A 43,910-nucleotide genomic window follows, 5' to 3' on the forward strand; every position below is an offset into this window, starting at 1 on the left:
TTACAGCCGCCCGCTGGAGCAGGCGGTGATCCCCTCGGTGACGCGCATCGTCGAGGCCTGCTGCGAGCTGGTGGACGCAAAGCTCAAGGTGGCGGCATGACCACAGCGGCGAATGCCCGCACGCTGGAATTGCGGCTGCCGCCCGAGAGCTGGGCCGGGGTGGAGGCCGGCGTGCAGGCTCTGCTCGAGCGCTGGCTGGTGGCCGAGGGCACGCCGGTGAGCGCGGGCCAGCCGCTGGCGCAGGCTGTGCTCGTCAAGAGCACGCTGGAGATCGTGTCGCCGGTGGCCGGCGTGCTGGAACGCGTGCTGGTGCCCGCAGGCGCGAACTTCGCGCGCGAGCAGGCGGTGGGCCGGCTCGCGGTGGGGTGAACCATGCAAACGCCGCTGGCACGGGCGGGCGTGTCCACCCACGCGGGCTTGTCGCTCGGGCGGGCGCAGCACGCCGAGGCCACCACGGCGTTGCTGCCCAGGCGCCTGCGCGCCAGCGGCGGCGGCGCGGTGTTGCTCGGGCCCTGGTTGCTGCGCGCCGTGGTGGTGCTGCCGGCGGGGCATCCCTGCGTACGCGGTGGCCCGGTGGCCGCAGCCCTGTGGTTCGGCGCGCTGCACCGCGATTGGCTGCGCGCGCACGGCATCGACGCGCAATGCCACGAGGGGCCCGTGTCTGCACACTGGGCGTGCTTTGCGGGCCGCGCGCCCGGTGAGGTGCTGGTGGACGGGCTCAAGCTCACCGGCATTGCGCAAACGTGGCGGCGTGATCGGGTGCAGCTGTGGTCGGGCACCTTGCTGAGCCCGGTGCCGTGGTCGATGCTGTGCCGCGAGCTCAACCGTCGGGGCGAGCACGCGCAGGCGCTGGCGCAGTCCACCACGACCGTGCAGGCCTGCCTGGGCCACGCGCCCGATGCGACGCGCTGGGCCGCCGAGCTGACCACCCGTCTGCAGCAGGGCGTGGCGAAGGCCGGAACTTGCGCCGCGTCAACTCCCGGGACGCGTGCGTTGCCAACATGGCCTGCAAACGCTGCGGCGATGGCCTCCAACGGCCCGCGCAGGCGCGACACAGGAGCGATGGCATGAAGACCGACGAGCAACTGAAGAAGGACGTGACGGCCGAGCTGGCCTGGGACCCGGCGGTCAACGCCGCCAACATCGGCGTGGCCGTGCGCAACGGCATCGTCACGCTCAGCGGCACGCTGGACACCTACGTGCAGAAACACGCGGTGGAGCGTGCGGTGCGCCGTGTGGCGGGCGTGCGCGGCATTGCGCTCGATCTGGAGGTCCGGCTGGCCCCGGGCCACGCGCGCACCGACAGCGAGATCGCCCAGGCGGCGGCGCACGCCATGCACTGGCATTCGCTGGTACCGGACGACCGCGTGAAGGTGGAGGTCGAAGACGGCTGGGTGCGCCTGAGCGGCGAGGTGGACTGGGCCTACCAGCGCGCCAGCGCCGAGCAATCGGTGCGCCCGCTCGTGGGCGTGCGCGGCGTCACCAACGACATCACGATCAAGCCGCGCGCCAACGCCAGCGAGATCTCGCGCGAGATCACCTCGGCGCTGGAGCGCCATGCCCGGCGTGAGGCCCGGCGCATCGCCGTGGAGGTGGAGGGCGGTGTGGTCACGCTGCGTGGCACGGTCGATTCGCTGGCCGAGCGGCAAGCCGCCGTCGGCACGGCCTTCGCGGCGCAGGGCGTCTCACGCGTCATCGACCAGCTTGACGTGGCTGTCTGAGGCCACACAAGGGTGTTCGCGGCCAAGCGCCGCATCCAGGAGACGGCAGCACGCGGGGCGCTGGAACACAACGACGGGCAACAACCGAGTACCGCAGTCGTGGACATGCAGCGCGAGCTGATCGGTGGCTGCGCTGCCTCAGCGCTTGCCGCCGAGCAGGCCGCCCAGCACGCCGCGCAGGATCTGTCGGCCCAGGCCGCTGGCCACCGTGCGCGCAGCGGTCTTGGCCATGGTCTGCACCAGGCCGTCGTACTGGCCTCCGCGCGGGCCGGTGCGGCCGAACAGCACCTCGTTGATGACGCTCTTTTCTTCGGCCGGCGCTTCCTTGGTGGCGCCCGGGATGCGCGGCGTTCTGGCGGCGGGCTTGTCCGAGGCTTCCTCGGCCGCCGCTTCAACGCGTGCACCGGCGTGGGCGCGGAACATCTCGTAGGCGCTTTCGCGATCGAGCGTCTTTTCGTACGTGCCGGCCACCAACGAGCCCTTGATGAGCGCCTGGCGCTGCTCGGGCGTGATCGGGCCGATCTGGCTGCCTGGCGGGATCACGTAGGCCCGCTCCGTCTCGCAGGGTCGGCCCTTGGCGTCGAGAAAGCTCACCAGTGCCTCGCCCACCGCAAGCTCGGTGATCGCCGCCTCGATGTCGAGCCCCGCCTTGGGCCGCATGGTCTGTGCGGTGGCCTTGACTGCCTTCTGGTCGCGCGGGGTGAAGGCGCGCAGCGCGTGTTGCACGCGGTTGCCCAGCTGGCCCAGCACGCTGTCCGGGATATCGAGCGGGTTCTGCGTCACGAAATAAACGCCCACGCCCTTGGAGCGCACCAGGCGCACCACCAGTTCGATGCGCTCGACCAGCACCTTGGGCGCCTCGTTGAACAGCAGGTGCGCTTCGTCGAAAAAGAACACCAGCTTGGGCTTCTCCGGGTCGCCGATCTCGGGCAGCGTCTCGAACAACTCCGAGAGCATCCACAGCAGAAACGTGGCGTACAGGCGCGGCGAGTTCAGCAGCTTGTCGGCTGTGAGGATGTTGATCACCCCCTTGCCGTCCACGGTCTGCATGAAGTCGGCGATGTCGAGCATGGGTTCGCCGAAGAACTTGTCGCCACCTTGTTCTTCCACCTGCATCAGCCCGCGCTGGATGGCGCCGATGGAGGCCGCGCTGATGTTGCCGTACTCGGTGGTGAACTGCTTGGCGTTGTCGCCCACGTGCTGCAGCATGGCCCGCAGGTCCTTCATGTCGAGCAGCAGCAGGCCGTTGTCGTCGGCGATCTTGAAGATCAGGTTGAGCACGCCGGTCTGCGTGTCGTTGAGGTTGAGCATGCGTGCCAGCAGCAGCGGGCCCATGTCGCTCACGGTGGCGCGCACCGGGTGGCCCTGTTCGCCAAACACGTCCCACAGCGTGGTCGGGCATTCGGTGGGTTGGGGCAGGTCGATGCCGCGGTCCTTCAGGATGCCGGCCATCTTCTCGCCGATCTTTCCGGTCTGGCTGATGCCGGTGAGGTCGCCCTTCACGTCGGCCATGAACACCGGCACCCCGATACGAGAGAACCCCTCGGCCAGTCCCTGCAGCGTGACCGTCTTGCCGGTGCCGGTGGCGCCGGTGATGAGCCCGTGGCGGTTGGCCAGACCGGGCAGCAACTGGCAGGTGGTCAGGGCGTTCTTGGCGATCAGCAGCGGTTCGGCCATGGGGCGATCCTTGTGGGTGGGTGGGGCGGAGCTGGAGGGTCGGGTCAGGCGCAATCGTAAAATCGCGTGCTCATTAGATCAAAGCCAACAGGCACCACAAGGACGCATCCATGGCCGGACACAGCAAATGGGCCAACATCCAGCACCGCAAGGGCCGCCAGGACGAGAAGCGGGGCAAGATCTGGACCCGTGTGATCCGCGAGATCACGGTGGCCGCGCGCAGCGGCGGCGGTGACCCCGCCATGAACCCGCGCCTGCGGCTGGCGATCGAGAAGGCCAAGGCGGCCAACATGCCGGCCGACCGCATCAAGTACAACGTGGACAAGGCCTCCGGCACGCTCGAAGGCCTGGCGCTGGAGGAAATCCGTTACGAGGGCTACGGCATCGGCGGCGCCGCGGTGATCCTGGACACCATGACCGACAACCGCGTGCGCACCGTGGCCGAGGTGCGCCATGCGTTCAGCAAGTACGGCGGCAACCTGGGCACCGAAGGGTCGGTGTCGTTCCAGTTCAAGCATTGCGGCCAACTGATCTTCGCACCCGGTACCTCGGAAGACGCGGTGATGGAGGTGGCGCTGGAGGCCGGCGCCGAGGACGTCATCACCGACGACGACGGCGCCATCGAGGTGCTGACAGCGCCGGCCGACTTCGAGGCGGTGAAGAACGCACTGGAGGCCAAAGGCCTCAAGCCCGAGATCGCCGAGGTCACCATGCGCGCGGAGAACACCGTCGCCCTCAGCGGCGAAGACGGCGCCCGCATGCAAAAACTGCTGGAAGTGCTCGAAGACCTGGACGACGTGCAGAACGTCTTCCACAACGCAGAAATCTCGGAATGAAAGTTCTCGTCATCGGCGGTGGCGGCCGCGAGCATGCGCTCGCCTGGCGCCTGAAGCAATCCGAGGGTGTGGAGCAGGTCTTCGTGGCGCCCGGCAACGCCGGCACGGCGCGCGATCCGCAACTCACCAACCTTCCCATCACCGACAAGGTCAAGCTGCGCGAATGGGTGCAGGCCAACGGCATCGAGCTCACCGTGGTGGGCCCCGAGGCACCGCTGGCGGCGGGCGTGGTCGACGAGTTCCGGGCCCACGGTCTGGCCATCTTCGGCCCCACGCAAAAGGCCGCGCAGCTGGAGAGCTCCAAGGCCTTCAGCAAGGCCTTCATGCAGCGCCACGGCATTCCCACGGCCGACTACCAGACCTTCACCGACGCAGCCAAGGCCCACGCCTACGTGGACGCCAAGGGGGCGCCGATCGTCATCAAGGCCGACGGCCTGGCCGCGGGCAAGGGCGTGGTGGTGGCCATGACGCTGGCCGAGGCGCACGAGGCGATCGACTTCATGCTGCTCGACAACAAGCTCGGTGTGGCGCACAACGAAGGCGGCGCGCGCGTCGTCATCGAGGAGTTCCTGCAGGGCGAAGAGGCCAGCTTCATCGTGCTGTGCGACGGTGAACACGCGCTGGCACTGGCCACCAGCCAGGACCACAAGCGCCTGAAAGACGCCGACCAGGGCCCCAACACGGGTGGCATGGGCGCGTACTCGCCCGCGCCGGTAGTCACGCCCGCGGTGCACCAGCGCGCCATGGACGAGGTGATCCTTCCCACGCTGCGCGGCATGAAGGCCGACGGCATTCCGTACACCGGTTTCCTGTACGCAGGCCTCATGATCACGCCCGACGGCGCGGTCAAGACGCTGGAGTTCAACTGCCGCATGGGCGACCCGGAGACCCAGCCCATCATGATGCGGCTGCGCAGCAACTTCGCGCAGGTGCTGCTGGCCGCCACGCGAGGCGAACTGGATCGCGTGCAATTGGATTGGGATCCGCGTGTTGCGCTGGGCGTGGTCATGGCTGCGGCTGGCTACCCCATGGACCCGCGCAAGGGCGACGCCATCACCGGCCTGCCGGCCGACGAGGCTGACCGCATGGTGTTCCACGCCGGTACCGCGCTGGACGGCGACACCGTGCGCGCCTCGGGCGGGCGCGTGCTGTGCGTGACGGCGCTGGCCGATACCGTGGCGCTGGCGCGGCAACGTGCCTATGCCGTGGTCGACGCGGTGCATTTCGACGGCATGCAGTGCCGTCGCGACATCGGTTTTCGCGCGCTTTGAGCACGCCCGCGCTCCTGGCGCCACCGCATCCGGTGCGCTTTCGTGGTTCGCGCCTGGCGCGCGCGCTGCTGGCGCTGGCGGGCTGGCGCGTCATCGAGGACGGTTTTCCCGCCCGCCAGGGCGTGGCCATCGTCTACCCGCACACCAGCAACTGGGATTTCGTGGTCGGCGTGCTCGCCAAGTGGAGCATCGGCATTCCGGTGCGCTTCTGGGGCAAGGACACGCTGTTCGACGTGCCGCTGTTCGGCCGCTGGCTGCGCTGGTTGGGCGGCATGCCGATCGAACGCCATTCACCGCGCGGCGCTGTGGGCGCCATGGTGCACACCATGCGCGAGGCCGTGGCGCGTGACGAGCTGCTGTGGCTGGCGCTCTCGCCCGAGGGCACGCGCCGGCGCACCGAAGGCTGGCGCAGCGGCTTCTACCAAGTGGCGCTGGGTGCCGGCGTGCCGCTGGCACTGGTGGTGCTCGACTACGGCCAACGCCAGGTGCGGGTGCACGACTTCCTGCTGCTGAGCGGTGACAGTGCCGCCGATTACGCCCGCATCGCCCAGGGTTTTGCGGGCGTGCGCGGTTTTCAACCCGGGAAAGCCAGCCCCGTGCAGCCCTTGCCCAAGCGTCTGACTGCCGATACGGTGTGAACATGCCCGACCAACCCATCGTCACCGTCCGCGAGTACCTGATCGATCTGCAGGAGCGCATCACCTCCACCGTGGCGATGGTGGACGGTGGCCGCTTCGTGGTCGATCGCTGGAAGAAGCCGCCCGGCGAGAAGCTGCAGGGCGAAGGCATCACCCAGATCCTCGAGGACGGCGCCGTCTTCGAACGCGCCGGCTGCGGCTTCTCGCACGTGAGTGGGCCGCAATTGCCGCCCTCGGCCACGCAGCACCGGCCCGAGCTGGCGGGGGCACCGTTCGAGGCCATGGGCGTTTCGCTGGTGTTCCACCCGCGCAACCCCTACGTGCCCACGGTGCACATGAACGTGCGCATGATTGCCGCCACCCCCAAGGGCGGCGAACCGGTGTGCTGGTTCGGCGGTGGCATGGACCTCACCCCGTACTACGGCGACGAGGACGACGCGGTGCACTTCCACCGCACCTGCAAGAGCGCGCTCGACCCCTTCGGTGTTGACAAGTACCCGCGGTTCAAGAAGTGGTGTGACGAGTACTTCTACCTCAAGCACCGCGACGAACAGCGCGGTATCGGCGGCGTGTTCTTCGACGACTTCTCCGAGCTCGGCTTCGACGGCAGCTTTGCCATGATGAGTTCGGTGGGTGACGCCTTCCTCGACGCCTACCTGCCGATCGTGGACCGGCGCAAGAACACCCCCTACGGTGAGCGCGAGCGCAGCTTCCAGCTCTACCGTCGCGGCCGCTACGTCGAGTTCAACCTGGTGTGGGACCGTGGCACCCACTTCGGCCTGCAATCGGGCGGCCGCAGCGAATCGATCCTGCTGTCCATGCCGCCGTTGGTGAGCTGGGCCTACAACCGCAAGACCAAGAAGGGCACGCCGGAGGACCGGCTGTACCGCGAGTTCCTGGTGCGCAAGGACTGGGTCTGATGGCCGACGCGCCCGCCGCGATCCGCCGCGTCGGCATGTTCGGTGGCGCCTTCGACCCGCCGCATGGCGCGCACCGGGCGCTCGCCGAGGCCGCCATCGAACAACTGCAACTCGACCGCCTGCACGTGCTGCCCACCGGCCACGCGTGGCACAAGTCGCGTGCGCTGCTGCCGGCCCATCACCGCATTGCCATGTGCGAACTCGCCTTCGGCGACCTGCCGCGCGTGCGCATCGACGTGCGCGAGACCGAGCGCCCCGGGCCGAGCTACACCGCCGACACGCTGGCCGAGTTGCGCGCCGAATACCCCGCCGCGCAGTTGTTCCTGGTGCTGGGCGCCGACCAGTTGCTGGCCTTCAAGAGCTGGGTGCGCTGGCAGGACGTGCTGGCGCAGGCCACCCTCGCGGTGGCCAACCGGCCCACCAGCATCGGCGCCCAGGCGCTGCTGGGCGAGGCGCCCGAGACCGATCTTTCGGGCGTCGACATCCCCTTCGAGCGGCTGGACATGCCGCTGCAACACCTCAGCGCCACCGCGGTGCGCGCCCGCCTGGCTGGCGGCGCCGCCGACGGGCCGCCCCTGGACGTGCTGGTCCCGGGTGCGGTCGCAGGCTATATTTCGCAGCATCACCTTTACCAGACCGCTTCATGACGACCAGCGAATCCGCCGCGAAAAAAGACATCCAGAAACTGCAGAAGGCCATCGTGGAGGGCCTGGAGGATGTCAAAGGCCAGGACATCGTGGTCTTCAACACCGAAGAACTCTCACCGCTGTTCGAGCGCGTGATCATCGCCAGCGGCACCTCCAACCGCCAGACCAAGGCGCTGGCCGCCAGCGTGCGCGACGCCGTGCGAGAGGCCGGTTTCGACAAGCCCCGCATCGAGGGCGAGGACAACGGCGAGTGGATCATCGTGGACTGCGGCCAGGCCGTGGCGCACGTGATGCAGCCCGTGATCCGCCAGTACTACCGGCTCGAAGAGATCTGGGGTGCCAAGCCGGTGCGCCTGAAGGCCGCGGCCAAGGCCGCTGCCGGCGCTGCCAAACCCCGTACCAAGGCGGCTGCGGACGATGCCGCGCCTGCGAAGGCCCCGGCGCGCAAGGCGCCGGCGAAGAAGGCTGCCGCCGCGGCGCCCAAGCCCTTACCCCGCGGCGCAGGTCGAGCGGCGCCTGCCGGCAAGCGAGCGTCGACCAGTTCGTCGGCCAAGCCTGCAGCCGGCAGCTCGCGCAGTGCCAAGCCCGCCGGCAAGACGGTCGCCAAGCCCGCCGGCAAGTCCGCCAAGCCGCGCGCCGCGCTGCCCAAGGTGGTCGTGAACGCGCCCGCCACCAAGAAGAAGGCCTCGCCCAAGGCCGCGGCGCCCGCCGCGCGCAAGGCGGCCAAGCCCGCCGTCAAGAAGAAGACATGAAACTCGTGATCGTCGCGGTCGGGCAGAAGGTGCCCGACTGGGCCCAGACCGCCTACGACGATTACGCCAAACGCTTCCCGCCCGAGCTGCGCGTCGAGCTCAAGGCCGTCAAGACCGAACCGCGAGGCTCCAAGACCGTCGAGACGCTCTGGGCCGCGGAGCGCCAGCGCATCGAGGCCGCCATACCTCGCGGCGCTCGCATCGTGGCGCTCGACGAGCGCGGCACCGCGCTCACCACGCAAGCGCTCGCGCAGCAGCTGCGCCAGTGGCAGCAGGGCGGTGACGACGTGGCACTCATCATCGGCGGGCCCGACGGCCTGGACCCCGCATTCCGTGACGCCGCGCACCAACGCGTGCGTCTGTCCGACCTCACGCTGCCGCACGCCATGGTGCGCGTGCTCCTGATCGAGCAGCTCTACCGTGCGTGGTCGATCAACGCGAACCACCCCTACCACCGCGAATGAAGCCGTTCGTCTACCTGGCCTCGCAAAGCCCGCGCCGTCGCGAACTGCTCACGCAGTGGGGCGTGGCGCACGAACTGCTGCTGCCCGACGCCGACGAGGACGCTGAATCGCTGGAGGCGGTCAAGCCCAACGAAGCGCCTGCGGCCTATGTGCAGCGGGTCACCGCGCTCAAGCTGGATGCGGCCATGCAGCGCCTCAAGCGCCGTGGCCTGCCGCCGGCGCCCGTGCTGTGCGCGGACACCACCGTGGCGCTTGGTCGACGCATCCTGGGCAAACCGGCCGATGCCGCCGAGGCGCGCCGCATGCTGGCCGATCTGTCAGGCCGAGAGCACCGGGTGCTTACCGCGGTGGCGGTGGGCAAGGCCGCAAAGTTCGCCAAGGGCGGCCAACGCTGGGCCGCGCTTTCCACGTCCACCGTCACGTTCGACACGCTCACGGCGACGCAGATACGCCGCTACGTGGCGGGCGGCGAGCCCATGGGCAAGGCCGGCGCGTACGCGATCCAGGGCCACGCGGGCCTGTGGGTGCGCCGCATCCATGGCAGCCACACAGGCATCATCGGCCTGCCCGCGTTCGAAACCGCGCAGTTGCTGCGCGCCGCGGGCCTGCCCATCCTCTGACGCCGATACTTTCGAGCACCCCATGAACCAGGACATCCTGATCAACTGGTCTCCGCAGGAGACGCGCGTGGCCGTGGTGGAGCAGGGTGCGGTGCAGGAGGTACACATCGAGCGCACGCTCGAGCGCGGCCTGGTCGGCAACATCTACCTCGGCAAGGTCTCGCGTGTGCTGCCGGGCATGCAGTCCGCGTTCCTGGACATCGGGTTGGACCGCGCGGCCTTCCTGCACGTGGCCGATCTGATGCCCAACATCCAGGCCAAGCATGCCGCGCCGCGCGCACCCAGTGCCGAGGGTGCGCCGCAGGTGCTGGCCCCCAACCCGGTGTTGCCGATCGAGAAGCAGATTTTCGAAGGCCAGGCGCTGATGGTGCAGGTGCTCAAAGACCCGATCGGCACCAAGGGCGCCCGGCTCACGGCGCAGATCAGCATCGCCGGGCGTCTGCTGGTGTTTCTGCCGCAAGACAGCCATATCGGTGTGTCGCAGAAGATCCCGCTGGCACAGCGCGAGGCCCTGCGCGCGCGCCTGCAACAGCTCACCGCCACCACCGACGGCTCCCCCACGGGCGGCTTCATCCTGCGCACCAACGCCGAGGACGCGAGCGACCAGGAGCTCGCCGATGACGTGGCCTACCTGCGCAAGACCTGGCTGCGGATCAAGCAGGCGGCCCTGAGCCAACCCAGCGCCACCTTGCTGCACGAGGATTTGAACCTCATCCAGCGCGTGCTGCGCGACCTCACGAGCGCCGAGACGCAGTCGATCCGCATCGACTCGCGCGAGCAGCACGGTCTGTTGCAGGGTTTTGCCGCCGAGTTCATGCCCGACACCGTGGCCAAGCTGCAGCACTACAGCGGCGAGCGTCCGATCTTCGACCTCTACAACGTGGACGAGGAGATCGCGCGCGCGCTCGGCCGCCGCGTGGACCTCAAATCCGGCGGCTACCTCGTGATCGACCAGACCGAGGCGCTGACCACGGTGGACGTGAACACCGGTGGCTTCGTGGGCGCGCGCAACTTCGACGACACGGTGTTCCGCACCAATCTGGAGGCCGCGCAGGCCATCGCGCGCCAGCTGCGCTTGCGCAACCTCGGCGGCATCGTCATCGTCGACTTCATCGACATGACGCGCGAGGACCACCGCGAGGCGGTGTTGTCCGAGTTCCGCAAGCAGCTCGGCCGCGATCGCGTGAAGACCATGATCGGCAGTTTCTCGCAGCTCGGGCTGGTGGAGATGACGCGCAAGCGCACGCGCGAGTCGCTGGCCCACATGCTGAGCGAGCCCTGCGAGGCCTGCGGCGGCAAGGGCGAGGTGAAGACCGCGCGCAGCGTGTGCTACGACATCCTGCGCGAGATCCTGCGCGAGGCGCGTGCCTTCAACCCGCGCGAGTTCCGCGTGGTGGCATCACCCAAGGTGGTGGAGTTGTTCCTGGACGAAGAGCGCGCTCACCTGGCGGGCCTGTCCGAATTCATCGGCAAGCCGATCTCGCTGCAAAGCGAAAGCTCGATGACGCAGGAGCAGTACGACATCGTGCTGCTCTGACGCATGCTCAGGCGGTGCGTGCCGCCGATCCTTCACGCACCGGCCCGACACGCGCTTCGATGTCGTGCTGCAGTTCGCGGCGCAAGCCCAGCAGGAAGCCGGCTTCGGCCACCACGAACAGCGGGCCGATGATCAGGCCGGTGATGTCGTCCACGAAGGCGGGTTTGCGGCCTTCGTAGTAGTGGCCGATGAACTGGATCACCCAGCCCACCACGAACAGGCCAATGCCGACCACCAGCCAGGTGGCGGTGGGCTGCGCGGCCACCGCCTGTGCAAACCACAGGCACAGCGCCATCAGCGCCGCCATCACCACACCCAGCCGCAGATCGAGCCGCAGGTAGTACAGCACGCTGGCCAATGTCACCAGCGTGGCGGGGGAGAGCGCTACGCCACCCCACTGCCCGAACACCGGCCGCGCCAGCAGCACCGCCACGGCCATCACGATCATGGGAATGCCGACGAAGTGGGTGAGGATGTTGCGCCGGTCACGGTGGTAGGCCGCGTACTGGCTGAGCTGGTCGGTGAGTGTCTTCATCGCACGTCTCCTCGCTACGGGATGGCGTGTTTTACACCCGCGCCCCGCGGCACTCAACCGGGAAAGCCACGGCCCGTGGTCGCCCGGACGTCACTGCCGCGCTCAGCCCGCCGTGCTCAGGCCCTGGGCGTGCAGGCGCGCGTACAGGCCGTCGGCCGCCAGCAGCGCGGCATGCGTGCCCTGCTCGATGATCCGGCCATCGGCCAGCACCACCACGCGGTCGGCGTGCTCGATGGTGGAGAGCCTGTGCGCGATGACCAGCGTCGTGCGTCCCTTCATGAGGCGCGCCAGCGCCTCCTGCACCAGCCGCTCGGACTCGTTGTCCAGCGCCGAGGTGGCCTCGTCGAGGATCAGGATGGGCGCGTCTTTGTAGATGGCGCGTGCGATGGCCAGTCGCTGGCGCTGGCCACCCGACAGCTCGGTGGCGTTGTGCCCCACGTTGGTGTGCATGCCCTGGGGCAGCTTGGTCAACAACTCGCTCAGGTTCGCCGATTCGAGTGCGGCGCGTGCGCGGGCCTCGTCGATCTGGTCGTCGGCCGCGCCCAGGGCCACGTTGGCCGCCAGCGTGTCGTTGAGCATCACCACGTCCTGGCTGACCATGGCGAACTGACGGCGCAGGCTGCCCAGATCCCAGTCGGGCAAGGGCACGCCGTCGAGCGTGACCGAGCCGCGTTCGACCTCCACGAAGCGGGGCAGCAGGTTCACCAGCGTGGTCTTGCCCGAGCCTGAGGGGCCCACGAAGGCCACCACCTCGCCGTGCCGGATGGTGAGGTCGATGCCGCGCAGCGCGATGCCGTTCTCGCCATCGGGTGGGGTGTCGTCCTTGGGGGCGTAGCGCACCCACACGCCTTGCAGCGCGATGGCGCCTCGCGCACGGTCGGTGGTGTGCGTGCCACCGGACTGTTCATCCGTTTGCTCGATCAGCTCGAGCCCGCGCTCCAGGGCGGCCAGCCCGCGCGTGATCGGCGAGGCGATCTCGGCCAGGTGGCGGATCGGTGCGATCAGCATCAGCATGGCGGTGACGAAGGCCACGAAGTTGCCCACCGTCACGCCCGAGGTGGTGCTTTGCCACAGCGCCACCGCCACCACCGCCGACAGCGCAGCCGAGGCCAGCAGTTGGGTGAAAGGCGTCATCGCGGCCATGGCCACCGTGCTCTTGAGGGCCAGGCGGCGCAAGGCCACGCTCAGCACGTCGAAGCGTTCGGCCTGACGCTGCTGCGCGCCGTGCAGGCGCACCACGCGGTGGGCCAGGGCGTTTTCTTCCACCACGTAGGCCAGTTCGTCGGTGGCCTGCTGGCTGGCGCGGGTGAGGCGGTACAGCCGCTTGGAGAGCACGCGCATGATCCAGGCCAGACCCGGGAAGATGGCGATCACGATCAGCGTGAGCTTCCAGTTCAGGTAGAGCAGGTAGCCCATGAGCGCCACCAGCGTGAGGCTGTCGCGTGCCAGCGTGATCAGCGAGGACACCAGCATCTGCGAGCCGGTCTGCACCTCGTACACCAGGGTGTTGGAGAGCTTGCTCGCGCTTTGCCGGCTGAACAAGGACAGCTGCGCCGCGTTGAGCTTGGCAAACATGGCCCGGCGCATGTTGAGCATGCCGGTGTTGGCGGTGTACGAAAGCGCGTACTGCGCCACGAAGGAGGCCATGCCGCGCAGGCCGAACAGGCCCATGAAGGCGACCGGCACCATCCACAGCTGAATGCGGCCGTCATTGAAGCCCTCGTCGAGCAGCGTCTTGAGCAACGCCGGGATCATGGGCTCGGTGAGCGCGCCCACCACGGTTGCCAGCGCCGCGAACACGATGCCTTTGCGCGCGTCGCGGAAGTACGGCCACAGCCGCCGCACGCGCTGCAGCACGCTGCCGGACAGGGGAACGTTGGTGGACGTGTCGGGGGTCAAGGGCGGTCGGGTTGCGGTCGGGTGCCTGGGTCGGGAACCATCGCGGCGTCGTGCGATCCAGAGCGCCGCGGGGCTCACATCTTGTCACGGGCGCCTGACGAGGCTCCGGTATTATCGACCGGTCCGTCTTCAGGGCACCGGGCGCCGCGCCCCTCACTGCCCGAACCTCCCAACACCATGATCGAACCGACCCGTCCCCATCCCCAGGCTGGGATGCCGCGCCGGCATGCCCTCGGGCTGGTAGCCGCCATGCCCCTGCTGGGGCTGGCGGCCACGCCCGCCCTGGCGCAGTTCCGCGTCGAAGTGGCCGGCGTGGGCCTCACGCGCTTCCCGTTCTCGGCCGTCAACTTCCGCGGCAACGACGCGGCCAGCGAGAACATCGCCGCCATTGTGCGGGCCGATCTCGAGCGCTCAGGGCAGTTCATCTTCGTGCCGCCGCTGGCGGGTGCGCTCGATGAAACCTCGCGTCCCGATCTCGCGCCCTGGCGCGAGCGCGGCGCCGATTCCCTGCTCACCGGCAGCGTCACGCGCCTGGCCGATGGCCGCTTCGACGTGCGTTTCCGGCTCTGGGACGTGGTGCGCACCGCCGACCTCGGCGGCCTGAGCTACCCGGTGGCCGCGACCGACCTTCGTCTGGCCGCGCACCGCATCGCCGACTACATCTACGAGAAAATCACCGGCGAGAAGGGTGTCTTCTCCACCCGCATCGCCTACGTCACCAAGGCCGGCAACCGCCACAACCTGTGGGTGGCCGACGCCGACGGCGAGAACGCCCGCGCTGCGCTCACCAGCCCCGAGCCCATCATCTCGCCCAGCTGGGCCCCCGGCGGTGGTCAGCTCGCCTACGTTTCGTTCGAGTCGCGCAAGCCCGTGATCTATGCGCACGAGGTGGCTTCCGGGCGGCGCCGGTTGCTGGCCAACTTCCGCGGCTCCAACAGCGCGCCGGCCTGGTCGCCCGATGGCAAGTCGCTGGTGGTCACGCTCTCACTCTCGGGCAACGCCCAGCTCTACGCGATGGACGTCAACGGCGGCGAACCCAGGCGCCTGTCGCAGAGCAGCAGCATCGACACCGAACCCGTTTTCAGCGCCGACGGCCAGCAGATCTACTTCGTGAGCGACCGCGGTGGCTCACCGCAGATCTACCGCATGCCGGCGCAGGGCGGGGGGGCGCAGCGCGTCACCTTCACCGGCAACTACAACATCTCGCCTGCGCTCAGCCCCGATGGCCGCTGGCTGGCCTTCATCTCGCGCGTCAGCGGGGCGTTCCGTCTGCACGTGATGGAACTTGCCACCGGCACCGTGACCGCGCTCACCGAGACCGGCGGCGACGAGAGCCCGAGCTTCGCCCCCAACAGCCGCATGATCATCTACGCCACGCGTGACAAAGGCGCCGAGGCGCTGATGACGACCACCATCGATGGCCGCATCAAGACGCGTCTGGCGGGCGCCCAGGGCGACATCCGTGAGCCCGAATGGGGCCCGTTCCTGCGCTGACCCCCCGCGCCGAACCACCCCGCAACCGATTGATTCGTTTCCACTTCACCTTCTCCACAGGCAGCACCATGTCCCACTTCTCGTTCCGTCGTTTCAACGGCCTGCTGGCCACCCTCATCGCGTCGTTCGTCCTTGTGGCCTGCGGCTCCAATGTGCGCCTTGACCAACCCCCGGTCGACGACCGCAGTGGCACCGCGGCTGGTGGTGCCGGTGCGGCGGGCGGGCAGGGCAGCGGCGTGGATCAACGCGGCGTGGCTGGCGTTCAGGTGCCGGCCACCAGCGGCACCCAGCCCGCGGCCATGCAGCGCGTGATCTATTTCGACTACGACAGCTTCGAGGTCAAGTCCGATTCCGCAGCGCTGCTCGAGGCCAACGCGCGCTACCTCAACGCCAACCGCAACGTGCGCGTGGCGCTCGAAGGCCACACCGACGAGCGTGGCGGCCGCGAGTACAACCTCGCGCTGGGCCAGAAGCGCGCTGAGGCCGTGCGCCGTGCGCTGTCGCTGCTGGGCGTGCAGGACGGTCAGATGGAAGCGGTGAGCTTCGGCGAGGAAAAGCCCGCCGTCACCGGCTTCGATGAGTCGGCCTGGTCGAAGAACCGCCGCGTGGAAATCACTTACCGCTGAAACCACCCATGACGATGCTGCGCCCATCCCGTTCGCTCGCTGCCGCCGTGGTGGTGGCTTTCTGCGGTGCGTGGTCGCCCATGGCGCATGCCATCTTCGGCGACGACGAAGCCCGCAAGGCCATCATCGACCTGCGCCAGCAGGTCGAGACCAACCGGCTGGCCGCCGACGCGGCCGCCAAGGCAGCGGCCGAGAACGATGCCGGCATCAAGCGCAGCCTGCTCGAACTGGCCAACCAGATCGAGCAGCTGCGCGGCGAGATCGCGCGCCTGCGTGGCCAGAACGAGCAGCTCGCGCGCGAAGTGGCCGAGCTGCAGCGCGCCCAGAAGGACGTGCAGGCCGGCGTGGATGAGCGGCTGCGTCAGTTCGAACCGGTGAAGGTCGAGCTCGATGGCCGCAGCTTCACGGCGCAGCCGGCCGAGAAGGCCGAGTTCGAGGCCGCCATGGCCACGCTGCGCCGCTCCGAGTTTCCCGCCGCCTCGGCGGCCTTCACCGCCTTCCTGCGCCGCCACCCCACCAGCGGCTTCACGCCCGTGGCGCTGTACTGGCTGGGCAACGCGCAGTACGCCGCGCGTGCCTACAAGGATGCGGCGGACACCCACCAGCGCCTGGTGCGCGAGTTTGCCGACCACCCACGCACGCCCGAGGCCATGCTGGCCCTGGCCAACAGCCAGGTCGAGCTCAAGGACACCCGGGGAGCCCGCAAAACGCTGGACGACCTGGTGAAGCTGCACCCGCAGAGCGAAGCCGCTGCCGCCGCCAAGGAACGCCTTGCGCGGTTGAGGTAACGCAACCCCGCTGCGGCGGGAGTGCCTGGGCCGCACCTACAATCGCGGCCCTATGGACGATCTTGCTGCCTTTCAATCGCTGAACCAGACGGTCCTGTGGGCCGCCTTCGCCGTGGCCGCGGCCTTCGGCTTCATTGCCCAACGCACCCATTTCTGCACCATGGGGGCGATCAGTGACATCGTCAACATGGGCGACTGGACCCGCATGCGCATGTGGGGCATGGCGGTGGGCGTGGCCGCCATCGGTTTCTACGCGCTCGGCTGGCTCGGGCTCATCGACACCGGCAAGTCGCTCTACACCGGCAGTCGCGTGATCTGGCTCTCGGCGCTGGTCGGCGGTGCGCTGTTCGGTTTCGGCATGGTGCTGGCCTCGGGTTGCGGCAGCAAGACGCTGGTGCGCATCGGCGCGGGCAGCCTCAAGTCGCTGGTGGTGTTCCTGGTGATGGGGCTGGCCGCATTCATGACCTTGCGCGGCATCGTCGGCGTGGCGCGCAACGCCACGGTCGATCAGGTCAGCTTCGAGATTCCCGCCGGCGCGGCCGTGCCGGCATGGCTCGCCGCGGGGTTCGGCGTGAACATGGCCACCGCGGGCCTTGCCTGCGCGCTGCTGCTTGGCGGTGCGCTGATCGTCTGGGCCCTGTGGTCGCGCGACTTCCGCGGCGGCTTTGACAACCTGCTCGCGGGTCTGGGCATTGGCCTGACCATCGTGGCCATGTGGTGGGTCAGCGGCCACCTGGGCTTCGTGCCCGAGCACCCCGAGACGCTGGAGCCGGTGTACGTCGGCAGCAACAGCGGGCGCATGGAGTCGCTCACCTTCACCGCGCCGATGGCCTTCGTGCTCGACTGGCTGATCTTCTTCAGCGACACGACCAAGGTGCTCACCTTCGGCGTGGTCACCGTGGTCGGCGTGGTGGTGGGCTCGCTTGCCTGCGCCCTCATCGAGCACAGCTTCCGTTGGGAAGGGTTTCGCGACACGCAGGACACCGCGCTGCACCTGGTGGGCGCCGTCTGCATGGGCGTGGGTGGCGTCACCGCGCTGGGCTGCACGGTCGGCCAGGGTCTTTCGGGCTTGTCCACCCTGAGCCTCACGAGCGCCATCGCGGTAGCCGGCATCATGGCCGGTGCGGTGCTGGGGTTCCGCTTCCAGATGTGGCTGCTGGAGCGCGCAGGTTGAGCCTTGCCGACGACGCCTCGTTCGAGCGCCGCTTCGGCGGGCTGCGGCGGCTCTATGGCGTCGAGGGCGCGCAGCGGGTGTTCGACGCGCACGCCGTGGTGGTCGGCATCGGGGGTGTGGGCTCGTGGGCGGCAGAGGCGCTCGCGCGCAGCGGCGTGCGCCGCCTCACGCTGATCGATCTCGATCATGTGGCCGAATCGAATATCAACCGTCAAGTGCACGCCACGGATGCCACGCTTGGGCAGGCCAAGGTCGAGGCCATGCGCGAGCGCATCCTCGGCTTTCACCCGGGCATCGAACTCGAGCTGATCGATGAATTCGTTGACGGCGAGAACTGGCCCGCATTGCTGCACGGGCAGCAGCCCGATGGCGTGATCGACGCTTGCGACCATGTGCGTGCCAAGACCGCCCTGGCCGCGTGGGCGCGCGATCAGCGCGTTCCCTTCGTGAGCGTGGGCGCCGCGGGTGGCAAACGCCATGCCGAAGCGGTGCAGATCGCCGATCTTGCCGATGTCACGCACGACCCCTTGCTGGCGCAACTGCGCTACCGCCTGCGCAAGCACCACGGCGCGCCGCGCGCCGGCGCCATGCAGGTGGCCTGTGTGCACAGCCGCGAAGCGGTGGCACCGCCCGATCCTTCGTGCGCGCTCGATGGCGGCGACGGTTCGCTCAACTGCCACGGCTATGGATCGGTCGTCACCGTCACGGCCACCTTCGGCTTGTGCGCGGCCGGCTGGCTTCTCGACACGCTCGCGCGCAGCGAGCGCAAAAATGTGAACGCCCCTTCAAAAGGGGTTCAAAAGCACGCTATAATTTGAGGCTTCGCAGCGTGCTAACAGCAAGCGGCGAAGAGTGTGGGACGTTAGCTCAGTTGGTAGAGCAGCGGACTTTTAATCCGTTGGTCGGCAGTTCGAGCCTGCCACGTCCTACCACCAACAAGAAGGCCCTGGTCGCAAGACCAGGGCCTTTTTCTTGGTTCATCGAGGAATTCCGGGGAACGCGGCGCGGATCTTGAGGAAGAAGTACTCCTCATCGCGGTAGCCATAGGCTCGGCGCTTGATGACCTTGATGGTGTTGTTGATGCCCTCGACCACGCTGGTGTTGAGCGGGTGTCGACAACGAGCCAGGATGCCATGCCAATAGCCCTGCAGCCGCTTGGCAAAGAGCTGTAAGGCGGGAATGGCGCTTTGCTCGGCCTGCTCGCACCATTGCTCCCAGGCCCGCGTGGCCCAGGCGGGTTTGCGGTAGAACCACAGCCGCTTGAGTTCGTCGCGCAGCAGGTACACGCACAGCAGGGGCTCATTGGCCGCCAGCAACTCCTGCAACCGCACCGACTGCTCGGGCTGCAGGTGGGTGCGATTGCGCAGCAGCAGCCAGCGGCTGGACTTCAAGACCCGCCGAGCCGGCCGGTCATGGCGCAGCCGGTTGGCCTGATCTACCCGGACCCGGTCGATCACCTCCCTGCCGTACTTGGCCACGACATGGAACAAGTCGTAGACCACCTCGGCCTGAGGGCAATGCGCCTTGATCTCCAGTTCGTAGGCCGTTGTCATGTCGATGGCCACAGCCTCTATGCGCTGGGCCACGCCCGCAGGCAACTGCTCAAAGAAGGCTCTGGCCGTCTCGCGTGAGCGCCCCGGCCCGATCCACAGCACCTGTCGCGATATCGGATCGACCACCACCGTCGCGTAGCGATGGCCCTTGTGCAGGGCAAACTCGTCCATCGCCAGGTAACGGATGGCCGCCCAGTCAGGCTCGGCAACACTGGCTTGCAAGCGCACCTTGTCGATCGACTTGACCGTGTGCCAGCCCAGGTCGAAGAACGCAGCCACCGCCTGCACATTGCTGGAGCGCAGCAGCTTCTCGCACGCATCGGCAAATCGCTGCGTGACCCTCTGGTAGCGCCCCAGCCAATCGAGCTTCTCCAGTTGGGGGCCCCCGCAGCGCTCGCACATCACCCTGCGACGCGGCACATGCAGAACCACCCGGTACTCGAACAACGGCAGATCGCGTACCCGACGCACCGTTGTCTCGTGTACCTGTGAGCAGCGCGTACCGCATCGCTCGCAGAGCATGACCTTGCTCACCGGCCTGAGGTACAGCGACAGCGTGTGTCCTTCCTCCTGCGGCCACTCCACCTGCTCGAGCTGGTAGCCCTTCCAGCACCCCAGTGTCTGCAGCGTCTTGCGATCCAGCATGCCCCTCCCCATAGCTTGTCAATGCAGACCTCAGCATAGGAGAGACGCACCCTTCAGTCCCCGAAAATCTCCGATGAACCTTTTTCTTTGCGGTATCGGGCCTGGCCAGCATGCACGCTTGGGCGATGCGTTCTGGCGGTGCCGCGCTATGCTTCACGTGGCTGCCCGGGTGGGGCGGCATGGCGGGATACCGCCCAGGAGGAGAACGAATGCGCAGTTTCTTTGCGGCCATTGCCTTGGCCGCCTCCATGGTGGGGGCTGCACAAGCCACCACCGTTTACCAGTTCCAGGTCACGTCGATGGGCTGCTCGGGTTTGTTCTGCGAGGACTGGAGCGACGAACTCAACAGCCTGACGATCAGCATGACGGCGCCTGTTGGCGAGTTGCAGGTGCTCACCACCGGTTGGCCGTGGGACCCAGTCACGTCGTACTACGTCAACGAGAACATCGCGGCCGTCGGGTTCGACGCCTTGCAGATCCGCGTGAACACCAGCGAAGGGCGTTGCGAGACGTCCTGGCTGTGTCTCATGGAAGCCTCGCTGTTCGGCACCGACTACCTTCAAGGCAGCATCCGGACCAACTCTGAAAATCACGACATCTTCATGGCGTCGAGCGGGACGGACGTCTGGTCCGGTTACCTGAACTCGGATCGCGGACCGACCACACCCGACAACCGTCCGGTCTACACCGGTGTGTGGCGCGCAGTGCCCGAGCCCGGCGTCCTTTCCTTGTTGCTCGCGGGCATGGTCGGCTTGATGGGGCTGCGCCGTGGCGAGGGCGCCAGGGTCACTTCTTGAGCATGCCCCACACCACCAGGATCAGGATGGCGCCGATGACGGAGGCGATGAAGCCGGCGACCTGACCGGGGGCGTAGAGGCCGAGTGCGGCGCCGAGGTAGCTGGCCACGAAGGAGCCGGCCACGCCAAGCACGGCGGTCATGATCCAGCCCATGCTGTCGTTGCCGGGCTTGAGCATGCGGGCCACGAAACCCGCGATGAGGCCGATGAAGAGGGTGCCGAGAATGGACATCATGGTGCGCGCCTTCCTGTGGGTTGTGGAGGAGGGCGGCCCTGGGGCCGCCGCGGTCCACTGTAGCGCGCCCGGGCGGCGCCGGGGTGTCAGGGTATCGCCGGCTGCTCGATGGCTTCGGTGAGTTCCAGCCAGCGGCCTTCGAGCTCGCTGTTCTCCTGATCGATGGCCTTGAGCTCGCGGCCGGCCTGCGCAAGGCGGGCCGGGTCCTGTGTGGCCATGAGCTCGGCTTCGATGCGGCTGCGTTGCTCGCCCAGCTGTGCCATGCGCTGCTCCACCTGCGCCAGTTCCTTCTTCAAGGGGCGCAGGCGCTCGTTGAGTTCCTTCTGGCGCTGGGCGTCGGCGCGGCGGTCCACCACGGCCGGCGCGGGCGCGGGTGCGGCTGCGGATGCGGATGCGGATGCGGACGGCTCGGCCGCGCGGGCTTGCTCGCGCTGGGCCTCGCGCGCCTGTTTGGCCACGTCCAGCAGGTAACGCTGGTAGTCGTCGAGGTCGCCGTCGAACGGGGAGATGCCGCCGCGCGAGACGAGCCAGAACTCGTCGCACACCGCGCGCAGCAGCGAGCGGTCGTGGCTCACCAGCATCACCGTGCCTTCGAACTCGTTGAGCGCCACCGACAGCGCCTCGCGCGTGGCGAGGTCGAGGTGGTTGGTGGGCTCGTCGAGCAGCAGCAGGTTGGGGCGTTGCCAGACGATCATGCACAGCACCAGGCGCGCTTTCTCGCCACCGCTCATGCTGCCCACGGCCTGGAACACCTGATCGCCGGTGAAATTGAAGCTGCCCAGGAAGCTGCGCAGATCCTGCTCGCGCGTGGGCTGCCCACTCAGGCGGCCTTGCGCGGTGGTCTCCTTGACCAGCCGGATCATGTGCTCCAGCGGGTTGTCGCGTGGGCTGAGCACATCGAGTTCCTGCTGCGCGAAGTAGCCGATGCTCAGGCCCTTGCCTTCGGTGACGGTGCCGGCCAGCGGCGCCAGGGTACGCGCGATGGTCTTGACCACCGTGGACTTGCCCTGGCCGTTGGCGCCCAGGATGCCGATGCGCTGGCCCGCGAGGACCGAGCGGTTGACGCCGCGCACGATGGTGACGGGCGGCCCGCCGTCTTCGCCGGGGTAGCCGAAATCCACGTCCTGCAGCACCAGCATGGGGTTGGGCAGGTTGGCGGGTTCGCTGAACTCGAACGTGAATTCGGCGTCGGCCAGCACCGGCGCGATGCGCTCCATGCGCTCCAGCGCCTTCACGCGGCTTTGTGCCTGCTTGGCTTTGCTGGCCTTGGCCTTGAAGCGATCGATGAACTTCTGCAGGTGGGCGATCTTGTCCTGCTGGCGCGCGAACGAAGCCTGCTGCAGCGCAATCTGCTCGGCGCGCATGTCTTCGAAGCGGCTGTAGTTGCCGCCGTAGCGCTTGAGCTGCGCGTGCTCGATGTGCACGGTGACGTCAGTAACCGTGTCGAGGAACTCGCGGTCGTGGCTGATGACGAGCAGCGTGCCCGGGTAGCGCTGCAGCCAGGCTTCGAGCCAGACCAGGGCGTCCAGGTCGAGGTGGTTGGTGGGTTCGTCGAGCAGCAGCAGTTCGCTCGGGCACATGAGCGCGCGCGCCAGTTGCAGGCGCATGCGCCATCCGCCGGAGAAGCTGTTGACCGGGCGTTCTAGTTCGTCGAGCTTGAAACCCAGGCCGAGGATGAGGGCCTGCGCGCGCGCGGTGGCGTCGTGCGCGCCGGCGTCGTGCAGTGCCATGTAGGCGTGGGCCATGCGCTCACCATCGTCGCTGGCCTCGGCTTCGGTCACCTCGCGCTCGGCGGCTAGCAGCGTCACGTCGCCTTCCACCACGAAGCGCGTCGCGTTCTGGTCGGTCTCGGGCATGTCCTGCGCCACCTGCGCCATGCGCCACTGCGCGGGCACATGGAAGTCGCCCTTGTCTTCGTGCAGGGTGCCGTCGAGCAGGCGGAACAGGCTCGATTTGCCGACGCCGTTGCGGCCCACGAGGCCGACCTTTTCACCCGGGTTGATGGTGAGCGAGGCGCCGTCGAGCAGCACCTTGGCGCCGCGGCGCAGCACCACATCGCGAAGGGTGATCATCGTGCGTCTCCCATGATCATCTCGCGCGTGAGCAGCAGCACCTGGTCATCGCCTGCGCTGGTGCTCATCCACACCGGATTCAGTTGCGGGAAGGCGGCTTCGAAGAACGAGCGTTCGTTGCCGATTTCCAGCACGAGCACGCCCTGTGCGCGAAGGCAGCGTGGCGCATCGCGCAGCAGTGCGCGCACGAAGTCCATGCCGTCGTCGCCGCCGGCCAGGGCGAGTTCGGGCTCGGCGCGGTACTCGGCAGGCAGAGCAGCCATGCTCTGCGCGTTCACGTAGGGAGGGTTGCACAGGATCAGGTCCCAGGGCCCGGGGCAAGCGGCCAGGCCGTCGCTCGGCACGAGCGCAATGCGGTCCTGCAGGCCGTGTCTGTCCACGTTGATGCGCGCCACAGCCAGTGCGTCGGCCGAGAGGTCGGCGCCAGTCACGCGCACCTCGGGCCAGGCCATGGCGGCCAGCACTGCCAGGCTGCCGTTGCCAGTGCACAGGTCGAGCACGTCGCGCGTGGCGTCGCTCAGCCAGGGGTCGATGCTGCCGTCGGCGATGAGTTCGGCAATGAAACTGCGCGGCACGATGGTGCGCCGGTCCACGTGGAAGGGCACGCCTTGCAGCCACGCCTCGCCCGTGAGGTAGGCCGCGGGCTCGCGGGTGTTGATGCGGCGCTCGATCAGCTCGTTCACGGCGCGAGACTCGTCGTCGGTGACGGCACGTTCGGCGAGCGCGTCGAGGTCGGCATCCAGCGGCAGACCCAGTCGCCACAACACCAGCCAGGCGGCTTCGTCATGCGCGTTGGTGGTGCCGTGGCCATAGGCCAGGTTCGCGGCGTCCAGGCGGGCTTCGGCCTGGGCCAGCAGTTCGTTCAGGTTCACGGGGTCGGGCGGCGTGTGCCGCTGGGGTTCAGGCGGTCTGCGTCGCGTGCACATGCAGGTTGTGCAGCGTGCGGCGGTAGATCGCGGTCAGGGGTTCGATGTCGGCGAGCACCACGTGCTCGTCGATCTTGTGGATGGTGGCGTTGGGCGGGCCGAGTTCGATCACCTGCGGGCAGACCTGCGCGATGAAGCGCCCGTCGCTGGTGCCGCCGGTGGTGGAGAGTTCGGTCTCGATGCCGGTCTCGTCGCGGATCGCATCGCGCACTGCCTCCACCAGCGCAGCCGGGGTGGTGAGAAAAGGCCGCCCACCAAGCGTCCAGGCGATGTGATGGTCGGCGTCGGGTCGCAGGCCGTGGCGCGCGAGGATTTCGACCACCTGCGCCTGCAGCGACTCGGGCGTGCGCTCGGTGCTGAAGCGGAAGTTGAAATCGATCACCACGCTGCCCGGGATCACGTTGGTGGCACCCGTGCCGCCGTGGATGTTGCTGATCTGCCAGCTGGTGGGCGGGAAGTACGCGTTGCCGCGGTCCCACTCGGTGGTGGCGAGTTCTGCGAGCGCAGGCGCAGCCAGGTGAATCGGGTTGCGTGCCAGGTGCGGATAGGCGATGTGACCCTGCACGCCCCTGACGGTGAGCTTGCCGCTCAGCGTGCCGCGGCGGCCGTTCTTGATCATGTCGCCGGTGCGTTGCACCGAGGTGGGCTCGCCGACGATGCACCAGTCGAGCCGCTCGCCGCGCGCCTTGAGCGCCTCGCACACCACCACCGTGCCGTCCAGCGCCGGGCCTTCTTCGTCGCTGGTGAGCAGAAAGGCGATGTCGATGCCCGGGTCGGGCTGCTCGGCCAGAAAGCGCTCGCAGGCCACCACCATTGCGGCAATCGAGGTCTTCATGTCGCTTGCCCCGCGGCCGTAGAGCTTGCCGTCGCGGTGGCTGGGCACGAAGGGGTCGCTGGCCCAGGCTTCGCGCGGGCCGGTGGGCACCACGTCGGTGTGGCCGGCAAAGATGAGCGTGGGGCGCTCGCCGGTGCCGCGGCGCGCCCAGAGGTTGCTCACGCGAAAGTCATCGGGTCCGCTGTCCAGCCGTTCACAGGCAAAGCCCAGGGGCTTCAGGCGCGCGGCGATCAGGTCCAGGCAGCCTTCGTCGCGCGGCGTGACGGACGGGCGGGCGATCAGGGCTTCGGCCAGGCGCAGGGTGTCGGACATGAGGTCGGTCAGAACTTGACGTCCAGCGTGAACTCGGTGAACGAGGGGGCGTCGGTGGCTTCTTCCTCGTGCCCGTCCATGCCCGGCGCGGTGCTGGGCTGGAAGTCGTTCTGCAGGCGCCAGAGCAGGTTGTTGGGCGAGTCGGCGTTGGCCAGGCCCTCTTCGCGCGAGACCAGGCCCTCATGGATCAGGCGCGCCAGGTCCTGTTCGAAGGTCTGAGAGCCTTCGGCCAGCGATTTCTCCATGGCGTCGCGCACGCCGGAGAAGTCGGCCTTCTGGATAAGGTCGGAGATGAGCGCTGTGTTCAGCAGCACTTCCATGGCGGGCACGCGCGAGCCCGCAGGTGTGCGAAGCAGGCGCTGCGAGACGATCGCGCGCAAGGCGGCCGACAGGTCGCCCAGCATGGTGGGGCGCACCTCCACCGGGTAGAAGCTCAGGATGCGGTTGAGCGCCTGGTAGCTGTTGTTGGCGTGCAGGGTGGCCAGCACCAGGTGGCCCGACTGTGCGTAGGCCAGCGCCGCCGACATCGTTTCGCGGTCGCGGATCTCGCCGATCAGGATCACGTCGGGCGCCTGCCGCAGCGCATTCTTGAGCGCGGTCTGCAGCGAGGCGGTGTCGGGCCCGATCTCGCGCTGGTTGATGACCGAGCGCTTGTTGCGGTAGGTGTATTCGATCGGGTCTTCGACGGTGAGGATGTGGCCGCTGACGCGCTCGTTGCGGTGGTCGATCATGGCGGCCAGCGTGGTGCTCTTGCCCGCGCCGGTGGCGCCCACCATCAGGATCAGGCCGCGCTTGTCCATGATCAGGTCGCCCAGGATCGGCGCCACGTTGAGCGTGTCCAGCGGGGGAATGTCGCTCGGCACGTAGCGGATCACCACGGCGATGGAGCCGCGCTGGCGCAGCGCGCTCACGCGGAAGTTGCCCAGGCCTTCGAGCGGCACGCCCATGTTGAGTTCGCCGGTCTCCACCAGCTCCTCGATGCGCGTGGGCGGCACGATCTCGGCGAGCAGGTTGCGCGGCGCATCCGGCGGCAGCACCTGGCTGTTGATCGGGATCACCTGGCCGTTGATCTTGATCATCGCCGGCGCATGGGCCGTGAGATACACGTCCGAGGCCTTCTTCTCGGCCATCAGGCGCAGGATGCGCTCCATCGTTCCGCTGCTCATGCCGTTCCCTTTGGTTGGGTTGAACTCAGTCTCGCAGGAGGTCGTTCAGGCTGGTCTTGGCGCGCGTCTGCGCGTCCACGCGCTTGACGATGATGGCCGCGTACAGGCTGTACTTGCCGCCGTCCTTGGGCAGGCTGCCGCTGATGACCACCGAGCCCGCGGGCACGCGGCCGTAGCTCACCTCGCCCGTGGCGCGGTCGTAGATCGGGGTGCTCTGGCCGATGTACACGCCCATGCTGATCACCGAGTTTTCCTCGACGATGACGCCTTCGACGACCTCGGAACGCGCGCCGATGAAGCAGTTGTCTTCGATGATGGTCGGGTTGGCCTGCAGCGGCTCGAGCACACCACCCAGACCCACGCCGCCCGAGAGGTGCACGTTCTTGCCAACCTGGGCGCAACTGCCCACGGTGGCCCAGGTATCGACCATGGTGCCTTCGTCCACATAGGCGCCGATGTTGACGTAGCTGGGCATCAGGATGGCGCCCTTGGCGATGAAACTGCCGCGGCGGGCCACGGCCGGTGGTACCACGCGAACGCCGGTGGCCTTCATCTGCTCGGCATCGAGGTGCGCGAACTTGGTCTGCACCTTGTCGAAGAAGCCGAGATCGCCGGCGCGCATCACCTCGTTGTCCTTCAGGCGGAACGAGAGCAGCACCGCCTTCTTGATCCACTGATGCACCGTCCACTGGCCCACGCCCTGGCGCGTGGCCACGCGCAGGCGGCCCTTGTTGAGTTCGGCGATCACGTGCTCGACGGCGTCGAGCACTTCCTTCGGCGCAGCGGCGGGCGAGAGGGAGGCGCGGTTGTCCCACGCGGTGTCGATGATGGATTGCAGTTGCTGGGACATGAAACGTCGGGCGTTGAGGGTTGAGCGTTGAGCGGTGGACGAGGGGTCAGGCGTTGGCGCGGCAGAAATCGGCGATGCGGTGGGCGGCTTCGAGGCATTCGTCCACGCCAGCCACCAGGGCCAGGCGCACACGGCCGGCACCCGGGTTGACATCCTGCACGGTGCGCGCGAGATAGCTGCCCGGCAGGACGGTCACATTGTATTGAGCGAGCAGTTCACGGGCGAAGGCTTCATCGGCACTTTGGCCCGGGGTGTGCTGCGCAAAGCGCGCCGGCACGCCGGCCCACAGGTAAAAGGACGCGTCGGGCAACGCGACGTCGAGCACGTCGGCCAGCAAGGGTGTGACCTGCGCGAACTTCTCGCGGTACAGGCGCCGGTTCTCCACCACATGGGCCTCGTCGTTCCAGGCGGCCACGCTGGCGGCCTGCACCACCGGGCTCATGGCGCCGCCGTGGTAGGTGCGATAGAGCAGGAAGGCCTTCATCAGCTCGGCATCGCCGGCCACGAAGCCGCTGCGCAGTCCGGGCACGTTGCTGCGCTTGGACAGGCTGGTGAAGGCCACCAGGCGCTTGAAATCGCTGCGACCGAGTTGCGCCGCGGCCTGCAGGCCGCCCAGCGGGGCTTCGTCGCGGAAGTAGATCTCGCTGTAGCACTCGTCGGAGGCGATCACGAAGCCGTATCGGTCGCTCAGGTCGAACAGCTTGCGCCACTCGTCCAGCGGCATCACCGCGCCCGCCGGGTTGCCGGGCGAGCACACGTAGATGAGCTGCGTGCGGGCCCACACCGCCTCGGGCACGCCGTCCCAGTCGACCGCGAAATTGCGCGCCGCCACGCTGGGCACATAGTGCGGCTGGGCGCCCGCGAGCAGCGTGGCGCCTTCGTAGATTTGATAGAAGGGGTTGGGGCAGAGCACCGTGGCGCCAGCCTGCGTCGGGTCGATCACCACCTGCGCAAACGCGAACAGCGCCTCGCGCGAACCGTTCACCGGCAGCACCTGGGTGGCAGGGTCCAGCGCCACGCCGTAGCGCCGCTGCACCCAACCCGCACAGGCCTCGCGCAGGCGCGGCTCGCCCGCGGTGGCGGGGTAGGCTGAAAGGCCGTTGGCCAGCGCATCGGCCAGGGCGCGCTTGAGGAAATCGGGCGCGGCGTGCTTGGGTTCGCCGATGCCCAGGCTGATGGGACGGTGGGCGGGCGAGGGCGTGACGCCCGCGAAGAGCCGGCGCAGCCGTTCGAAGGGGTAGGGCTGCAGCCGCTGGAGCAGGGGGTTCATGGCGGGCGATTATCGGCGCTGGGCCGATACCGCCCCCGGGCATCGGGCTTCGGTGCGGCCGCCCCGGCAGTCAGGCGCCGCGCAGGCGCACGGCGCGCGTGCGCAGGTGCTGGAAGAGCTGGTCCAGCGAGAGCAGCAGCGTGAGCATGACCGTGGTGCCGATCACCAGCAGGGGCAACCTGAAGGACGAGATGTAGCCCGCGCCCTGGGGAATGGCGGTGCGCTCGCTGGTCGTGCACACGAATTCGGCGGCGGCCATGCCGGTGTAGTGCATCGCACACACGGCCACGCCCATGGCGAGCGAGGCGGCCACGCGCCGGCCCAGCGTGGGGCTGTTGAACGCCAGCCAGAGGGCGGCGGTGGCGGCCACCACGGCGATCAGCATGGACGCACCGACCAAAGCCATGTCCCACGAGATGAAGCCGTAGATCTTGAGCCCGAACATGCCGAGGTAGTGCATCACCACCACGCTCATGCCGAGCAGGAGACCCGCCATCAGCAGCCGGGGCAGGCTGTCGGGCCGGCGCGCGGCCATCGCCACCGAGCCGGCCGTGGCGGCCACCGCCACCGCGAGTGAGGTGAAGGTCTCCAGCATCGAGTAGCTGCTGCCCACGTCCAGGCGCAGTGCCAGCATGCCGATGAAGTGCATGGACCACACGCCCACGCCGCCCAGGGCCACGCCCACTGCCAGCACGTTGATCCAGTCCAGGCGGCCCCTGCTCGCATACAGCCGGGTGGCGGCGCTCAAGGCGACGAAAGAGCCGACCACGGCGAAAGCGAAGGACAGGGCGATGAGGCCCGGATCCCAGGTGGTGTTGACGATGGTGTTCATGTGGCGCGCTCCGTGGGGTGCTTGGGTATGTAAGACGGGCGCGATTCTGTTGGCATGCTGCCAGTCGAACAAGCCTGCATCGGCATCTTTTGGCCTAGGCCGTTAAAAAATGCACCGATCAGTTCACATTTGATCGGGTGAGCCCAGGCTGCCAGCGCCCCGCCGGGCGGCACGGGGGCCGCAGGTATCATCCCGCGTCGGTCCGAACGGGCCGACGCTCCCCTGCCAACGCCGACATCCCCGGACCGCGCCGTGCGTCTCAACTCGATCAAGCTCTCCGGCTTCAAGTCCTTCGCCGAACCCACCAACTTCATGCTCCCCGGCCAGCTGGTCGGTGTGGTGGGGCCCAACGGTTGCGGCAAGTCAAACATCATGGACGCGGTCCGCTGGGTGCTCGGCGAGTCCAAGGCGTCCGAGCTGCGTGGTGAATCCATGCAGGACGTGATCTTCAACGGCACCACCAGCCGCAAGCAGGCCAGCCGCGCCAGCGTGGAGCTGGTGTTCGACAACAGCGACCACCGCGCCGGCGGCCAGTGGGGCCAGTTCACCGAAATCGCCGTCAAGCGCGTGCTCACGCGCGACGGCACCAGCAGCTACTACATCAACAACCAGCCGGTGCGCCGCCGCGACGTGCAGGACGTGTTCCTCGGCACCGGCCTGGGCCCGCGCGCTTACGCCATCATCGGCCAGGGCACCATCAGCCGCATCATCGAGAGCAAGCCCGAAGAGTTGCGCCTGTTCCTCGAGGAAGCCGCGGGCGTCTCCAAGTACAAGGAGCGCCGGCGCGAGACCGCCCACCGCCTGGCGGACACGCGCGAGAACCTCACGCGGGTGGAAGACATCCTGCGCGAGCTCAACGCCAACCTCGACAAGCTGGAAAAGCAGGCCGAAGTGGCCGCCCAGTACCACGCGCTCAACGCGTCGGCCACGCTCAAGCAGCACCAGCTGTGGTTCCTCAAGCGCGCCGAGGCCGAGGCGGACCAGGCGCGCGTCCAGAAGGACGCTGCCCAGGCCGTGAACGACCTGGAGTCGCGCACCGCCGACCTGCGCCGCATCGAAAGCGAACTGGAGACCATCCGCCAGGCGCACTACGCCGCGGGCGATCAGGTGAACCAGGCCCAGGGCAAGCTCTACGAGGCCAGCGCCGAGGTCGGCAAGCTCGAGGCCGAGATCCGCTTCGTGGTGGAAGGCCGTCAGCGTGTGGAGCAGCGCCTGGCACAGCTCAAGGAGCAGATCGCCTCCTGGTCCACGCGCACGCAGGACGCGTCGGTGGAACTGGAGCAGATCGCCGAGAAGATGGTCGCCGCCGAGGAGCAATCCGTGGTGCTGGCGGCGCAGGGCGAGGAGCAGGCCGGCGCGCTGCCCGCGTTGGAAGACGCATTGCGCGCGGCGCAGGCCCGGGCCAATGAGCAACGCACGGCCGTGGGGCAGGTGCAGCAGCAAATCCAGGTGCTGGCGGCCGAGCAGCGCAGCATCGAGGAGCAGACCCGCGGCCTGAGCCAACGCCGCGAACGCCTCGCGGCCGACCGCAACGCGCTCGCCGCGCCCGATGAAGCGCGCCTGCTCAACGCCACCAGTGCTTTGCAGACGGCGCAGGCCCTGGCCGAAGAAACCGACGCCCGCCTGCACGACCTGCAGGACCAGGTGCCGCAGCTGGACGAGGCGCGCCGCCAGGCCCAGACCGAGGTGAACAGCCAGTCGGCGAAGCAGGCCGACCTGAGCGCTCGCCTGGAAGCGCTCAAGGCGTTGCAGGAAAAGGTGCGCACCGACGGCAAGCTCAAGCCCTGGCTCGCGAAGCATGGGCTCGATGGCTTGCAGGGCTTGTGGAGCCGCATCCATGTGGAGCCGGGTTGGGAGAACGCGCTCGAAGCCGCGCTGCGTGAGCGTCTGGGCGCGCTCGAGGTGTCGCGCCTGGAGATGGTGCGCGCCTTCGCCACCGACGCGCCGCCCACGCGCCTGGCCTTCTACCAGCCACCGCCCGGCGCCGCCGTGAACCCGGGCCAGGGTGCGCTCAAGCCGCTGGCCAGCTGGCTGCGCCTGAACGACGCCGCGCAGCAAGCCTTGTTGGGCGACTGGCTTCGCGGTTGCTACAGCGCGGCCAGCCTGGACGAAGCCCTGGCCCAGCGCGCGCAGCTGCAGGCTGGCGAAACCATTTTTGTGGCCAGCGGCCACGCCGTCAGCGCGCACAGCGTGGCCTTCTACGCGCCCGACAACGAGCAGGCCGGCCTGCTGGCGCGCGCACAGGAAATCGAGAACCTGGACAAGCAGCTCAAGGCCCAGGTGCTGATCGCCGAGCAGGCGCGCGCCGCGCTGGTGCGAGCCGAGGCCGCGTACAGCGAAGCCTCGCAGCGCCTGGTGGGCGCGCGCCGCGAGGCCGCCGAGGCCCAGGGCCGCGCGCACGAGCTGCAGGTGGAAGCCATGCGCCTGACGCAGCAGGCCGAGCAGACCCGTGCGCGCAGCGAGCAGATCGGCTCCGATCTGGCCGAGGTCGACCAGCAGCTTGAAGACCTGCAGGAGCGGCGGGTGACGGCCGAAGCCCGCTTCGAAGAGCTGGACATGCAGCTCGCCGACAGCCAGGAGCGACACGCCCAGCTCGACGATGCCGTGATCGAGGCCGAGCGCAAGCTCAACCAGGCGCGCGAGCAGCAGCGCGCGCTGGAGCGTACCGCGCAGGAGGCCGCGTTCTCGCTGCGCAGCCTGCAGGCGCGCCAGGCCGAACTGCAGCGCGCCATCGACACCGCCGGCCAGCAAGAAAAAGCGCTGGTGGACGAGGAACAGCGCGCACGCGACGAGTTCGCGCGCCTGAGCGACGCCGCCGCCCAGGCCGGCCTGCAGACCGCGCTGGCCGCCAAGGCCGAGCGCGAGCAGGCCCTGGCGGCACTGCGCAGCCAGTACGACGATCTCACGATGAAGCTGCGCGCCAGCGACGAGCGTCGCCTGCAGCTCGAGCGCGAGCTGGAGCCACTGCGCAGCCGCATCACCGACTTTCAGCTCAAGGAGCAGGCCGCGCGCCTGGGCGTGGAGCAGTACAGCCAGATGCTCGACGAAGCGCAGGCCGATCGCGCCGCGATTGCGCAGAGCATCACCGAAGGCAACGTGCGGCTGGCCGGTCTGCAGGGCGAGATCGACCGGCTGCACCGCGACATCCAGGCGCTCGGCGCGGTCAACCTCGCCGCACTCGATGAGCTCACCGCCGCGCGCGAGCGCAAGACCTTCCTCGATGCGCAGTCGGCGGACCTCAACGAGGCCATCAACACCCTCGAAGACGCGATCAAGAAGATCGACAACGAGACGCGCGACCTGCTCGGCTCCACCTTCGAGACCGTCAACCAGCACTTCGGCAAGATGTTCCCCGAGCTCTTCGGCGGCGGCAACGCCAGGCTGGTGATGACGGGCGAGGAAATCCTGGACGCCGGCGTGCAGGTGATGGCCCAGCCACCCGGCAAGAAGAACCAGACCATTCACCTGCTCTCGGGCGGCGAGAAGGCGCTCACCGCCATCGCGCTGGTGTTCGCCATCTTCCAGCTCAACCCGGCGCCGTTCTGCCTGCTCGACGAGGTGGACGCGCCGCTGGACGACGCCAACACCGAGCGCTACGCAAAGCTCGTGACCGCCATGAGCAAGGAAACACAGTTCCTCTTCATCAGCCACAACAAGATCGCGATGGAAATGGCGCAGCAACTCATTGGCGTGACCATGCAGGAGCAGGGCGTCTCGCGCATCGTGGCGGTGGACATGGAGTCCGCCGCCGGCATGCTGGAACCGACCTGAGGACCGCCCGCCCATGAACAGCCTGCAAATCGGTCTGGCGGTCATCGGCGGGCTGGTGCTGGCCGCCGTGGTGGCCTACAACGCCTGGGTGACGCGCCAGAACGCCCCACGCACGGTGCGCGAGCGCGGGACGGCGGCCACCGCCGAGCCCATCGAGCCCTCCCTCGACGCCCTGGGCGGCCCTTTGGCCGAACGCCGCGAGCCGGTGCTGGACGATGGCGAACCCGAAGGCAGTGCCGAGGTGCCCACGGTTCCCGCGGCGCTGATGGCCGATCACGACGCCGCCCCCGCACCCATGGCGCCCGTGCTGCCCATGGGCGAGCGCCGGGCCACGCCCGCGCTGGATGCGCTGATCGACGTCATCGCGCCGTTGGCGCTGGAGACCGAGGTCTCGGGCGAGGCGGTGCTCGCCGCGCTGCCGGCCACGCGCCGCGTGGGCAGCAAACCCTTTGCGGTGGAAGGCCTGCCGCTCAACGGCAACGATTGGGAAAGCCCTCGCCCCGGCCAGCGCTACCGCGCCTTGCAGGCCGGTGTTCAGCTCGCCAACCGTGCCGGCGCGCTCAACGACATCGAGTTCTCCGAATTCGTGGTCAAGGCCCAGGCCTTCGCCGATGCCGTGGGTGCCACGCCCGATTTCCCGGACATGCGGGCCGAGGTGGCGCGCGCGCGCGAGCTCGATGCCTTCGCCAGCGGGCACGACGCGCAGCTCGGCATTACCTTGCGCGCGCGCCGCGCCGCCTGGAGTCCGGGCTACGTGGCCCAGCACGCGGCACAGATCGGCTTCGTGGCCGGGGCGCTGCCCGGGCGCATGGTGCTGTCGGCCTCGCAGCCCGGCCTGCCGCCGGTGCTGGTGCTCGGCTTCGATCCCCAGGCCGCCATGGCCGACGACCCGGAGCAGAGCGCGCTGCGCGAGGTGAGCTTGTCGCTGGAGGTGACGCACGTGACGCGTGCCGAGCAGCCCTTTCTGCGCCTGCGCCAGGCCGCGCAAGCCCTGGCCGAGGCCATGGACGGCGTGGTCACCGACGACAGTGGCGCGCCGCTGTCGGCCGACACCATGGACCGCATCGGCGCCGACCTCGAGGCCCTGTACGACGCGCTCGATGCGCGCGACCTCTCGGCGGGTTCGCCACAGGCGCGCCGCCTGTTCTCATGACCCCTGATCTGTTCGCCGAGCCGACGCCTGCGGCGCCGGCCGAACGCGCGGCTGCGCTGCGCGCACAACTGCACCACCACGCGCACCTGTACTACACGCTCGACGCACCCGAAATCCCCGACGCCGAGTACGACCGCCTGTTTCGCGAGCTGCAGGCGCTCGAAGCAGCGCACCCGCAGCTGATCACGCCCGATTCGCCCACGCAGCGCGTGGGGGGCACCGTGCTCAAGGAGCTCACGCCGGTGCGACACGCGGTGCCCATGCTCAGCATCCGCACCGAAACCGACACGGAAGCCAGCGGCGCGGTGGCGTTCGATACGCGCGTGCGCCGCGAACTCGGCCTGGCCGAGGGCGAACCGCCGGTGGAATACGTGGCCGAGCTCAAGTTCGATGGCCTGGCCATGAGCCTGCGCTACGAGCACGGCGTGCTGGTGCGCGCCGCCACGCGTGGCGACGGTGAGACCGGTGAAGACGTGACGCACAACGTGCGCACCATCGGGCAGATACCCTTGCGCTTGCCTGAGGGCGTACCCGACGTGCTGGAGGTGCGTGGCGAGGTCTACATGCGGCGCGATGACTTCGAGGCCCTCAACGAGCGCCAGCGCGCAAAGATTGCTGCTGGCGCCAAGGGCGAGAAGACCTTCGTCAACCCGCGCAATGCCGCGGCCGGTGCCGTGCGCCAGCTCGATTCGGCCATTGCCGCGCAACGGCCGTTGAGCTTCTTCGTCTACGGCTGGGGTGAGGTGGTGGGCGACGCCGACGCACCGCAAACCCAGCATGGCTGGCTGATGCGCCTGAAGGCCTGGGGCTTTCCGGTCGCCGCGCAAACCGCGGTGTGCGTGGGTGCCGATGAACTCGTGGCTTTTCACCGCCGCATCGGCGAACAGCGCGACCAGCTCCCCTACGACATCGACGGCGTGGTCTACAAGGTCAACAGCCTGGCGCTGCAACAGCGTCTGGGCTTCGTCACACGCGAGCCACGCTGGGCCGTGGCGCACAAGTACCCGGCGCAGGAACAGCTCACCACCGTGGTGGCGATCGACGTGCAGGTTGGCCGCACCGGCAAGCTCACCCCGGTGGCCAAGCTCGCACCGGTGTTCGTGGGCGGCGTCACGGTGACCAACGCCACCTTGCACAACGAGCTGGAAGCGCGCCGCAAGGACGTGCGCGTGGGTGACACCGTGATCGTGCGCCGCGCGGGCGATGTGATCCCCGAGGTCGTTTCGGTGCTGGTCGACAAGCGTGTCGGCAACCCGGAGCCTTTCACCATGCCCGCGCACTGCCCGGTGTGCGGCAGCGCGGCCGTGCGCGAGGAGGGCGAGGCTGACCACCGCTGCACCGGCGGCCTGTTCTGCGCCGCGCAGCGCAAGCAGGCCATCCTGCATTACGCGCAACGGCGCGCGGTCGACATCGAGGGCCTGGGCGACAAGCTGGTCGAGCAGTTGGTGGACAGCGGGCTCATCAAGACCCTGCCCGATCTCTACAAGCTCGGCTTCACGGCGCTCGCCGCGCTCGAGCGCATGGCCGAGAAATCGGCGCAGAACGTGCTCGACGCGCTGGACAAGAGCAAACACACCACGCTGCCGCGCTTCCTCTTCGGCCTGGGCATTCGCCACGTGGGAGAGGCCACCGCCAAGGACCTGGCCAAGCACTTCGGCAGCCTTGACCGCATCATGGAAGCCAGCGTCGACGCGCTGCTGCAGGTCAACGACGTCGGCCCCGTGGTGGCGCAGAGCATCCGCACCTTCTTCGAGCAGCCGCACAACCGCGAGGTGGTGGAGCAGTTGCGCGCCGCCGGCGTGCAGTGGCCCGAAGGCGAGGGCGCGCAGAACACACCGCAACCCCTGCTGGGCAAGACCTTCGTGCTCACCGGCACCTTCCCCACGCTCAAGCGCGAGGACGCCAAGGCGATGCTCGAAGCCGCTGGCGCCAAGGTGGCCGGCTCGGTGAGCAAGAAAACCGACTACGTGGTGGCGGGCGCCGATGCCGGCAGCAAGCTGGACAAGGCGCAGGAACTCGGCGTGGCGGTGATCGACGAAGCCACGATGCTCGCGCTGCTCGACGCGACCAAGGACACCGCATGACGATTCACACCATCCTGAAGATGGGCGACCCGCGCCTGCTGCGCCACGCGCAGCCCGTGACCGCCTTCGACACGCCCGCGTTGCACACGCTGGTGGCGGACCTGAAGGACACCATGGCCGCGGCCAACGGCGCGGGCCTGGCGGCGCCGCAAATCGGGGTCGATCTGCAGGTCGTGATCTTCGGCAGCGGCGCGCCCAACCCGCGCTACCCCGACGCTCCCATCGTGCCGCGCACCACGCTCATCAACCCGGTGATCACGCCGCTGTCCGACGAGGAAGAAGAGGGCTGGGAGGGTTGCCTTTCGGTGCCGGGCTTGCGTGGCGTGGTGCCGCGCTGGCGGCGCATCCGCTACCAGGGCTTCGACGAGTTCGGCCGCGCCATCGACCGCGAGGCCGAGGGTTTCCATGCGCGGGTGGTGCAGCATGAGTGCGACCACCTCTGGGGCACGCTGTACCCCATGCGGGTGCGCGACTTCACCCGCTTCGGCTTCACCGAGGTGTTGTTCCCCGGGCTGGACGCGAACGACGACGACTGAAGCCTGCAAGCGGGTGGCCGGCCGTCCGCACATCGGGTAAGGCCTTTGCGGCGGTTCACACACGTTCCGGCTTCCCTCTCCACAATGCACCGCATGCGGCTCACGGGCCGCGTTGTTTTTGCTGGAGAACCCCCGATGACCACCTTGTTCGAACCCGCCGTTGCGGGTGACCTGAAGCTCAAGAACCGCGTCGTGATGGCGCCGCTCACGCGCAACCGCGCGCCGAACGCCGTGCCCACGCCGCTCATGGCCACCTACTACCGCCAGCGCGCCAGCGCCGGCCTGCTGATCACCGAGGCCACGGCCATCAGCCACCAGGGCCAGGGCTACGCCGACGTGCCGGGCCTCTACAGCCCCGAGCAGATCGCCGGCTGGAAGCAGGTGACCAATGCGGTGCACGCCGCTGGCGGCACCATCGTCACGCAGCTGTGGCACGTGGGCCGCGTGTCGCACACCGAACTGCAGCCGGGCAAGGGCGCACCCGTCGCGCCCTCGGCGATCCGCGCCAACACCAAGACCGTGCTCATCATTGACGGCAAGCCCACCTTCGTGGACGTGTCCGAGCCGCGCGCGCTGGCCACCAGCGAGCTGCCCGGCATCGTCGAGGACTACCGCCGCGCCGCGCTGGCCGCCATCGAGGCCGGCTTCGACGGCGTGGAGATCCACGCCGCCAACGGCTACCTGCTCGACCAGTTCCTCAAGACCGGGGCCAACCAGCGCACCGACGACTACGGTGGCTCCATCGCCAACCGCGCGCGCCTGCTGCTCGAGGTGGTGCGTGCCGTCGTCGGCGCCATCGGTGCCGGGCGCACCGGCATTCGCCTGTCGCCCGTCACACCCGCAAACGACGTGGTGGACGCCGATCCGCAGCCGCTGTTCGAGCACGTGGTGCGCGAGCTGGGGGCCCTGGGCCTGGCCTACATCCACGTCATCGAAGGCGCCACCGGCGGCCCGCGCGAGGTGGACGGCCGACCGTTCGACTACGCCGCGCTGCGCCGGGCCTGGCGCGCCGCGGGCGGGCAGGGTGCCTGGATGGTCAACAACGGCTACGACCTGCCGCTGGCCGAACAGTCGCTGCGCGAAGGTGCCGACCTCGTGGCCTTCGGCAAACCCTTCATCGCCAACCCCGACCTGGTGGAGCGCCTGCGCCGCGGTGGTCCGTTCAACCCGCCCGACAAGAACACGTTCTACGGTGGCGGCGAAAAGGGCTACACCGATTACCCGACGCTTGCCACTGCCTGAGCCAGCGGGCCCCCGGCGTTATCCTCGGGGGCCATGAAGCTCTACAACTACTTCCGCTCCTCGGCCTCGTTTCGCGTGCGCATCGCGCTCGCACTCAAGGGCCTGCCCTATGAGTACGTGCCGGTGCACATCGCCAAGGGCGAACACAAGCAGGCCGCCTGGGCCGATGTGCTGGCCGAGGGCCTGGTGCCCGCGCTCGAACTCGACGATGGCACGCGCCTGACGCAGTCGATGGCCATCATCGAGTACCTCGACGAAACCCAGCCCGGCGCGCGCCTGCTGCCCACCGACGCACTGGGCCGCGCCCGCGTTCGCGCGTTGTCGCAGATCGTGGCCTGCGAGATCCACCCGATCAACAATCTGCGTGTGCTCAAGTACCTGGTGCACGAGCTCAAGGTCGCCGAAGAGCCCAAGAACACCTGGTACCGCCACTGGGTGCGCACCGGTCTGGAAGCGTTCGAGAAGCAGCTCGCGGCCGGGCCCACGGGCCGTTATTGCCACGGCGACGCGCCCACCCTGGCCGACTGCTGCCTGGTACCGCAGATCTTCAACGGCCAGCGCTTCAAGGTCGATTTCAGTGGCCTGGACCGCACCATGGCCGTGTTCGACGCCTGCATGCAGCACGAGGCCTTCCAGAAAAGCCAGCCGTCGGCCTGCCCCGATGCCGAGGCCTGAAGCCAGGATCACGCCGTGACGACCGGGCCCGGGCATTTCACCCCCGAGTGGCCCGCGCCCGCGGGCGTTCGCGCGCTGTGCACCACGCGTAACGGCGGCGTGTCTGCCGCCCCCTTCGACAGCTTCAACCTGGGCGATCACGTGCGCGACGAACCGGCGGCCGTGGCCGCCAACCGCGCAGCGCTCGCCGGACTCACCGCGCCGGCGCGCCCGGTGTTTCTGCAGCAGGTACACGGCACGGCATGGATACCGCTCGATGCCACCACGCCCGACGGCGCTGTGGCCGATGCGGCGCTGGTGACTGCGCCCGGCGTGGCCGCCACCATCATGGTGGCCGACTGCCTGCCGGTGCTGTTTGCGCACGCCAGCGGCCGGGCCGTGGCCGCGGCACACGCCGGCTGGCGCGGTCTGGTGAGCGGTGTGCTGGAGGCGACGTTGCAGGCGCTGCGCGCCGCCGCAGGCCCCGGTGAGGTGATCGCATGGCTTGGCCCGGCCATCGGCCCGACCGCCTTCGAGGTGGGCGACGAGGTGCACGCTGCCTTCGTGGCGGCCGATCCGGCAGCGCGGGCCCACTTCCGCACCCACACCACGCCCGGCAAGTGGTGGGCCGATCTGCCCGCGCTCGCGCGCCAGCGGCTGCGCTCGGCCGGCGTGGCCTCGGTGCACGGCAACGACGGCGGCGCCGCCTGGTGCACCGTCAGCCAGCCGTCACGGTTCTTTTCGCACCGCCGCGACGCCACTCGCCTCGGCAGCACCGGCCGCTTCGCCGCCTGCATCTGGAGGGATTGAGCCCCCACGCTCTGCCGCCGCGCGCTCGGCGTCCTCGGCCGCCTCGCGTGCCTTGATGGCGCGCCGGCGCTGGGGCGTGCGCATCACGTAAACGATGATCGCGACGGGCAGCAGACCGTAAAGAAAAAAGGTCACAATGGCCCCAAGCACCGAGCCGGTCGTGTTTGTGGCCTCGGCCACCGACATCATCAGGACGACATACATCCAACCGATCACGATCAGGTACACGGCTTGCTTTCGGGTTGAGCTGCGTCAAGCGTTTGACAGCTGGCGCAGGGATACTTCAGACCACTTGGGGACAACGGCCGAACTGTAGGCCGCTCGCGATAGCTGAGGAGACAGGCATGGCATCAGGCAAGGAAAAAGACACCACCGACTGGGCGCAGGCCGCACAGCAGTGGCAGCAGAACCTGGTGCAGCAGTGGTCGCAGATGGCGCAGGCCATGCCCGGCGCGGCCGGCGCTGGCGTGGTTGACCCGATGGCCGCTTTTCGCGCCTTCATGCCGCCCGCACAGGGCGCCTCGCCCATGGGCATGCCCGCGCTGGGTGACCTGTTCCAGCAGGCCGCTGGCCAGGCCGTGAACATCGACCCGGCGCAGCTGCTCGAGATCCAGCAGAACTACCTGAAGGAAGCGGCCGCGCTGTGGAACCAGGGCCTGGCGGTGCAGCCCGCAGGCGACCGCCGTTTCGCCAGCGATGCCTGGTCCGCCAATCCGGTGGCGGCCTTCACCGCGGCCACCTACCTGCTCAATGCGCGCACGCTCATGGCCATGGCCGACGCGGTGCAGGGCGACGCCAAGATCCGCGCCCGGGTGCGCTTTGCCGTTCAGCAGTGGATCGATGCCAGCGCGCCGAGCAACTTCCTGGCCTTCAACGTCGAGGCGCAGAAGCGCGCGATCGAGACCCACGGCGAGAGCATCGCCAAGGGCGTAGCCAACCTGCTCAAGGACATGAAGCAGGGCCATGTCTCGATGACGGACGAGAGCGTGTTCGAAGTGGGCAAGAACGTGGCCACCACCGAAGGCGCGGTGGTATTCGAGAACGAGTTGTTCCAGCTCATCGAATACAAGCCGCTCACCGCCAAGGTGTACGAGCGGCCGTTCCTGCTGGTGCCGCCGTGCATCAACAAGTTCTACATCCTCGATCTGCAGCCCGACAACTCCTTCATCCGCTATGCGGTGGAGCAGGGCCACCGCACCTTCGTGGTGAGCTGGCGCAACCCCGACGAATCGCTGGGCGGCAAGACCTGGGACGACTACATCGAGCACGCCGTCATCAAGGCCATCGACACGGTGCGCGACATCAGTGGCGCGAAAGACATCAACGCCCTGGGCTTTTGCGTCGGCGGCACCATGCTGGGCACGGCACTGGCCGTGCTGGCCGGCCGCGGTGAGGACAAGGTGAACAGCGCCACGCTGCTCACCACGCTGATCGACTTCAGCGACACCGGTGTGCTCGATCTCTTCATCGACGAGAACTTCGTCAAGTTCCGCGAAATCCAGTTCGCCAACGGGGGCCTCATGCCCGGTCGCGACCTGGCCACCACCTTCAGCTTCCTGCGCCCGAACGACCTGGTGTGGAACTACGTGGTGGGCAACTACCTGAAGGGTGAGACACCGCCGCCCTTCGACCTGCTGTACTGGAACTCCGACAGCACCAACCTGCCCGGCCCGTATTACGCCTGGTACCTGCGCCACATGTACCTGCAGAACGACCTCATCAAGCCGGGCAAGGTCACGGTCTGCGGCCAGAAGATCGATTTCCGCAAGGTCAAGCTGCCGATCTACATCTACGGCTCGCGCGAGGACCACATCGTGCCCATCGGCGGCGCCTACGGCAGTACACAGGTGTTCCCGGGCAAGAAGCGCTTCGTGATGGGCGCCTCGGGCCACATTGCGGGCGTCATCAACCCCGCGAGCAAGGGCAAGCGCAGCCACTGGACAAGCAACGGCACCAGCTTCCCCGCGGACGTGAAGGACTGGATCGCCAACGCCACCGAACACCCCGGCAGCTGGTGGGGCGACTGGGCCGCGTGGCTCAAGCCCCTGGCCGGCAAGCAGATTCCCGCGCCCAAGGCCTATGGCCGCGCGCGGGCCTACACCGCGATCGAGCCTGCCCCGGGCCGTTACGTCAAGGCGAAAGCCTGAACCTGTTTCTCAAACCGTTGGAGACCCCCATGGAAGACATCGTCATCGTCGCCGCCGCCCGCACCGCCGTCGGCAAGTTCGGCGGCACGCTGGCCAAGACCCCGGCCACCGAGCTGGGCAGCATCGTGATCAAGGCGCTGCTGGAGCGCACCGGCCTGCCCAACGACGCCATCGGTGAGGTGATCATGGGCCAGGTGCTGGCGGCCGGTGTCGGCCAGAACCCTGCGCGCCAGGCCATGATGAAGGCCGGTGTGGCCAAGGAGACGCCGGCGCTCACCATCAACGCGGTGTGTGGCTCGGGCCTGAAGGCCGTGATGCTCGCGGCCCAGGCCATCAACGCCGGAGACAGCGAGATCGTGATCGCCGGTGGTCAAGAGAACATGAGCGCCTCGCCGCATGTGCTCAATGGCAGCCGCGACGGCCAGCGCATGGGCGACTGGAAGATGACCGACACCATGATCGTGGACGGCCTGTGGGACGTCTACAACCAGTACCACATGGGCATCACGGCCGAGAACGTGGCCAAGGCGCACGGCATCACGCGCGAGATGCAGGACGCGCTGGCCCTGGCCAGCCAGCAAAAGGCTGCTGCCGCGCAGGACGCCGGCAAGTTCAAGGCCGAGATCGTGGGCGTGAGCATTCCGCAGAAGAAGGGCGATCCGCTGGTGTTCGACGCCGACGAATTCATCAACAAGAAGACCAATGCCGAGGCCCTGGCCGGCTTGCGCCCTGCCTTCGACAAGGCGGGCAGCGTGACGGCGGGCAACGCCAGCGGCATCAACGACGGAGCTGCCGCGGTGGTGGTGATGAGCGCGAAAAAAGCAGCCTCGCTTGGCCTGAAACCGCTGGCGCGCATCGCCGCCTTCGGCACCAGCGGGCTGGACCCGGCCACCATGGGCATGGGCCCGGTGCCGGCCTCGCAGAAGGCCCTGGCGCGCGCCGGCTGGAAGGCCGCCGACGTCGACCTGTTCGAACTCAACGAAGCCTTTGCGGCCCAGGCCTGCGCGGTGAACAAGGCGCTGGACATCGACCCCGCACGCGTGAACGTCAACGGTGGGGCCATTGCCATCGGGCACCCGATCGGTGCGTCGGGTTGCCGCGTGCTGGTGACGCTGCTGCACGAGATGCAGCGCCGCGACGTCAAGCGTGGCCTGGCCGCGCTGTGCATTGGCGGCGGCATGGGGGTTTCCCTTGCTGTGGAGCGCTGAAGCCGCGGCTAGCATGAATCCATTCAACAACGACACATAGAAAGAAGGTCAACATGGGACAGAAGGTTGCATACGTTACCGGCGGCATGGGCGGCATCGGCACCGCCATCTGCCAGCGCCTGCACAAGGAGGGCTTCAAGGTCATCGCGGGCTGCGGCCCCACGCGCGATTTCACCAAGTGGATCGACGAGCAGAAGGCACTGGGTTACACCTTCTATGCCAGCGTGGGCAATGTGGCCGAGTGGGATTCGACCGTGGCTGCTTTTTCCAAGGCCAAGGCCGAGCACGGCTCCATCGACGTGCTGGTCAACAACGCCGGCATCACGCGCGACCGCATGTTCCTCAAAATGACGCGCGATGACTGGGACGCCGTCATCAGCACCAACCTGAACTCCATGTTCAACGTGACCAAACAGGTCGTGCCCGACATGGTGGAAAAAGGCTGGGGCCGCATCATCAACATCAGCTCGGTCAACGGCGAGAAGGGCCAGGCCGGCCAGACCAACTACTCGGCCGCGAAGGCCGGCATGCACGGCTTCACGATGGCGCTCGCGCAGGAGCTGGCCAACAAGGGCGTCACGGTGAACACCGTGAGCCCGGGGTACATTGGCACCGACATGGTCAAGGCCATCCGACCCGACGTGCTGGAAAAGATCGTGGCCACCGTGCCCGTCAAGCGCCTGGGCGAGCCCAGCGAGATCGCGTCCATCATTGCCTGGCTGGCGGGCGACGAAGCCGGCTATTCCACCGGTGCCGATTTCTCGGTGAACGGCGGCCTGCACATGGGCTGAGGGCCCGCGCCCCGCCGCACACCCCGCTGCGGCGGGGTTTTTTGCGCGCCTTTTACGGTGGTATTTCACGCATCGCCCCGGGCCGGGCGCTCTAGAGTGCCGGTATGTACCGGCCATTGCCCCTCGAGTCGTTCGAGCTGAACCAACCCGTTCCCATCAACATCTGGGACCCCAAGGGCACCCTGTTGCTGCGCAAGGGCGAAAAGATCACCTCGGAGCAACACCGCGGGCACCTGATGCTGCATGGCCCCGTTGTGCTGGCCAGCGACTGGCAGGCCGTGAGCTATGCCTACACAGTCGGCCCTGAAATATTCGTTTTCAGCCAGCGGTCAGTCGTGGTGCCGGCTCTCTGATTGCGTTGACGGCGAGGTTGCGCAGCATGCGAGGCCAGTTGGGCGATAGGGCTGCGGCTTGGCACAGGC

General features: G+C 68.4%; 43 protein-coding genes and 1 tRNA gene (1 of these 44 cut by a window edge). 31 read left to right on the forward strand and 13 right to left on the reverse strand.

The annotated features are described in order from the left end of the window. The 4 genes in view from M3149_RS07530 to M3149_RS07545 are tightly spaced (at most 3 nt apart) and all read left to right on the forward strand, a layout consistent with a single transcriptional unit that may run on beyond the window. A protein-coding gene (locus M3149_RS07530; protein ID WP_251708722.1) for an alpha-ketoacid dehydrogenase subunit beta crosses the window boundary here: on the forward strand, window positions 1-100 show its end. Its footprint begins 935 nt before the window's first position; 100 of the gene's 1,035 nt are visible here — the last part of the coding sequence; its start codon lies beyond the left edge, outside the window; it ends in the stop codon at window positions 98-100. After that, window positions 97-369: a lipoyl domain-containing protein gene (locus M3149_RS07535; RefSeq protein WP_251708723.1), complete on the forward strand. Its 273-nt coding sequence runs from the start codon at window positions 97-99 to the stop codon at window positions 367-369. The genes M3149_RS07530 and M3149_RS07535 overlap by 4 nt, the downstream gene beginning before the upstream one ends. A gap of 3 nt (window positions 370-372) precedes the next feature. Next, window positions 373-1,071 (forward strand): hypothetical protein, encoded by a 699-nt coding sequence (locus M3149_RS07540; protein WP_251708724.1) that lies wholly within the window; start codon window positions 373-375, stop codon window positions 1,069-1,071. After that, window positions 1,068-1,721 (forward strand): BON domain-containing protein, encoded by a 654-nt coding sequence (locus M3149_RS07545; protein WP_251708725.1) that lies wholly within the window; start codon window positions 1,068-1,070, stop codon window positions 1,719-1,721. The genes M3149_RS07540 and M3149_RS07545 overlap by 4 nt, the downstream gene beginning before the upstream one ends. Window positions 1,722-1,859: 138 nt before the next feature. On the opposite strand, the gene M3149_RS07550 is transcribed toward M3149_RS07545, so the two are convergent. Then, the gene (locus M3149_RS07550) at window positions 1,860-3,398 is read right to left on the reverse strand and encodes a helicase HerA-like domain-containing protein (RefSeq protein ID WP_251708726.1); all 1,539 of its coding nucleotides are present in this window, start codon (window positions 3,396-3,398) and stop codon (window positions 1,860-1,862) included. 110 nt (window positions 3,399-3,508) lie between these two features. Between M3149_RS07550 and M3149_RS07555 the strand changes: the two genes are divergently transcribed. Genes M3149_RS07555 through rng form a run of 9 tightly spaced genes read left to right on the forward strand, consistent with a single transcriptional unit; the run spans window position 3,509 to window position 11,083 of the window. Next, window positions 3,509-4,234: a YebC/PmpR family DNA-binding transcriptional regulator gene (locus M3149_RS07555; RefSeq protein WP_251708727.1), complete on the forward strand. Its 726-nt coding sequence runs from the start codon at window positions 3,509-3,511 to the stop codon at window positions 4,232-4,234. Continuing rightward, window positions 4,231-5,505, forward strand: a complete 1,275-nt coding sequence (gene purD / locus M3149_RS07560) for a phosphoribosylamine--glycine ligase (protein WP_251708728.1) — start codon at window positions 4,231-4,233, stop codon at window positions 5,503-5,505. Before M3149_RS07555 ends, purD begins: the two co-directional genes overlap by 4 nt. Further along, entirely contained in the window at window positions 5,502-6,143 is a 642-nt protein-coding gene (locus tag M3149_RS07565) for a 1-acyl-sn-glycerol-3-phosphate acyltransferase (RefSeq protein WP_251708729.1), read from the forward strand. Before purD ends, M3149_RS07565 begins: the two co-directional genes overlap by 4 nt. Before the next feature lie 2 nt (window positions 6,144-6,145). Further along, on the forward strand, window positions 6,146-7,063 hold the full coding sequence (hemF, locus tag M3149_RS07570) for an oxygen-dependent coproporphyrinogen oxidase (RefSeq protein ID WP_251708730.1): 918 nt from the start codon (window positions 6,146-6,148) through the stop codon (window positions 7,061-7,063). Further along, window positions 7,063-7,710 carry a nicotinate (nicotinamide) nucleotide adenylyltransferase gene (gene nadD, locus M3149_RS07575; protein WP_251708731.1) on the forward strand — a complete coding sequence of 216 codons (648 nt, stop codon included), beginning with the start codon at window positions 7,063-7,065 and terminating at the stop codon, window positions 7,708-7,710. The genes hemF and nadD overlap by 1 nt, the downstream gene beginning before the upstream one ends. Next, window positions 7,707-8,462 (forward strand): ribosome silencing factor, encoded by a 756-nt coding sequence (gene rsfS, locus M3149_RS07580; RefSeq protein ID WP_251708732.1) that lies wholly within the window; start codon window positions 7,707-7,709, stop codon window positions 8,460-8,462. The genes nadD and rsfS overlap by 4 nt, the downstream gene beginning before the upstream one ends. Continuing rightward, complete coding sequence (rlmH, locus tag M3149_RS07585; protein ID WP_251708733.1) at window positions 8,459-8,926, forward strand: 23S rRNA (pseudouridine(1915)-N(3))-methyltransferase RlmH; 468 nt, start codon at window positions 8,459-8,461, stop codon at window positions 8,924-8,926. The genes rsfS and rlmH overlap by 4 nt, the downstream gene beginning before the upstream one ends. After that, entirely contained in the window at window positions 8,923-9,546 is a 624-nt protein-coding gene (locus M3149_RS07590) for a Maf family protein (protein ID WP_251708734.1), read from the forward strand. The genes rlmH and M3149_RS07590 overlap by 4 nt, the downstream gene beginning before the upstream one ends. A 22-nt stretch (window positions 9,547-9,568) precedes the next feature. Continuing rightward, window positions 9,569-11,083: a ribonuclease G gene (rng, locus tag M3149_RS07595; RefSeq protein WP_251708735.1), complete on the forward strand. Its 1,515-nt coding sequence runs from the start codon at window positions 9,569-9,571 to the stop codon at window positions 11,081-11,083. 7 nt (window positions 11,084-11,090) lie between these two features. On the opposite strand, the gene M3149_RS07600 is transcribed toward rng, so the two are convergent. Then, a complete protein-coding gene (locus tag M3149_RS07600; RefSeq protein WP_251708736.1) occupies window positions 11,091-11,618 on the reverse strand; it encodes a DUF962 domain-containing protein in 528 nt (175 codons plus the stop codon). Between the two features lie 102 nt (window positions 11,619-11,720). Continuing rightward, complete coding sequence (gene msbA, locus M3149_RS07605; RefSeq protein ID WP_251708737.1) at window positions 11,721-13,517, reverse strand: lipid A export permease/ATP-binding protein MsbA; 1,797 nt, start codon at window positions 13,515-13,517, stop codon at window positions 11,721-11,723. A 177-nt stretch (window positions 13,518-13,694) separates the two neighbouring features. On the opposite strand from msbA, the gene tolB reads away from it, so the two are divergent. From tolB to M3149_RS07635, 6 genes are all read left to right on the forward strand, one after another. Further along, the gene (tolB, locus tag M3149_RS07610) at window positions 13,695-15,011 is read left to right on the forward strand and encodes a Tol-Pal system beta propeller repeat protein TolB (RefSeq protein ID WP_435370731.1); all 1,317 of its coding nucleotides are present in this window, start codon (window positions 13,695-13,697) and stop codon (window positions 15,009-15,011) included. 68 nt (window positions 15,012-15,079) lie between these two features. Beyond that, window positions 15,080-15,637 carry a peptidoglycan-associated lipoprotein Pal gene (gene pal / locus M3149_RS07615; RefSeq protein WP_251708738.1) on the forward strand — a complete coding sequence of 186 codons (558 nt, stop codon included), beginning with the start codon at window positions 15,080-15,082 and terminating at the stop codon, window positions 15,635-15,637. A gap of 8 nt (window positions 15,638-15,645) precedes the next feature. Then, window positions 15,646-16,425, forward strand: coding sequence for a tol-pal system protein YbgF (gene ybgF / locus M3149_RS07620; RefSeq protein WP_251708739.1), 780 nt, complete (start codon window positions 15,646-15,648; stop codon window positions 16,423-16,425). Window positions 16,426-16,477: 52 nt separating this feature from the next. Then, entirely contained in the window at window positions 16,478-17,599 is a 1,122-nt protein-coding gene (locus tag M3149_RS07625; protein ID WP_251708740.1) for a YeeE/YedE family protein, read from the forward strand. Beyond that, window positions 17,596-18,417 (forward strand): tRNA threonylcarbamoyladenosine dehydratase, encoded by an 822-nt coding sequence (locus tag M3149_RS07630; RefSeq protein WP_251708741.1) that lies wholly within the window; start codon window positions 17,596-17,598, stop codon window positions 18,415-18,417. Before M3149_RS07625 ends, M3149_RS07630 begins: the two co-directional genes overlap by 4 nt. Window positions 18,418-18,455: 38 nt before the next feature. Then, window positions 18,456-18,531: transfer RNA gene (locus M3149_RS07635), tRNA-Lys, on the forward strand. Between the two features lie 45 nt (window positions 18,532-18,576). Here the strand turns inward: M3149_RS07635 and M3149_RS07640 are convergent. Continuing rightward, window positions 18,577-19,797 (reverse strand): ISL3 family transposase, encoded by a 1,221-nt coding sequence (locus M3149_RS07640; protein ID WP_251708742.1) that lies wholly within the window; start codon window positions 19,795-19,797, stop codon window positions 18,577-18,579. 209 nt (window positions 19,798-20,006) lie between these two features. On the opposite strand from M3149_RS07640, the gene M3149_RS07645 reads away from it, so the two are divergent. Next, a complete protein-coding gene (locus M3149_RS07645; RefSeq protein WP_251708743.1) occupies window positions 20,007-20,594 on the forward strand; it encodes a PEP-CTERM sorting domain-containing protein in 588 nt (195 codons plus the stop codon). On the opposite strand, the gene M3149_RS07650 is transcribed toward M3149_RS07645, so the two are convergent. From M3149_RS07650 to M3149_RS07685, 8 genes are all read right to left on the reverse strand, one after another. After that, window positions 20,584-20,829, reverse strand: coding sequence for a GlsB/YeaQ/YmgE family stress response membrane protein (locus M3149_RS07650; RefSeq protein ID WP_251708744.1), 246 nt, complete (start codon window positions 20,827-20,829; stop codon window positions 20,584-20,586). The two genes, M3149_RS07645 and M3149_RS07650, sit on opposite strands and share 11 nt — an antisense overlap. An 86-nt stretch (window positions 20,830-20,915) precedes the next feature. Further along, the gene (locus M3149_RS07655; protein WP_251708745.1) at window positions 20,916-22,901 is read right to left on the reverse strand and encodes an ABC-F family ATP-binding cassette domain-containing protein; all 1,986 of its coding nucleotides are present in this window, start codon (window positions 22,899-22,901) and stop codon (window positions 20,916-20,918) included. Then, window positions 22,898-23,773, reverse strand: a complete 876-nt coding sequence (prmB, locus tag M3149_RS07660) for a 50S ribosomal protein L3 N(5)-glutamine methyltransferase (RefSeq protein WP_251708746.1) — start codon at window positions 23,771-23,773, stop codon at window positions 22,898-22,900. The genes M3149_RS07655 and prmB overlap by 4 nt, the downstream gene beginning before the upstream one ends. 28 nt (window positions 23,774-23,801) lie before the next feature. Further along, complete coding sequence (gene dapE / locus M3149_RS07665; RefSeq protein WP_251708747.1) at window positions 23,802-24,974, reverse strand: succinyl-diaminopimelate desuccinylase; 1,173 nt, start codon at window positions 24,972-24,974, stop codon at window positions 23,802-23,804. Between the two features lie 8 nt (window positions 24,975-24,982). Beyond that, window positions 24,983-26,140 carry a PilT/PilU family type 4a pilus ATPase gene (locus M3149_RS07670; RefSeq protein ID WP_251708748.1) on the reverse strand — a complete coding sequence of 386 codons (1,158 nt, stop codon included), beginning with the start codon at window positions 26,138-26,140 and terminating at the stop codon, window positions 24,983-24,985. A 25-nt stretch (window positions 26,141-26,165) separates the two neighbouring features. After that, complete coding sequence (gene dapD, locus M3149_RS07675; protein WP_251708749.1) at window positions 26,166-26,990, reverse strand: 2,3,4,5-tetrahydropyridine-2,6-dicarboxylate N-succinyltransferase; 825 nt, start codon at window positions 26,988-26,990, stop codon at window positions 26,166-26,168. 46 nt (window positions 26,991-27,036) lie between these two features. Next, the gene (gene dapC / locus M3149_RS07680) at window positions 27,037-28,260 is read right to left on the reverse strand and encodes a succinyldiaminopimelate transaminase (protein ID WP_251708750.1); all 1,224 of its coding nucleotides are present in this window, start codon (window positions 28,258-28,260) and stop codon (window positions 27,037-27,039) included. Between the two features lie 70 nt (window positions 28,261-28,330). After that, window positions 28,331-29,092 (reverse strand): MHYT domain-containing protein, encoded by a 762-nt coding sequence (locus tag M3149_RS07685; RefSeq protein WP_251708751.1) that lies wholly within the window; start codon window positions 29,090-29,092, stop codon window positions 28,331-28,333. Between the two features lie 252 nt (window positions 29,093-29,344). Here M3149_RS07685 and smc point away from each other — a divergent pair, with 252 nt between their 5' ends. The 7 genes from smc to pgeF all read left to right on the forward strand — a co-directional run bounded on the left by smc (window position 29,345) and on the right by pgeF (window position 39,342). Beyond that, window positions 29,345-32,863 carry a chromosome segregation protein SMC gene (gene smc / locus M3149_RS07690; protein WP_251708752.1) on the forward strand — a complete coding sequence of 1,173 codons (3,519 nt, stop codon included), beginning with the start codon at window positions 29,345-29,347 and terminating at the stop codon, window positions 32,861-32,863. Between the two features lie 13 nt (window positions 32,864-32,876). Further along, window positions 32,877-34,016 (forward strand): cell division protein ZipA C-terminal FtsZ-binding domain-containing protein, encoded by a 1,140-nt coding sequence (locus M3149_RS07695; protein WP_251708753.1) that lies wholly within the window; start codon window positions 32,877-32,879, stop codon window positions 34,014-34,016. Continuing rightward, window positions 34,013-36,100, forward strand: a complete 2,088-nt coding sequence (gene ligA / locus M3149_RS07700) for an NAD-dependent DNA ligase LigA (RefSeq protein WP_251708754.1) — start codon at window positions 34,013-34,015, stop codon at window positions 36,098-36,100. The genes M3149_RS07695 and ligA overlap by 4 nt, the downstream gene beginning before the upstream one ends. After that, window positions 36,097-36,636 carry a peptide deformylase gene (gene def, locus M3149_RS07705; RefSeq protein WP_251708755.1) on the forward strand — a complete coding sequence of 180 codons (540 nt, stop codon included), beginning with the start codon at window positions 36,097-36,099 and terminating at the stop codon, window positions 36,634-36,636. Before ligA ends, def begins: the two co-directional genes overlap by 4 nt. Before the next feature lie 135 nt (window positions 36,637-36,771). Continuing rightward, entirely contained in the window at window positions 36,772-37,878 is a 1,107-nt protein-coding gene (locus M3149_RS07710) for an alkene reductase (RefSeq protein WP_251708756.1), read from the forward strand. Window positions 37,879-37,911: 33 nt separating this feature from the next. Further along, window positions 37,912-38,553: a maleylacetoacetate isomerase gene (gene maiA / locus M3149_RS07715; protein ID WP_251708757.1), complete on the forward strand. Its 642-nt coding sequence runs from the start codon at window positions 37,912-37,914 to the stop codon at window positions 38,551-38,553. 15 nt (window positions 38,554-38,568) lie between these two features. After that, window positions 38,569-39,342, forward strand: coding sequence for a peptidoglycan editing factor PgeF (gene pgeF / locus M3149_RS07720; RefSeq protein ID WP_251708758.1), 774 nt, complete (start codon window positions 38,569-38,571; stop codon window positions 39,340-39,342). On the opposite strand, the gene M3149_RS07725 is transcribed toward pgeF, so the two are convergent. Further along, window positions 39,262-39,570: a hypothetical protein gene (locus tag M3149_RS07725; protein ID WP_251708759.1), complete on the reverse strand. Its 309-nt coding sequence runs from the start codon at window positions 39,568-39,570 to the stop codon at window positions 39,262-39,264. The genes pgeF and M3149_RS07725 overlap by 81 nt on opposite strands. A gap of 116 nt (window positions 39,571-39,686) precedes the next feature. Here M3149_RS07725 and phaC point away from each other — a divergent pair, with 116 nt between their 5' ends. From phaC to M3149_RS07745, 4 genes are all read left to right on the forward strand, one after another. Then, window positions 39,687-41,489, forward strand: coding sequence for a class I poly(R)-hydroxyalkanoic acid synthase (gene phaC, locus M3149_RS07730; RefSeq protein ID WP_251708760.1), 1,803 nt, complete (start codon window positions 39,687-39,689; stop codon window positions 41,487-41,489). A gap of 29 nt (window positions 41,490-41,518) precedes the next feature. Then, entirely contained in the window at window positions 41,519-42,697 is a 1,179-nt protein-coding gene (locus M3149_RS07735; protein ID WP_251708761.1) for an acetyl-CoA C-acetyltransferase, read from the forward strand. Between the two features lie 53 nt (window positions 42,698-42,750). Then, window positions 42,751-43,488: an acetoacetyl-CoA reductase gene (gene phbB, locus M3149_RS07740; RefSeq protein WP_251708762.1), complete on the forward strand. Its 738-nt coding sequence runs from the start codon at window positions 42,751-42,753 to the stop codon at window positions 43,486-43,488. Between the two features lie 104 nt (window positions 43,489-43,592). After that, window positions 43,593-43,841, forward strand: coding sequence for a hypothetical protein (locus M3149_RS07745; RefSeq protein WP_251708763.1), 249 nt, complete (start codon window positions 43,593-43,595; stop codon window positions 43,839-43,841). Window positions 43,842-43,910: the final 69 nt, after the last annotated feature.

This window comes from Hydrogenophaga intermedia, from assembly GCF_023715105.1.
In the GTDB taxonomy this organism is placed as follows: Bacteria; Pseudomonadota; Gammaproteobacteria; order Burkholderiales; family Burkholderiaceae_C; genus Hydrogenophaga; species Hydrogenophaga intermedia_A.

Coding starts and splice junctions, on each gene's coding strand:
- M3149_RS07535 (WP_251708723.1), top strand. CDS start 97: ATGACCACAGCGGCGAATGCCCGCACGCTGGAATTGCGGCTGCCGCCC.
- M3149_RS07540 (WP_251708724.1), top strand. CDS start 373: ATGCAAACGCCGCTGGCACGGGCGGGCGTGTCCACCCACGCGGGCTTG.
- M3149_RS07545 (WP_251708725.1), top strand. CDS start 1,068: ATGAAGACCGACGAGCAACTGAAGAAGGACGTGACGGCCGAGCTGGCC.
- M3149_RS07550 (WP_251708726.1), bottom strand. CDS start 3,398: ATGGCCGAACCGCTGCTGATCGCCAAGAACGCCCTGACCACCTGCCAG.
- M3149_RS07555 (WP_251708727.1), top strand. CDS start 3,509: ATGGCCGGACACAGCAAATGGGCCAACATCCAGCACCGCAAGGGCCGC.
- purD (WP_251708728.1), top strand. CDS start 4,231: ATGAAAGTTCTCGTCATCGGCGGTGGCGGCCGCGAGCATGCGCTCGCC.
- hemF (WP_251708730.1), top strand. CDS start 6,146: ATGCCCGACCAACCCATCGTCACCGTCCGCGAGTACCTGATCGATCTG.
- nadD (WP_251708731.1), top strand. CDS start 7,063: ATGGCCGACGCGCCCGCCGCGATCCGCCGCGTCGGCATGTTCGGTGGC.
- rsfS (WP_251708732.1), top strand. CDS start 7,707: ATGACGACCAGCGAATCCGCCGCGAAAAAAGACATCCAGAAACTGCAG.
- rlmH (WP_251708733.1), top strand. CDS start 8,459: ATGAAACTCGTGATCGTCGCGGTCGGGCAGAAGGTGCCCGACTGGGCC.
- M3149_RS07590 (WP_251708734.1), top strand. CDS start 8,923: ATGAAGCCGTTCGTCTACCTGGCCTCGCAAAGCCCGCGCCGTCGCGAA.
- rng (WP_251708735.1), top strand. CDS start 9,569: ATGAACCAGGACATCCTGATCAACTGGTCTCCGCAGGAGACGCGCGTG.
- M3149_RS07600 (WP_251708736.1), bottom strand. CDS start 11,618: ATGAAGACACTCACCGACCAGCTCAGCCAGTACGCGGCCTACCACCGT.
- tolB (WP_435370731.1), top strand. CDS start 13,695: ATGATCGAACCGACCCGTCCCCATCCCCAGGCTGGGATGCCGCGCCGG.
- pal (WP_251708738.1), top strand. CDS start 15,080: ATGTCCCACTTCTCGTTCCGTCGTTTCAACGGCCTGCTGGCCACCCTC.
- ybgF (WP_251708739.1), top strand. CDS start 15,646: ATGACGATGCTGCGCCCATCCCGTTCGCTCGCTGCCGCCGTGGTGGTG.
- M3149_RS07625 (WP_251708740.1), top strand. CDS start 16,478: ATGGACGATCTTGCTGCCTTTCAATCGCTGAACCAGACGGTCCTGTGG.
- M3149_RS07640 (WP_251708742.1), bottom strand. CDS start 19,797: ATGCTGGATCGCAAGACGCTGCAGACACTGGGGTGCTGGAAGGGCTAC.
- M3149_RS07645 (WP_251708743.1), top strand. CDS start 20,007: ATGCGCAGTTTCTTTGCGGCCATTGCCTTGGCCGCCTCCATGGTGGGG.
- M3149_RS07650 (WP_251708744.1), bottom strand. CDS start 20,829: ATGATGTCCATTCTCGGCACCCTCTTCATCGGCCTCATCGCGGGTTTC.
- M3149_RS07655 (WP_251708745.1), bottom strand. CDS start 22,901: ATGATCACCCTTCGCGATGTGGTGCTGCGCCGCGGCGCCAAGGTGCTG.
- dapE (WP_251708747.1), bottom strand. CDS start 24,974: ATGTCCGACACCCTGCGCCTGGCCGAAGCCCTGATCGCCCGCCCGTCC.
- M3149_RS07670 (WP_251708748.1), bottom strand. CDS start 26,140: ATGAGCAGCGGAACGATGGAGCGCATCCTGCGCCTGATGGCCGAGAAG.
- dapD (WP_251708749.1), bottom strand. CDS start 26,990: ATGTCCCAGCAACTGCAATCCATCATCGACACCGCGTGGGACAACCGC.
- dapC (WP_251708750.1), bottom strand. CDS start 28,260: ATGAACCCCCTGCTCCAGCGGCTGCAGCCCTACCCCTTCGAACGGCTG.
- M3149_RS07685 (WP_251708751.1), bottom strand. CDS start 29,092: ATGAACACCATCGTCAACACCACCTGGGATCCGGGCCTCATCGCCCTG.
- M3149_RS07695 (WP_251708753.1), top strand. CDS start 32,877: ATGAACAGCCTGCAAATCGGTCTGGCGGTCATCGGCGGGCTGGTGCTG.
- ligA (WP_251708754.1), top strand. CDS start 34,013: ATGACCCCTGATCTGTTCGCCGAGCCGACGCCTGCGGCGCCGGCCGAA.
- def (WP_251708755.1), top strand. CDS start 36,097: ATGACGATTCACACCATCCTGAAGATGGGCGACCCGCGCCTGCTGCGC.
- M3149_RS07710 (WP_251708756.1), top strand. CDS start 36,772: ATGACCACCTTGTTCGAACCCGCCGTTGCGGGTGACCTGAAGCTCAAG.
- maiA (WP_251708757.1), top strand. CDS start 37,912: ATGAAGCTCTACAACTACTTCCGCTCCTCGGCCTCGTTTCGCGTGCGC.
- phaC (WP_251708760.1), top strand. CDS start 39,687: ATGGCATCAGGCAAGGAAAAAGACACCACCGACTGGGCGCAGGCCGCA.
- M3149_RS07735 (WP_251708761.1), top strand. CDS start 41,519: ATGGAAGACATCGTCATCGTCGCCGCCGCCCGCACCGCCGTCGGCAAG.
- phbB (WP_251708762.1), top strand. CDS start 42,751: ATGGGACAGAAGGTTGCATACGTTACCGGCGGCATGGGCGGCATCGGC.
- M3149_RS07745 (WP_251708763.1), top strand. CDS start 43,593: ATGTACCGGCCATTGCCCCTCGAGTCGTTCGAGCTGAACCAACCCGTT.